Genomic DNA, 57,671 nt, shown 5'->3' on the forward strand with positions numbered 1-57,671 from the left:
CACAAAGGCACATACGGCACGCTTGCCATTATCGGCGGCGCAACGGGAATGAGCGGCGCAGTGGTTTTGGCAACCACAGCCGCCATGTATCAAGGATGCGGCAAGGTTTGGGCAGGCTTCAACCAAACCACACTGCCTTTTGCCATCATTCCCGAACGCCCTGAAATTATGCTCGCCACTGCGGCCCAACTGATGAAGCGCAACGATATCAGCGCTCGCGTAATCGGCTGCGGCTTTGGTTTGGACGGATTATCAGAGCAGCTGCTGCCACAAATCCTGTCTACACACCATGACCAGCCTTTATTGCTCGATGCAGATGCCTTAACACTGCTTGCCCGTTCTTCCGAATTGGCCGAACGCCTCAAATCGTACAAACATATCGTCCTGACACCTCATCCGGCAGAAGCTGCACGCCTGCTCGGTACCGATACCCAATCAGTTCAAGCAGACAGACAAAAAGCCGTAACAGAAATCAGCCAAAAATATGGAGCGACTGTCGTATTGAAAGGCCATCATACATTAGTTGCCGCAACTGACGGCATGACCTATACCAACACCAGCGGCAATGCCGGTTTGGCCACCGCCGGCAGCGGCGATGTCTTGAGCGGCATTATCGGCAGCCTGCTGGCACAAGGCATTCCGACATTCCAAGCCGCCTGCGCCGGCGTATGGCTGCATGGTGCGGCGGCCGATGTCATCAAACACAGCAGCCAAATCGAAACCGGCATGCTCGCCGGAGAAATCGCACCTGCCGCCCGATGGCTGCGCAATATTTTATCAAAAGAATAATGCCGTCTATATCATAAATACAAATTGCAGGCCGTCTGAAAATCAATCTCTATTTTCAGACGGCCTGGTTTATTTTTAAGTCATTTTGCAAATTAAGGTTAAGGCGTGTATCCTTGGTTTCCCTTAAAAACAACTTCACAACATATTATCATGAGTATCCTCAATAAAATTAGCAACTTTATTGGAAAAACATTTTCCCTTTGGGCGGCGCTCTTTGCCGGCATCGCTTTTTTCGCACCCGATACCTTCAAATGGGTCGGTCCTTACATTCCTTGGCTTCTGGGCATTATCATGTTCGGCATGGGCTTGACCCTTAAACCTTCCGACTTCGATATTTTGTTTAAACGCCCCAAAGCCGTCATCATCGGCGTGATTGCACAATTCGCCATCATGCCGGCAACCGCCTATCTGCTGGCCAAGCTGTTGAACCTGCCTGCCGAAATCGCAGTCGGTGTGATTTTGGTCGGCTGCTGCCCGGGCGGTACGGCTTCCAATGTAATGACTTATCTGGCGCGCGGCAATGTGGCTTTGTCGGTTGCCGTTACATCGGTTTCTACTCTGATTTCCCCATTGCTGACCCCCGCCATCTTCCTGATGCTTGCCGGTGAAATGCTGGAAATCCAAGCGGGCAGTATGTTGATGTCCATCGTCAAAATGGTTTTGTTCCCCATCGTTTTGGGCTTGATTGTCCATAAAGTCTTGGGCAACAAAACTGAAAAATTGACCGACGCGCTGCCGCTGGTTTCCGTTGCTGCCATCGTGCTGATTATCGGCGCGGTTGTCGGTGCCAGCAAAGGCAAGATTATTGAAAGCGGCCTGCTGATTTTCGCGGTTGTCGTACTCCACAACGGTATCGGCTATCTGCTCGGCTTCTTTGCCGCCAAATGGACCGGCCTGCCTTATGATGCACAAAAAACGCTGGCCATCGAAGTCGGTATGCAAAACTCAGGCTTAGGCGCCGCGCTTGCCGCCGCACACTTTGCCGCCGCGCCGGTCGTTGCCGTTCCCAGCGCATTGTTCAGCGTGTGGCACAATATCTCCGGCTCGCTTCTGGCAACTTATTGGGCAGCCAAAGCCGATAAAAATAACGAATCCTAAACGTCTTTAATCATCAGGCCGTCTGAACAGGGATAAACGAAATCAACGATTTCTGCCTTACCTGTTTAGACGGCCTTTATTTTGAAATCAAGCAGGATTATTGTTTGGCTGCTTCGATTTGGATATTGATGTTTACTTTTTTGCTCATACCGGCACTCACTAAATAATCCAAGCCCCATTTGGTACGGTCGATGGTGGTGCTGAAGTCGCCGCCGCATACTTCTGCTTTTAACATCGGGCTTTGGTAGCAGTTGAATTTGTCGGCTTTGAGTTTTACCGGCGCAGTTTTGCCGTTCATGGTCAGGTTGCCGTCAACAGACAGCAATTTTTTGCCGTTGAAATTGAATTTGGTGGATACAAAACGGATTTCAGGGTATTTGTCTGCATTGAAAATATCGGCAGATTTCAAATGTTGAGTAAAGCGATCTGAACCGGTTTGCAGTTTGGACAAAGGCAATACGATATCGATTGAGCCTTGGCGTTTGGCACGATCAAATTCCAAATTGCCGGTCAAACCATAAATACCGCCGACGTTGGTGCTGGTGTTGAAATGGTCGATGGCAAAGCGGGCATTGGCATGAAATTCGTCCACTTTATAAACAGCGGCAGACGCAGCAGAAGCCAACATGGCCGAACACAATGCAAACATGATTTTTTTCATCGTCTTATCCTTAGAAATGTGAGAAGTTCCCTATCATATCACTTTTTAATGTCAACATCTTTTGCAAACTGAGAAAGACAACGTTTCATCTTAAGAAAACTTCAGGCCGTCTGAAAGAATGAGCAGCAAATTCAGGTGAAGCAAATACAGTTTAGTTTTATTACAAAATAGCGTGCTTCATCGCTCGTAATTGGTATAAAATACCGAGTTATTTCTACAACGGGCCGCCAATTAACCAGCCTATTTCAGACGGCCTCAGCATAAAATAAAGGAACAAAAATGCCTGAATACCGCTCCAAAACCTCTACCCACGGCCGCAATATGGCAGGCGCGCGCGCATTGTGGCGTGCGACCGGCGTCATGGAAACCGACTTCGGCAAACCGATTATCGCCATTGCCAACTCCTTCACCCAATTCGTCCCAGGCCATGTGCACCTGCACAATATGGGCCAACTGGTTGCCCGTGAAATCGAAAAAGCCGGCGGCATTGCCAAAGAATTCAACACCATCGCCATTGACGACGGTATCGCCATGGGCCACAGCGGTATGCTCTACTCCCTGCCCAGCCGCGACCTGATTGCCGACTCCATCGAATACATGGTCAATGCCCACTGCGCCGACGCGCTGGTGTGCATTTCCAACTGTGACAAAATCACCCCGGGCATGCTGATTGCCGCCATGCGCCTGAACATTCCGACCATCTTCGTTTCCGGCGGCCCGATGGAAGCCGGTAAAGTTATCGGTGTGGCCAATATTCAACCCGAACGCCGTTTGGATTTAATTGACGCCATGATCGAATCGGCAGACGACAATATCAGCGACAAACAAGTCGAAGAAGTCGAGCAAAACGCCTGCCCGACTTGCGGCTCTTGCTCCGGCATGTTTACCGCCAACTCCATGAACTGCCTGACCGAAGCACTCGGCCTTTCCCTGCCGGGTAACGGTTCATACTTGGCGACCCACGCAGGCCGTAAAGAATTGTTCCTCGAAGCCGGCCGCATGATTGTCGAAATCACCAAACGCTACTACGAGCAAGACGACGAAACCGTTTTGCCACGAAACATTGCCACCAAAAAAGCATTTGAAAACGCCATGACCATGGACATCGCCATGGGCGGCTCTACCAATACCATTTTGCACCTATTGGCCGTTGCCAACGAAGCCGGTGTCGATTTCAAAATGGCAGACATCGACCGCCTGAGCCGCGTTGTGCCTTGCATCTGCAAAACCGCGCCAAACAACCACGACTACTACATGGAAGACGTGCATCGCGCAGGCGGCATCTTCGCCATCCTGAAAGAATTGGACAAAGCCGGCAAACTGCACACCGACGTGTACACCATCCACGCGCCGACACTGAAAGACGCGATTGAAAAATGGGACGTGACCAACCCTGAAAACACCCATGCTATCGAGCGTTTCAAAGCGGCTCCCGGCGGCGTGCGCACTACTCAGGCGTTCTCGCAAAACCGTATGTGGAAAACCCTCGACCTCGACCGCGAAAAAGGCTGTATCCGCGATGTTGAGCATGCCTACTCGCAAGACGGCGGCTTGGCAGTATTGTTCGGCAATATCGCCGAGCGCGGTTGCGTAGTGAAAACCGCAGGCGTGGACGAGAGCATCCTCAAATTTACCGGCCGCGCCCGCGTATTTGAAAGCCAAGAAGACGCAGTCGAAGGTATTTTGGGCAACCAAATCGTAGCTGGCGACATCGTCATCATCCGCTACGAAGGCCCTAAAGGCGGCCCGGGCATGCAAGAAATGCTATACCCGACTTCCTACCTGAAATCCAAAGGTTTGGGCAAAGCCTGTGCCCTCCTGACCGACGGCCGCTTCTCCGGCGGTACTTCCGGCCTGTCCATCGGCCACGCTTCGCCTGAAGCGGCAGAAGGCGGTGCCATCGGTTTGGTACACGAAGGCGACACCATCGAAATCGATATTCCAAACCGCAGCATCCACCTTGTCATTTCCGATGAAGAGCTTGCCGCACGCCGTGCCGAAATGGAAGCGCGCGGCAGCAAAGCGTGGAAACCGGAAAACCGCGACCGCTACGTCTCCGCAGCCCTGCGTGCCTACGGCGCGATGGCGACTTCCGCCGACAAAGGCGCAGTACGCGACGTATCGCAAATCGAACGTTAATTAACCTGACTTTAAGGCCGTCTGAACGCTTTCAAGTGTTTCAGACGGCCTTCATTCAAACGGACACATATGGACAAATTCATTTTAGCGATGATCGGCATGGCTATTGCCCTGCTGATTATTATTGGCGGCGGATTTATCGCTGTCGAATATTTCAAATCCCATCCTGAAGCATTTCAAGTCAAGCCGCTATCAAAATAATCATTTAACGGCATGAGTTTCAAGGGGAAAGAGCCGTAGCTCAAGGCCGTCTGAACGCAGTACATATAATGAAACACTTTCTTTACTGGTTGGGTGGCTTTGCTGTCGCCCTCGGCATATTCCAATACTACGAAACCCATCGCTATTCCGAAGACCAGCTCATCTACGCCCAACCGCCGCAAAATCGTACTGCCGTTGCCGATTTTGATGCCTTGGCGTATTTAAACTTCCTCCGCGACTCAGCCAATCTGCCCGCACTGGCGCACTCAGACACACTCGAACGCGCCGCGCGCAATCATGCCCGCTATCTGCTGCAAAACCCTGACGACGGACATGACGAACACAATACGCGCAATCTCTTTTATACAGGCCCACGCCCATCAGACCGCACACGCAAAGCCGGTTATGCCTATAAAGGCGTGCATGAAAACGTCAGTACCGGCCAGCATCCGCCAAACGAAAAAATCAACGACCATCTGCCTGCCCAACATCAGCTGGACAACCTGATGACGGCGATTTACCACCGCCTCTCCTTACTCGATCAAAATATCGACGAGGCCGGTGCGGCGTTTGAATCACAAGGCAAACAAATCGCGTTGAGCATCAATCAAGGCGACAGCAGATTCAACAGCCTCTGCCAAAAAAACCGCCCCCTATCCGACCTCAGCCGCTCGTTTTATCAAGATGCCTGTCATGGTCATGCCATTGTTTATGCGGATGAAATCTCCAACCGCAAAACCCGACCTTACATCACCTATCCGCAAGGCAACTTCGCTTCGCCGGTTTTCCATGGCGAACGTCCCGACCCTATGCCGCATTATGAAATGACCGGCAATCCGGTCAGCATCGCGTTCTCCGAACAATCGCCCCCGGTCAAAATGCGTTCGTTCAAACTGTATCAGGACACAAAAGAAATCAGAGACGTCAAAATCTTAGATAAAGATAATGACCCAAACCGCCTCCTGACCGAACGCCAATTTGCGCTGTTTCCTTTACAGCCATTGGAATACGACACCGACTACCATGCCGTGTTCGAATACCGTCAAAACGGAAAAGACCGAACGGTCGAATGGACATTCAGCACGCAAAAACCCGATTATCCTTACTTCATTGTCAAAGGCGGCGAAACGCTGGCCGTCGAATCCGGACAAAAATATTTTATCCATTGGCAGGATTTTTGGTGCTTGAAGCAATGCGAACGCTACCACTACCGCATGAACCGCGACACCCAACTCGACATTATCGAGCGGCAGGCCGGCGGCATCATTATCCGTGTTAATGGAAGCAAAGGCAGCAGCATCCGCTTAATGCCCGAAGGCGAAGACAGGCGCGCCATTACACTTTATTTATGGAAATAAAGCCGTTTTCAGACGGCATGAAGCACCAAAAAGCTGATAAAATACCGCCTCACCACCCTACGGCAAGCTATCCAATATGACCAAACATCCGCAAACAGCAGCCAATACCCGCTATGCCTTTGCCAGCATTGCTGCCATGTTGGCCGCATTTTTACTGTTCGTTGCCGTAATGTTGCTGCCTTTGGGGTTGACGGCGGGCACGCAAGTAAGCCTGATACGGCTTTCACTCTACACAATCGTGCTGTTTGCCGTACTTGGCGGTATTTTTTCTGTACGCGTTGCCTATTTGCGTAAAAAGAACGGAGCATGACATGACCCAAGCCGATAAAATCCCACAAGAAATCCGCCTCCAGCAAGAGCGGCGCGTACTGACTTTGGTCTATGTTGACGGTGCCAAGAGCCTTCCTGCCGAATACCTGCGCGTGTACTCGCCCAGCGCGGAAGTGCGCGGACACGGTGCCGGTCAAGATGTATTGCAAACAGGCAAAGCCGAAGTCAGCATTACCGATTTAGACCCCGTCGGCCAATACGCATTGAAAATTACTTTTTCAGACGGCCACGACAGCGGCCTTTACGATTGGGACTATCTCTACCGACTAGCTCACAATCAAGACGCGCTTTGGCAAGACTATCTCGACCGCCTCGAAAAAGCCGGCGCGTCCAGAACGCCAAGTGCAGAAGATTTAAAACCCAAACGCACACATTCCTGCGGTAGCGGAGGTTGCGGCGGAAAGGCCGTCTGAAAAAAGGCGAAGCCGACATTGGACGATGGCAGGATCATTGACAGCAAAGCATTCCTCTCCCCGCCCAAAAAAGGACGGGTAGTAGCCATCTTCGGCGATAGCAAAGCCTGTCCTCAGGCAGTGCGCGCCGCACAAAACGCAGACGTTTTGGCGCATGAAGCAACCTTTACGGTAGGCGATGAAGAGACAGCGGAACGAGTATTCCATTCGACCGTATCCGATGCCGCCAAGCTGGCTTTGCAAGCCAATGTGAAACAACTTTACCTAACCCACATCAGCGCACGTTATACCGAAGAAAAAACAACGCCTGATGCTGGAGCGGCAAGCACAAACTATATTTCCCGCGTCGAAAGTGGTTGGCGATTTCGACGTATTCGATATCTGAATCCGTATTATTTTAAGAAGGCAGACACTATGAGCGACCACAAAACCCATTTCGGCTTCTCTACCGTTGACGAAGACGAAAAAGCAGGCAAAGTTGCCGAAGTCTTCCACTCCGTGGCAAAAAACTACGACATTATGAATGACGTAATGTCCGGCGGTCTGCACCGTGTTTGGAAACATTTCACCATCAATACCGCCCGCCTGAAAAAAGGCGACAAAGTATTGGATATCGCCGGCGGTACAGGCGATTTATCCCGAGGCTGGGCGAAACGTGTGGGTAAAGAAGGCGAAGTTTGGCTGACAGACATCAACTCCTCCATGCTGACGGTCGGCCGTGACCGCTTGCTCAATGAAGGCATGATTCTGCCTGTATCGTTGGCAGACGCTGAAAAATTGCCATTCCCCGACAACTATTTCAATCTGGTTTCCGTCGCATTCGGCCTGCGCAACATGACGCACAAAGATGCCGCGCTGAAAGAAATGTACCGCGTATTGAAACCGGGCGGTACTCTGCTGGTGTTGGAATTCTCCAAAGTGTACAAACCTTTGGAAGGCGTGTACGACCTCTACTCTTTCAAACTGTTGCCGATTATGGGCAAACTGATTGCCAAAGATGCCGACAGCTACCAATACCTCGCCGAGTCCATCCGTATGCACCCCGACCAAGAAACCTTGAAGCAAATGATGCTGGATGCAGGCTTCGACAGCGTGGATTACCACAACATGAGCGCAGGCATCGTTGCCCTGCATAAAGGCGTGAAATTCTAAGGCCGTCTGAAGCAAACACAAAGGACGTGATTGATAGACACGCCCTTTGTTTTTAAACCTTACCCAAGCCAATCTGACACAAACCAAAGGCCGTCTGAACAGCCGTAAAACGAAATCAAGGATTTCGGTTACACTATTCAGACGGCCTTAATACGTTTAAATCAGCTTATGTCCCTGCTTTCACGCTTTGCCATTGACGGACCATAAATTTCAACGCCGCCGGCTGGATAGGCACCATGATAAAGCTGTTTTTCAAATCCTCGTCAGTCGGGAAAATAGTATTGTCGTTTCTAAACTCTTCATCCATCAGCTCTTGAGCCGGTTTGCTGGACGGCGCATAAGTAACAAAATTGCCGTTTTTAGCCGCAACTTCAGGATCTAAGAAATCATTGATATACGCATGGGCATTGGCCACATGTTTGGCATCTTTCGGAATCACAAACGAATCCACCCAAATCCCCACGCCTTCTTTCGGCATCATTACACGGATTTTTTCCTTGCCGCCTGCTTCTTCGGCACGACGTTTGGCAATGTTCAAATCGCCGCCAAAACCAATCGTTACGCAAGTATCGCCGCGCGCCAAATCATCGATAAAACCGGACGAAGTAAAACGCTTGATATATGGACGGTTTTTCTTCAAGACTTCCGTAGCCGCCTTAATATCCGCCGTTTCACTGCTGTTTGGATTTTTACCCATATAGTTCAATACCATAGGATAAATTTCCGCCGCGCTATCCAAATAGCTGATGCCGCATTGCTTGAGTTTGGACGTGTATTCAGGGTTAAACACCAAATCCCATTGATTGTCCGGCAGCTGATCCGTGCCCAAAGCCTTTTTCACACGCTCGGTGTTGATAGCGAAAGTATTGGTACCCCAATAAAACGGAACGGCATATTCATGCCCTGGATCGACACCTTCCATCAGTTTCATCAACTGAGGATTCAAATTTTTATAGTTGGGAATCAATGATTTGTCGATTTTCTGATACGCACCTGCCTTAATCTGCCTACCGACAAACGCATTGGAAGGACCTACGATGTCGTAACCCGACTTGCCGGTCAATACCTTGCTCTCCAGCGTTTCATCGCTGTCATATACATCGTAAGTTACTGCGATACCGTGTTTTTTCTCAAACGCGGCAACCGTCTCGGGATCGACATATTCCGACCAGTTGTAAATGCTCAATACCTTTTGATTATCGGTTTGAGCCGCCTTGTCGGCAGAAGTTTTGTCCGAGCCGCCGCAGCCGGCCAGTGCCAGCGCAGTCAGTACGATGAGGGGCAGATGTTTGGTCATTATCATTCCTTGCGTATCCGGTTGAAAATAGAGAGGCATTATAAAGCAGGCAAGCCCGAGCGGATAGGCTTCATTGTTAAAAGATATCGCCCCGCTTGAGGCCGTCTGAAAGACGGATTGCAGCCAACTTAAAACCTTTCTGCCGATAGCTTGAAATATGGTTTTGCGGTAAGATAACGCCCATTCGTTTTTAATCGCAACGCGCCGTCCGGGCCGTCTGAAATCCTTGTAAAAAATTTATCGAGACATTATGAAAACCACCGAACTACGCCAAAAATTCCTGAAATTTTTCGAATCTAAAGGCCACACCATCGTCCGCTCCTCCTCGCTCGTGCCACACGACGACCCGACCCTGCTGTTTACCAACGCAGGCATGAACCAATTTAAAGACGTATTCCTCGGCTTTGACAAACGCCCATACAACCGCGCCACTACCGCGCAAAAATGCGTACGCGCAGGCGGCAAACACAACGACTTGGAAAACGTCGGCTATACTGCCCGCCACCATACCTTCTTCGAAATGATGGGCAACTTTTCCTTCGGCGACTACTTCAAGCGCGATGCGATCCACTTCGCTTGGGAATTCCTGACTTCCCCTGAATGGTTGAACATCCCTAAAGACAAACTCTTGGCGACCGTTTACGCAGAAGACGACGAAGCCTACAACATCTGGTTGAACGAAATCGGCATGCCTGCCGAGCGTATCGTCCGCATCGGCGACAACAAAGGCGCAAAATATGCATCCGATAATTTCTGGCAAATGGGCGACACCGGCCCTTGCGGCCCTTGCTCCGAAATTTTCTACGACCACGGCGAAGAAATCTGGGGCGGCATTCCCGGCAGCCCTGAAGAAGACGGCGACCGCTGGATCGAAATTTGGAACTGCGTATTCATGCAGTTCAACCGCGACGAACAAGGCAATATGAATCCGCTGCCTAAGCCTTCCGTCGATACCGGCATGGGCTTGGAGCGCATGGCCGCCGTCATGCAGCATGTTCACAGCAACTACGAAATCGACTTGTTCCAAGACCTGCTCAAAGCCGTTGCCCGCGAAACCGGCTCAGCTTTCAGCATGGAAGAACCAAGCCTGAAAGTCATCGCCGACCACATCCGCTCCTGCTCATTCCTGATCTCAGACGGCGTATTGCCTTCCAACGAAGGCCGCGGCTACGTATTGCGCCGCATTATCCGCCGCGCCGTACGCCACGGTTACAAACTGGGTCAAAGCAAACCATTCTTCCACAAACTGGTGGCCGATTTGGTCAAAGAGATGGGCGATGCCTACCCTGAATTGAAAGAAAAACAAGTTCAAATCGAAGAAGCATTGAAAAACGAAGAAAGCCGTTTTGCCCAAACTCTGGAAACCGGTATGGCTTTGTTGGAAAACGCGTTGGCTAAAGGCAGCAAAAAACTCGACGGCGAAATCATCTTCAAACTCTACGATACTTACGGCTTCCCATACGACTTGACTGCCGACATCTGCCGCGAGCGCAATATCGAACTGGACGAAGAAGGCTTCGAGCGCGAAATGGAAGCCCAACGCGCACGCGCACGCGCCGCACAAAGCTTCAAAGCCAACGCCCAACTGCCTTACGAAGGTCAGGACACCGAGTTTAAAGGTTATAGCGAACGCCAAACCGAATCTAAAGTTCTCGCCCTCTACAAAGACGGCGAGCAAGTCAACGAATTGAACGAAGGCGACGAGGGTGCCATCGTAATCGACTTTACCCCGTTCTACGCAGAATCCGGCGGTCAAGTCGGCGACGTCGGCTATATCTTCGCAGGCGAAAACCGCTTTGAAGTACACGATACCCAAAAAATCAAAGCGGCCGTATTCGGTCAATTCGGCGTACAAACTTCAGGCCGTCTGAAAGTCGGCGACAGCGTTACCGCCAAAGTGGATGACGAAATCCGCAATGCCAATATGCGCAACCACAGCGCAACCCACTTGATGCACAAAGCCCTGCGCGATGTATTGGGCGAACACGTTGAACAAAAAGGCTCTTTGGTTACCGCCGAATCCACCCGTTTCGACATTTCCCATCCTCAAGCGGTAACTGCCGAAGAAATCGCCGAAGTAGAACGCCGAGTCAACGAAGCCATCTTGGCCAACGTTGCCGTCAACGCAGCCATTATGAGCATGGAAGATGCCCAAAAAACCGGCGCCATGATGCTCTTCGGCGAAAAATACGGCGACGAAGTACGCGTACTGCAAATGGGCGGTTTCTCTACCGAATTGTGCGGCGGCACACACGTTTCACGCACCGGCGACATCGGCCTCTTCAAAATCATCAGCGAAGGCGGTATTGCCGCAGGCGTACGCCGGATTGAAGCCATCACCGGCCTGAACGCACTCAAATGGGCGCAAGAGCAAGAACGCTTGGTTAAAGACATTATTGCCGAAACCAAAGCCCAAACCGAAAAAGACGTACTAGCGAAAATCCAAGCAGGCGCAGTACACGCCAAAGCATTGGAAAAAGAATTGGCACGCGCCAAAGCCGAACTCGCCGTCCACGCAGGCGCCAAACTCTTGGACGATGCAAAAGACTTGGGTTCAGCCAAACTCGTTGCCGCACAAATTGAAGCCGATGCCGCAGCCCTACGCGAAATCGTAACCGACTTGACCGGCAAATCAGAACAAGCCATCGTATTACTTGCCGCTGTCAACGAAGGCAAAGTCTCCCTGTGCGCCGGCGTATCCAAACCGTTGACTGGCAAAGTCAAAGCAGGCGATCTGGTTAAATTTGCAGCCGAACAAGTCGGCGGCAAAGGCGGCGGCCGTCCTGACTTGGCACAAGCCGGCGGTACAGATGCCGACAAATTGCCTGAAATGCTGGTAAGCGTGGAAGGCTGGGTTAAAGAGAAGCTGTAATGTAGGAAAGTTCAGGCTGCCTGAAAGTGGGTTTTCAGGCAGCCTAAATTGTGTATAAAGGATAAATCTGATGAAATTAAAAGAAATGCGTCTGAAGAACTTCCGTTGCTATGAAGATTTAACTGTTCCTCTACACGAACAGCTAACAGTGTTAGTGGCACCAAATGGACAAGGTAAGACAAGTATTCTCCACGCAATAATTATGCTGCTTAATCCTTATATAGAGGCATTACGATCTCAGAGACCACGATTACAAATTGATGAAAGCGATATTCGCTTAATTCCTGATACTCGACAAAAAACAACATCATTCGTTCCAATGACTCAACAGCTTCCTTGCTGTATTTATGCTAAAAATATGCAAGATACAATATGGCATTTAACATTAGAACATAACCAAAAAAATAATAAAATTTTCGATAATATATACAATGGAAATATCGAAATGAATGATGAAATAGAAAATCTTCTTAATTTAGCAAGACAGATTGCTGATAATGATAAAAAAATTACTACGACCATTCAAAAATTACCTTTATTTGCATTTTATGGAGTAAATCGTGGATTGGGTGTTAATGAACATAGTGGTCCAGTCAAACAGAAACAATATTTAGAAGATACTCGCTACTTTGCATACCATCATTGCTTTGATAATTTTTCCAATTATGATAATGCCTTTAATTGGTTCGTTAGTCTTTATGACAAACTAAAAGCAGAGGCTTTTGAACGCTTAGAGCTAGGAGAAACTATTAGTTTAGATAATCTTAATTCTGAATTTACTCTAGTTATTCAAGATGTGGTTAATACTATGCTTGCTAACGTTGGTTGGGGAAATATCAGAACGCAAACACAAACATATTCAAGATATAGTCAAGTAGTATTAACTCATAAAGATATTGGTAGTTTGGAAGAATGGAGATTAAGTGAAGGTATCCGTAGCGTTTTGGGCATGGTAATGGATATTGCCTATCGATGTTGCATTCTCAATTCTCATCTAGGAGAAAATGCAGTAAAAGAAACCGAAGGTATTGTTCTGATTGACGAAGTAGATATGCACTTACACCCAGCATGGCAGCAGGCCATTCTACAGGATTTACAAACAGCCTTCCCAAAATTGCAATTTATAGTTACCACGCACAGTCCACAGGTATTGAGCACAATCAAGAAAGAGCATATTCGTATTTTGAAAGATGGTGAGTTGGTGGAGTTGAATGACGCTATACAAACTTATGGTGAATTAAGCAGTGATGTTTTGTATACCGTAATGGAGGTAAATCCGCGGCCGCCAATTCCTGAACGTCAAGATTTGGACGAACTAACACGGCTGGTGGACAGCGGTTTGTATAACGATCCAAAGGTACGGGAAGGATTGGACAAAGTAACCATAGAACTTGGCGAAAATGCAGAGGCAGTAAAGCGAATAAAGCGTAGCATCCAACGGCAGCAACGGTTCGCAGAATTAAAAGGACAGGAAAAATAATGCGGCATATTAATAAAATCAATATGGGTGGAACAGATAGGCTTCATAATCAACATCACAATCCACCCGACACTCCGCAAGAAGCAACTATCCGATGGCAAAATTTTAATGACAAATTAAAAAATTTAGAACTTTTGTTATATGAGCAATACTATCTTTGCTGTTATAGTGAACTTCGTGCAGATGAAGAGGGTATTGGCTACCATATTGAACATATTGAAAATAAAAGCCAAAATCCTGCTAGAACTTTCGATTATACCAATTTAGCAGCCAGTGCATTTCATTCCGATAATTTAAAGAAACTTCCAAATAATGTTTTTGGTGGACATGCAGTTGGTAAACGAGGTAAAAATGGTACAGTAGATATGAATCAGTTTATTTCTCCGTTTCAAGCAAATTGCGCTGATTATTTTATCTATTTATCTGATGGCAGTATTAAACCAAATGCAAGATTATCACAAACAGAACAAAATAAAGCTATATACACCATAAATATATTGAATTTGAACTGTCCGTTTTTAATAACCAAAAGGGAAGAAATTTATAGAGAACTAGATGCTTTACTAGATGAACATACGAATGATGAGATGGTATATTGGGCTGAAATCGAACTCTTGCCGATAAGGCACAAACTAAGTAGCTTCTTTACGCTTAAACGTCAATTTTTCAAAGAATTAGCAGAGCAGATTTTAATAGATTATAAAAACGGGACATTATTGTAATTTCTCAATGAATAAATCTTAGCAAGTCGTAGCCCGCACCCCTACCACTGCGGGCGACGCAAACCTTAAGATTGAGGTGTAGGGTGTGTGCGGTACGCCCGCACGCGGTTTTTGTTGCTACCGAATGATTCCAAACCATGCCGTAATCCAGTCAGAAGCAAACGCAGCTTGGGTCATGTACCAACAAAACTCAATATCAAAGGCCGTCTGAATTTCAGACGACCTTTCTGTTTTCATTTCAAGCTGATATTTAAGCTTTTTATTCAATCATCTAACAATCAATCTTTCTCAACCGTAAAAAACAGTTCTTCCTGTTTCAAAGCATTGCCGTCTGCATCGGTTAATGCTGCTTCTGCTGCGGAAAACTTGATAACGGCGAGGCTAAGGCTGCCTTGTTCAGTCAGTGCCGTGTTAAGGATGACGCCTGCTTCTTCCTCGCCGACTTTGACGGCAATACCGGCAGCTTCTAAAGAATCGCCGCTTAATACGGCCAGACCGCGTTTGACTTGGCCTCGGTATTGGGCGCGGGCGATGATTTCTTGGCCGGGGTAGCAGCCTTTACGGAAATGGACTGCGCCGATGATGTGTTGGTTGAGCATTTGGGCAACAGCCGCTTCTTTGGTTGCGGCGCAAATCCACGGATAGCCGCTACGGATTTCGTGCAGGTTCCACGCGTTTTCGGCTCCTGCTTGATATTCGACTGCGTTTTCGGCTGCTGAAATTTTCAGACGGCCTGTGTGCGGCAAGGCAATTTCTACGGTGTTTTCTTGAATTTGGGTTGGGAAAGACAGTTGCGGTTCGGCAGCAGGATGAGGCTCTGCATTTTCTGCCAACTCGCCGCTGACTGCTAAATCGGGCATAAGTTCGAAGACGACTTTTGCACGCAAGACAAACATTCTCAGGCGTTTGACGATGGCTTCGGTCAAATCTTGCGCCATGACCAACAGTAAATCTTCTCCGCGATTGACGACCAGCATATTCGCCAACACACGGCCTTTAGGCGTATTGTATGTGGCGTAACATGCCTGATCGATAGCTAAATTATTAATATCGTTGGATAATTGGCCATGAAGAAATGAAGCTCTGTCTTCACCGCTGACACGGACAACGCCGAAAAAAGGCAGGCGGGTTTGCATAATCGACTCCTTAAATTGTGGATGCTGAATTATCGCCCAAATTGCCGCTTATTATCAAATAAATAAATTCAGGCCGTCTGAATGTTTCAGACGGCCTGTTGTTTGGATTCAAACAATCAAAATTATTTGATGCTGACTTTGCGGATAATCACGGCTTCGGTTGGAACGTCTTGATGATAGCCGCGTGTCGCTGTTTTCACTTTGCTGATTTTACGAACGACGTCCATACCGGAAGTAACTTTACCGAAAACGGCATAGCCGTAGCCTTGAGGGGTTTTGCTTTTGAAATTCAAAAAGTCATTGTCGGCTGTATTGATAAAGAACTGGCTGGTTGCGGAATTTGGATCGCCGGTGCGAGCCATAGCGATGGTGCCGACGTTATTTTTCAAGCCGTTGTCTGCTTCGTTGTTGATGGCTTTATCGGTAGATTTTTGAACCATTTTCTCGGTAAATCCGCCGCCTTGAATCATAAAATTGTCGATAACGCGGTGGAAAATCGTGTTGTCGTAAAAACCTTTTTTGGCGTAATTGACAAAGTTTGCCACGGTTTTCGGCGCTTTGACTTCATCCAGCTCCAGTTGGATGTTGCCCATATTGGTTTCAATCACTGCATGGGTAACCGCTTGCGCTTGCACGGAAAGTGAGAGTGCGAGGGCGCACAGGGTCAGTTTGATGGATTTTTTCATATGTCTTCTCGAATGATGTATTGTGAAAATGGAATATTAACCTTGTTTCGCGTGAAATCCATAAAAAACATGTAAGATTTTTCAAGCAAAAAACATAAGGCAATCAAATCAGGCCGTCTGAAAAGGGATAAAAAACAAATTTTTGCTTTTTATCATTCCCTTTCAGACGGCCTGCTATTACGGTCAAACCGAAATCAGATTAGAAATCCAATTCCGCTTTCAGCCAGTAAGTACGCGGCATGCCGACGACGGCGAAGCTGCGGTCGTATTGGCCGCGCTGAACCTGCCAATAGTTTTTGTTGAACAGGTTTTCTACCGAGCTGCTTACGGTCAGAGTGTTTTTGCCAAGCTTGGTTTTGTAGCGCGCGCCTACGTCAACCAAAGTGTAGGATGGGAAGGCGTATTGTTTTTGCGTATCTTGGTAAGACTTGCCAAAATACGAAACATTGCCGTTCAAGGTCAAGCCTTTGGCAAACGGAGTGTCCCATTCAACGCCTGCTTTGGCAATCACGCGCGGATTAGCGACTTGTACGCCGTTAACAAGATTGTCGGCGAAATTCGGATAATCTTTTACGGTTGATTGCAGATACATCAAACCAAAGCTTGGACGCAGGGTTTTATCCAACAAGTTGGCATAGGTATTGAACTCGATACCACGACTGCGTTCCATGCCTTGCTCGGAACCGCTATAAGCTAAGCCTGCATTTTTGCGCATTGCGAAGTCAGTACCTGAAGTCGTGTTTCCGCGCCAGTAACCCGGACGTTTGATTTGGAATGCGTTCAGCGTCGTTACGAAATCGCCCCAGTTTTTGCGTACGCCGACTTCAAATTGGCGGCTAACGCGCGGATCTGCCATCGTTACATGACCGTCATCATCGGTACGGATGTCGGACGGCTCCAAATCTTCCATATAGTTTCCGTAAACCACCAAGTCAGGCTGCGGAACCCATGCCGCCATCAACATCGGGCTGAAACGGCTCGCATCCGCTTTGCGGCCGTTTAATTTGTTTTTCTGCTCGACGGCTTGGAAACGTCCGCCCAAAGTTAGGCGGTATTTATTGTCGGCAAAACCAAGCGTGTCAGATACCGCCAAACTGTTTACTTTGATTACAGTATCCAATGAAGGTGTTGCACTCCATGCGCTGCCTAAGTTGGAATCCAATTTTGCCAATTGAGTAGGAATATCAAGGCTTGGATCGATAACGCTGCTTCTTGTTTGACGTGCGCCTTGATAAGTAGTGCGTTTGCGGTCGATTCGGTCAAATGCGGTACTCCAGTTGTGGCTTACCGGACCGGTTTCAAATTCGCCGCGTGCAGTCAGATTCATACTGAGCGTTTTAAAACGCTGGTCGGTCAAACGCGCGCGACCCGAATTGTAGGTCAAACCGGTGCTCGTAACGGTAGGAGAGGCGAAATTACCGTAATAGCGCGCATTGTTGTAGCCGATACCGCCTGTAATTTGGGCATTTTCAAACGCATCCCATTCAAAAGTCAGCATATTGGTCTGACCGCGCGTGTTTTGAGCCTGCCAGCTCGGAGCGAGATTCACTTTGCCTTCAGGCGCATCAAACAAGCGGCCGTTGGCGTTTTGAATGTCCTGCATACGCGCGCGACCGCCGTTGGTTTTACGTTTGGCGTAGATAGAGTCGAGCGCTACGCGCACTTTTTCGCCGCGATAATCAGCATTCAATGCAAATTCTTTGTTGTCTTCGCTGTAACCGTGGCGCGGAGTATCACCGTGGCGCAGTTTGCCGTTGGCGCGCACACCGAATTCTTTGTTTTCGCCGAAGCGTTGGCCTAAATCGAACGTACCTTGGGCGCGGTTGTTGCTGAACCAGCCCAAACCGATTTTGCGGTTGCCTTCATCGGCGGCTTTTTTGGTTTCGATATTGACGGAACCGGATACCGCGCCTTCAGGGTCCATACCGTTTACGGCAGTGGACGCGCCTTTAATCAGTTGCGCAGAACCGACTTGCACGCTGGCCGTGCCTTGCGTGCCGTACATACCTGCCAAACCGTTGACGCTGAATTGGCGCGCATCAAGCTGATAACCGCGGAAATACAGGCCGGTCAATGTGTTGCTTTCGCCGCCGAACTGCCAAACGGAAGCGTCTTTTTTCGCTACGGCATCCACCAAAGTACGCGCTTCGGTGTTGTTGAGGGCTTGTTCGTCGTAGTTGACGACGGTAATCGGCGCGGTAAAGGCGTTGGCTTTGCCCAATACGCCCAAGTTCACGCGGTCGCGTAAGTCGCCGTCGCTGGCGATGGAGTAAGAACGGGCGGCTTTGACGCGTTTGGCGTCGGCGCGGACATTGACTTCCTGCAACTGCTGTTGCACAGGGGTTTCGGGTGTCGCTTCATCGGCGGCATAAGAAAATGCGCTCATAATCAAAAGCGGCATCAGGGCTAATTTGCTGTTCATAAAATACCTTCTGGTTTGAAATATTAATAATTCTTATATCGAGTAAAAAATTACAAAGTAATTTGGTTTTGCGATTATATTTGATAAGATTTCCGCTTTCCACAAAAACAAATAAGAACCGTTTGTAAACACAAAAAATACAACAGTTCAGAAAACTATTATTACAGTTACCATAGTCAAATAAATTTGCCGTCCTTTCAGACGGCCTTTACTTCCTTTCAGAGAACACCCCATGCAAAAATGGCAAATCGAGCTTTATTCCACGCCGTCTTGGCTGTTGCAGACCTTATTGATGGTCGCTGCAGCCTCGGTGGTCATTCTGTTTTTTGCACGCAATACACGCTTCGGGCGCGAGTTTAGCTATATCCTGCGCCTGTGTCTGACGCCGAAAAGTGCAGTTAAAGTATTGCTGCTGATTACGGCGATGATTACGCTGCTGTTAACCGAAGTACGGCTGAATGTGTTGAGTACCTTTATGTCCAAAGGGCTTTACGACTCGATGCAGGATTTGAATGCCTCCGCGTTTTGGATGTTTGCAGCGATGAATGCAGGCGTGGTGTTGATACGGGCGTTTAACAATGTCATCAACGACTTTCTCGATCAAGGCTTGGCGATTAAATGGTCGGAGCGGCTCAATGAAGTTTTGACTTCACGCTGGCTTGCCGACAAAAACTACTACCGCCTGCAAATACGCCGCCATGCGCCGGACAACATCGACCAGCGTATCCAACAGGACGCGCAGGATTTCATCGCCTCGACCATAGAATTTGTGCGCGGCATGGTCAATTCGGTCGTTACCTCGCTGGAATTTGCCGTGGTTTTATGGGGCTTGGCAGGCATTCTGACCGTGTTCGGCTTTGATATTCCGCGCGGCATTGTTTGGTTCGTCTTTATCTTTGTGATTTTGGCGACCTTTATCGCCATGTGGATAGGTAACCCGTTGATTCGTTACAACTATGAAAACGAAAAGCTCAACGGCGACTACCGTTACTCCCTCATCCGCGTGCGCGACCACGCCGAAAGCGTGGCGTTTTACAGCGGCGAAAAACACGAACACGACCAGCTTTCCGACCGCTTTAAAGCCATTATCCGCAACCGTTGGCGCATTGCGCGACAAAGCGTTTGCCTGAGCGGCTTCAACGATATGTTCACTAACGGCATCAAACTCTTCCCGATTATTTTGCAAGCTCCGCGCCTGTTTGCCGGACAAATCAAAATCGGCGACATCCAGCAGACCGTCCAAGCCTTCGCACGACTGCAAAACGCACTGTCTTTCTTCCGGATGTTCTACAACAAATTCACCGCATACCGCGCCCGACTAGAGCGTCTGTACGGCTTTTTGCTGAGTACGGAAGAAAAACACACCGCACGACAACCCGACCTTACCGAAGTTTCAGACGGCCTAATCTTAGAAAACGTTGCCCTATACCGTCACAACGGCGAAGTTTTATTAGACGGCATCAACATCAACCTCAAAAACGGCAATTCCCTGCTGATACGCGGCCCGAGCGGTTGCGGCAAAACTTCGTTGCTGCGCGCGCTGGCAGGGCTTTGGCCTTTCGGCAGCAGCGGTAAAGTCAGCCATCCGCCGCTTCAAGACATCCTATTTCTGCCGCAACGCCCGTACACAGCGCAAGGCAGCCTGCGCGATGCGATTTGTTACCCCGACATCGACAAACAGCATCCCGAGTTAGCCGAAGCCATGAATACTTGTCGATTAGGTTATCTGGTCGATAAATTAGATAAAACCGACGACTGGCAACACAAACTCTCCCCAGGCGAACTGCAACGCGTCGCCTTCGTCCGCGCCCTGCTCTCGCAGCCCAAAGTCATCCTGCTCGACGAAGCCACCGCCGCCTTGGACGAACCGACCGAAGCCATGCTCTACCGTGCCTTAAAGCAAAAACTACCCGACAGCATCATCATCAGTATCGGCCACCGCAGCACGCTCAACGAATTCCATGATTTATGCCTCGATATCGGTCATGTACAATGCTGAATTAATGGCATACCAAAGGCCGTCTGAAACAGTGAGAAACGAAATCAAACGATTTTGTCATCGCCGTTTCAGACGGCCTTTATCAATAACTTATAAATATATTATATTACAAAGAGTTATGTTATTTATAAATTAATAACCATGATAAAACTGAAAATAACTATTCTACTGACAAATAATAGTTTTCCTACTTATCAGCATTACCCTTTATAATTTTAAGTTTCCGTTTCAGACGGCCTTTATCCTCAATCCACACACACTTATGCTACTGAACCTCAACCGCTTTGCCTTTCCTGTTTTCTTAAAAGAAACCCGCCTGCTTACTGCTCTCGCCTTGCCTATGCTGTTGGCGCAAGTGGCGCAAGTGGGCATTGGTTTTGTCGATACGGTGATGGCTGGTGGCGCAGGTAAGGAAGATTTGGCTGCGGTGGCGCTGGGCAGCAGCGCGTTTTCTACGATTTACATTACTTTTATGGGCGTAATGGCGGCGTTAAACCCGATGATTGCCCAGCTGTACGGTGCAGGTAAAACCGAAGAAGTCGGCAAAACAGGAATGCAGGGCATTGGGTTTGGCTTGTGTTTGGGCGTATTCGGTATGCTGTTGATGTGGGCAGCGATGACACCTTTCCGTCATTGGCTGACATTAAACGATTATGTCGAAGACACGATGGCGCAATATATGTTCTTTACCAGCTTGGCAATGCCGGCCGCCATGATACACCGCGCCCTGCACGCTTATGCCTCCAGTTTGAACCGTCCGCGCGTGATTATGTTGGTCAGCTTCGCGGCATTTGTGTTGAATGTACCGCTGAACTATGTGTTCGTTTACGGCAAATTCGGTATGCCTGCTTTGGGCGGCGCAGGTTGCGGCGTGGCAACGGCGGCGGTATTTTGGTTCAGCGCATTGGCTTTGTGGCTTTATATCGCCAAAGAAAAATTCTTCCGTCCGTTTGGCTTGACGGCAAAAATCGGCAAACCCGATTTGGCGGCTTTCAAACAGATTTGGAAAATCGGCGCACCTATCGGCTTGTCTTATTTTCTAGAAGCCAGCGCGTTTTCGTTTATCGTCTTTTTGGTGGCGCCATTCGGTGAGGATTATGTTGCCGCGCAACAAGTCGTCATCAGCCTGTCGGGCATTTTGTATATGGTTCCGCAAAGCGTCGGCTCGGCAAGCACGGTACGCGTTGGCTTTTCGCTCGGGCGGCGCGATTTTTTGCGGGCGCGTTATATTTCAGGCGTTTCATTGGTGTTGGGCTGGATGCTTGCCGCCTGCACCGCGCTGCTCTTGGTCATCTTTCGCTTTCAGTTGGCCGGTATGTATACCAACGATGCGGCAGTATTAGGCATTGCCGCGACCGTTTTATTTTTCGCCTCCCTATTCCAACTGGCAGACGCTACCCAATGTATCGCTTCATATGCGCTGCGCGGCTATAAAGTGACCAAAATGCCGATGTTCATCCATGCCGTGGCTTTTTGGGGTTGCGGCCTGTTGCCCGGCTACCTGCTCGCCTATCATGTTGATATGGGTATTTACGGCTTCTGGACCGCGCTGACCGTTTCACTGACGATTGCCGCCATCGCATTGGTATGGTGCCTGGAGCTTTGCAGTAAAGAGATGGTCAAATCACATAAGGCCGTCTGAAAAATATAAGTAGCCTTTCTCCAATGATTACGCTATTTAATCAACGAATTCCTCTTTTAAAGTTAAACCCATGCAACCCATCCAATACCAAACCGACCTCATCCCTTACAACACTTTCGGCCTGAAAGCCCAAGCCCAAGCATTTGTTGCACTCAAACATGCCGACGAGTTGCGCGACATCGTCCGGCTACCCGAGTTCAACCGAGATACTGTTTTATGGCTCGGCGGCGGCAGCAATATCCTTTTGATGGAGGACTATGCCGGTCTGGTTGTGCATATGGAAAACAAGGGAATACGCGAAATTGAGCGTTCAGACGGCCTGGTTTATATCGAAGCTCAAGCCGGGGAAATTTGGCATGATTTTGTTTTGCATACGGTTGGACTGGGTTTAAGCGGGTTGGAAAACCTCAGCCTGATTCCGGGCACGGTCGGCGCGTCTCCGGTACAAAACATCGGTGCATATGGTGTTGAAGCGAAAGATGTTATCCATAGCGTACGCTGCTTTGATTTGGATACGGACACCTTTGTCGAGCTTTCCAATGCCGACTGTGACTTTGCCTATCGTGAAAGCCTATTCAAACAGGAAGGCAAAGGCCGTTATGTGATTGTTTCGGTTGTATTTGCGTTAAAAGAGCATTTTGTGCCGAACTTGGGCTATGGCGATTTGGCGGCAGCGGTTGCCGAACTAAGCCAAGACCGCGAGGCAACGGCTAAAGATGTTTCCGATGCAGTGTGTGCAATCCGCAACAGTAAACTGCCTAATCCTAACGTGCTTGGTAATGTCGGAAGTTTCTTTAAAAACCCTGTTGTCAGCGCTGAAAAAGCTGCCGATTTGTTGCAGCAATACCCCAATATGCCACGCTATCCGCAGCCTGACGGTTCGGTCAAACTCGCGGCCGGCTGGCTGATTGACCAATGCCGTCTGAAAGGCCATCAGATCGGCGGTGCGGCAGTGCATGACAGACAGGCTTTGGTTTTGGTGAATAAAAACAATGCATCCGCGCAAGATGTCCACCAGCTGGCACAATATGTTTGTAATACAGTATTTACTCAATTTCAGGTAGAATTACACGCAGAACCCAACTGGCTGCCTACTTCATACAGCCTATAAAATAAAGGAGTGTATCCCATGCCGCGCATTGCTAAAGTCAACACTTACACACGAATCATCAATGCCAGCCTCGCCTTGTTCAACGAAGAAGGCGAGCGCAATATCAGCACCAACCACATTGCCGCCCACTTGGGCATCAGCCCGGGCAACCTCTACTACCATTTCCGCAACAAAGACGAAATCATCGTCCAATTGTTCAAACGTTACAGCGAAGCCCTGCTTGTCTACCTTAACGAGGCCGTGTTGCCGTCTAATGTGGAAGACTCTATCAACTACATGGCCGGTATTTATGATGTGATGTGGGAATACCGTTTCCTTTTCAGCGATGTGAATACCCTGCTTGCCCGCAGTGCCGAATTATTGGGCGAACACAATACCTTTACCCAAGCCAAAGTGTCCCCGCTGTTGGTCAACCTGCTGACCCAACTTAACGGCCTGAACATCATCAGCGCAGACCAAACCGCCATGAACGACCTTGCCGTCAATATGTGGATGGTGACGAAATACTGGTTCGACTTTGACAGCTCCCTGCGCGGCCGCGCCAAGTTGACCGAAGATTCAAAAGTACGGGGCATCAGCCGCACACTCAGCCTGTTGCGCCCTTACCTCCTGCCGGAACACCGTGCCGAATTCGACCAAAAAATCGGCAGCAACCATTAATTTTTCCATACAAAGGCCGTCTGAAAACGTGGCTTTAACCAAGTTAAAGCTATTTTCAGGCGGCCTGTTAATTTTCGGATGCTTTATTTATGCACCTTCCCGATATTTCCATTCTCGGCTTAGGTTATCTCGGCCTGCCGCTGGCGCAAAAATGTTATGAACAAGGCAGTCAGGTAGCCGCCGTCAAACGCAATCTGACTTCCGATGATATCAATCTGCCGATTGAACTCGACATTATCGATTTGAATCAAGACGATATTTTTCACAATTCGACATTGTGGCAAAACCATATCAACAAGCCGACATGGTTTTGCTTGCTTCCGCCTTCGTCATTAAACCATTACGCCGATACGCTGAAAAAATGGATTCAACTTGCCGAGCAGTCTAAGGTAAAACACATCATCTTTACCAGCAGCACCAGCGTGTATGGCAACCAAGCACGCATATGCGATGAAACCACGCCGCCCGATCCGCAAACCGAATCCGCCCGTCAAATCCTCACGGTTGAACAAGCATTGTTTGAAAGCGCCGTCCCCCATATCGACATACTGCGACTGGGCGGACTTTATTCTGCCGATCGTCATCCCATTACCAAGCTGGTTCAAAAAACACGCATTCAAGGCAGCAATCAACCCGTCAATATTCTTCATAAAGACTTGGCCGTCCAAGTCCTTTTTCAGACGGCCGGCCAAGCTGACGGCAAGCGTATCCGCAATATTGTCGAACCCCGCCACCCAAGCCGGGCTGAATTTTATACTGCCGAAGCAGCCAAACTCGGCCTACCGGCTCCTGATTTCATCGTTGATGACAAAAGCAACGGCAAAATTGTAAATACCGTTTGCGCAGACGGGCTAAGCCTGTAAAATTGCGACTCAACCCATTAATCCGTTTCAGACGGCATTTAGAGTAAACCATGTCCGCCCTTTTTCCCCTTATCAACCACCTGATACAGCAAAATCCAGAGCAACAGCGCGAGCTGTCTGAATTTGCAGGCAGCATCATCTGCATCAGCCTAACCGGTTTCAGACTGACCGGACGCATCAGCGAACAAGGTTTTCTTGAAACCGCACACGAAACCGCCGACACCAACATCACATTCCACAACAGCGCCATCCAAAAAATCCTCCAAGGAGGTCAGCCTGGCGTGGGCGACATCAGCCTCGAAGGCGACTTAGTATTGGGCATGTCCGTCCTTCCTATTTTGGGTGGACTGCGCTATTATCCGAGCGAAGATTTGGCGCGTGTATTCGGTCATGTGGCCGCAGAAAGCATCAGCTCGCGCGCCGGCGACATCGGCCGCACCATGAAAAAAATCGGCAAAAGCATTGCCGAGCAAATCAGCGACTTTTCACGCGAACCCGAATCCCCTGTTATCGACCAAGCCACGCTTGCCGCATGGTTGGAAGAAGTGGACAAACTGCGTGACGATGTTGCCCGCCTAAACGAACGCCTCGACCGGCTCGAGCGCGATATCTGGATAGATTAGACACTTAATTTCAGACGGCCTACTACCATGAAAAGCCCATTTAAAAACATCGGTATCGTTACGCGTCCCAATACGCCCGAAATTCAAGATACCGTCCACACATTGGTTTCTTTTCTGCGTGAAAACGGCTTCACCATCTATCTGGATGAATTGAGCGTAGAAGAACACTGCGTCTATATTCAAGACTCCGCCTACTGCGAAACCGTAAACAAAGCCCAGCTGGGCAAATATTGCGACCTCGTCGTTGTACTCGGTGGCGACGGTACCTTCCTCTCCGCTGCCCGCGAAGTCGCCCCGCGCGCCGTCCCCATCATCGGCATCAATCAAGGCCACTTGGGCTTTCTTACCCAAATCTCACGCGACACCATGGTTGAAGGCATCCGCCCCGTACTGGAAGGCAAATATCTGCCCGAAGAACGCATCCTCATCGAAGCCAGCATCATTCGTGACGGCGAAACCATCGAACGCGCCCTCGCCCTCAACGATACCGTACTGTCTCGTGGCGGCGCAGGCCAAATGATTGAATTTGAAGTATTTATCAATCAAGAATTTGTCTATACCCAACGTTCGGACGGCCTGATTATTTCCACGCCGACAGGTTCGACCGCTTATGCACTTGCCGCCGGCGGCCCCATCATGCAAGCCGGTCTGCACGCCTTCACGCTTGTGCCTATCTGTCCGCAATCCATGACCAACCGCCCGATTGCCATCTCCGACACCAGCGTAATCGAAATCCTCATTACCAAAAGCGGCGACGCACGCGCACATTTTGACGGACAATCCCATATCGACGTGCAAAACTTCGACCGCATCATCATTCGCCGCTATCACAATCCCTTGCGCGTCCTCCATCCCACCGATTACCAATACTTCAAAACCCTGCGCCAAAAGCTGCATTGGGGCGAACAATTGATTTAAACACCACTTCAATAAATAGGCTTACCATGAAAACCATTTCAAAAACCTTAATCATTACACTGTGTACTCTTTCCTCCCTATCCGTCTCCGCGCACGGCATGCACAAAAGCAAACCTTTATCCTTTGAAGAGTTGCCGAAAATCTGCCAGCAATATTTTACCCGCGCAGATGCGTGTTACCAAAAAGCAGGAGATAAAGCATCGTTCCAACGCGACAACACAAAATACCTGCGCCAAATCCTGCCCGCCGCCGACGTAGGCCAACGTGAACGCATGTGCCAAATTGCCATGGATACATTCGCTGAAAAAACAAAAGGCTTAAATTGCGAATAAAGACCTCTGTCTTAGCTCCAGCAATTTTTGATTTCATAAAAAGGCCGTCTGAAACATTGGATTGTTTCAGACGGCCTAATTACAAGGTTCTTATCTTTTTAAGAAGAGACCACAAAATCCACTGTATGCGCTTCACTGTAATCAGGGATTTCCAGCTTTTCTATCATGCGGTGCAACACATCATTCGGCACGGAATGTTCGCGGTTACGGTTTTGCGATAGCAATCGTGTATAAGGCACTTCCAAATAAATGAGATGCACGCGTGCGCCGTAATCGGCAAACATCGGCAGCCATTTACTGCGCAAGTCGCGGTTGAGATTGGTCGCATTGAAGACAAATGACGTACGGGCTCGCAGGTATTCTTTTGCCTGCTCTTTACCCAAACGCACTGCTTCGGCGGTATGTTTGGAGTCCGCGGGATTGAGTTTACGCTCACGGCGAATCTCATCCAGCGACAGCATGGGCAGATGGGCAAGATGTTGCCTGATGTAACTGTCTTTGCCGCTACCTGCTATGGCGCACATGGCGTACACATCAAAGGTTCGATCATCAAATGGCTGATAATCCGGCATTTCACTACGGCCGTTAAGATAGAGATAGCGTCCGTAGTCGCTGGCAAAAGTACGAGCCTTACCCCAACAAACATTTTCTTCACAGAGTTCACGAAACAAATCAATGCGCAGCAAAATATCCTGTTGGTCGCAACATACACGACCCAGCACATCAGCTTTAGCAAGCATGGCAAGATGCGCAGTGTTGACCTGCAAACTGGCAGCTATGACGGCTCGCTCAGGATTAGGCTTGTTAATCGCCCATAAGGGCAATCCGTGCAAGCGCACGAGTTTGGCGATTGCTTCCCTTATAGCAAACGGAGCGGCAAGTTCGGTATACAGTAAAGTACGGGCGGTATGCTCGCCTTTTTTTGCATGATGCGGCGAAACGATACACTCTTTGCCGTTTTCTATTTCACGCTTGGTCGTACTGCGTTTTTCCACATCATGCAGCATGGCGGCAGCAAACAGAATATGCTGTTCCTGTTCATCAAGCGCTTGAAACTCGGGCAGTTTTAAAAGGGCTTCGCACACCATTTTGGTATGCGTAAATACATCGCCTTCGGCATGCCACTCAGGGTCTTGCGGAACGTCCTTCATATCGGCAAACCAGCTGAAACGACGTTCTAAGGCTTGCCAATCAGGAAGCTGACCGGGTATGTAATATGGGAATGTCCACATAATTGTCTTTCTTATTATTGGATCATTGAACTTCAGGCCGTCTGAAACTGCCAGCTTTGCCAATGATATTTGTCGTAATCGATAAGATGGGCAGGCTTCCAAGTTTTCGTCCAATGAACGTCGGTTTTAACGTGTTTGGCTCGCACCAATTTGAAAAGATTGTCAAATTCATTGGATTGAACAGGCAGGTTGCCGTTGTTGGTGGCAAAATCAGCGGCGTTCCGGATAACGAAACCTTCACTGCATGCCGCTCCTGTTTTCGGATCGTAGCCGCCAAGCTTACCGGCAGTTTGTACGCTGTCCGTCCACGGCTCTCCCAAATTAGCGGCAAGCCATTGCGCTAAAGCAATATCTTCATTGGCGTATTTTTGAGTGAAATCTGCAAGCGGCTGGACAATGGGTATTTCTGGCACAGTCGGAAAATCAAACAGCTGCGCATAAAATTTAACCTCTTCCCATGAAAGCCAATGTCCACTACGGCGGACTGCAAACAGGTAAAAATAGCTTTCCAGTTGAGAATAGGCAATCGAATGAATGCCATACATATTCTCGCCAAAAAGTTCGAGATCGCCTAAATCATCTTTAATTTGCTGCCATCGTTGCAGCAAAGGTTTATCCCAAGGATGCTGAGTAGGTGCAGCATGACTACGGGCATAGAGGCCGTGCGCGGCAAAGCAGTTGTTTTGCCCATCTAATTTTTCGGTTAAAACCAATTTTGGCAATGAGGCAAAATATGAAAGAAAGCCGCGCGGCATAAAGCGGTCGTCTGAAGTTGTGCCGAGGCTGATGGGCGCGTGCAGGCTGCGGGCGTATTTTTGAGGTTCGGTTGTCGTCATAATATTTTTTCCTTTTTATTCATTTTTTAATTTTCTTTTCAAGTATTCCCAGCGACTTGTTATATTTTCCCCGCCATATTTCCTTGTTTAGAAACCAAAAGTTGGTCTATTTTCAAATTTTCGGTATCGATGATTTCAAACTTATAACCGGCATAAACCAGAAAATCCGTACGCTTCGGGATTTTGCGCAGTGAATACATCATAAAGCCGGCGATGGTTTCGTAATTTTCCGAATTGGGAAACTCTTCGATATCCAGCGCACGCATGACATCGGTAAGCGGCGTGGCACCGTCCACCAACCATGTGTCTTCTGTACGGCGGATAATTTGCGGCTCTTCTTCAGTATTGACCAGCTCGCCCATTACAATGCTCATCACATCTTTCAGCGTTACCACGCCAACCACCAGCGCGTATTCGTTCACCACTACGGCGAAGTCTTCGCCGGAAGTTTTGAAGGTCTCCAATACATCATAAAGCGACAACGTGTCGGGGATAAACAAGGCTTTACGCAACACGCGCTTGTCGGTCAGGCGGACGTCTTTTTCTTTTAAAAACAAGGTCAGCAGCGTATGCGATTCGATATAGCCGATGACGCGTTCTAAATCGCCGTCACATACAAGGAATTTATTGTGCGGTTTGTCCGACATTATTTCCAACACGGTATCACTGTCATCATGTTTATCAAAATAGGCGATGTATTCACGCGTGCTCATGGTGGAAGTGACCGTACGCTCCTGCATATCGAAAATGTTTTCAATCAGATAGTGCTCTTGTTCTTTCAATACACCAGCCTGTGCACCAGCATCAACAACGGCATAAATATCTTCCGAGGTCAGCTGCTCCTGACGGACGGTTGAGATTTTGAAGAGTTTGAATATTGCGTTTGCCAACCCGTCAAAAACCCAGACAAGGGGTTTTAAGATAAAAATCAGAAACATCATCGGACGGACAATGCGTACCGCCACCGCTTCAGGATGGGTCATTGCCATACGCTTGGGCATCAGGTCGGCAATTAAAATAAAGCTGCCTGTAACCAGCGAGAAAGTCAGCAAAGAGGCAACTGTGCTGCCCCAACTGCCTGCGTTCTCCAAAAGTTTGCCAAAATACGGACGTATTGCTGCCTCGCCGACAATACCGGCAAGAATGGCGACGGCGTTCAAACCGATTTGGACAACGGTAATAAAACTGCCCGGCTGCTGCTGCATATTGATGACGTCAAGCGCACGCGTATCGCCGCCGTCTTTCGCCATAACCTGCAATTTGATTTTGCGTGCCGAAGCAAGCGCAAGTTCGGAACAGGACACAAACGCGCTAATGACAATCAGCAGGCACAATAATAGTAAGGCTTCAAAAATATTCATGAAAATGTATGCGTATGGTATAGGTTAAAAATATTCAAACAGCAAAGGCCGTCTGAAAAATTCAATTTGATCTTAGATTTGTATTATGTACATTTATTGTTTTAATCATCCAGCGCATCTTTATCCAAGGATTTCAACCATTTCAGCTTTTCGCCGATTTTGATTTCCAATCCGCGTGGAACGGGTTGGTAGAAGTCCGGTTCGTCCAAGCCGTCGGGCATATAGCTTTCGCCGGCGGCGTAGGCGTTCGGTTCATCGTGGGCGTAGCGGTATTCACGTCCGTAACCCAATTCCTTCATCAACTTGGTCGGGGCATTGCGCAGGTGGACGGGTACTTCGTCGCTGGCGTTTTCTTTGACGAAGCGGCGCATTTGGTTGTATGCCTTGTAACCTGCATTGGATTTGGCGGCTGCGGCAAGATACAACACGGCTTGAGCCAAAGCGAGTTCACCCTCTGGAGAACCCAATCGCTCATAAGTAGCGGCGGCATCATTGGCAATCGTTAAAGCTCGCGGATCAGCCAAGCCGATGTCTTCCCATGCCATGCGGACAATGCGGCGGGCGAGATAGCGCGGGTCGGTGCCACCATCGAGCATACGGCAGAACCAATACAATGCCGCGTTAGGATGCGAACCGCGCACGGATTTGTGCAGCGCGGAAATCTGATTGTAGAAACTCTCGCCACCCTTATCAAAACGACGGATTTGCGCACCCAAACTATCGGCAAGAAATTCGGCGGTCAGGGTTTTCAGACGGCGTGTATTAGCAGCGCGTAAAAGCTGCTCGATCAAGTTCAACAATCTGCGTGCATCGCCATCGGCGGTATTCACGAACAATTCTTGCGCATCCGCTTCAATCGTGAAATCTTGGTATTCGGGCAAAGCCAATACTTTGGCAATCAGCTTCTTCAGGTCGTCTGAAGACAAGGATTGCAAGACATACACCTGCGCCCTACTGAGCAAGGCCGGATTGACTTCAAATGACGGATTCTCCGTGGTAGCACCGATAAAGGTTAATAAACCGCTTTCGACATAAGGCAAAAATGCGTCCTGCTGCGCTTTGTTGAAGCGGTGTACCTCGTCAACAAACAAAATCGTCGCGTGCCCTTGCTGCAAGGCAATTTCAGCTTTCTCGATTGCCTCGCGTATGTCTTTTACGCCGGAAAATACGGCGGAAACCGGCAGAAACTGGGCGTTGAAACTCCGCGCCAAAATCCGTGCCAACGTCGTTTTGCCCACGCCCGGCGGCCCCCACAGCAACATAGAATGCGGCTTTCCACCCTCAACTGCCACGCGCAGCGGCTTGCCTTCGCCGATTAAATGCTGTTGCCCGATGACATCATCTAAAGAATGCGGACGCAGGCGTTCGGCTAAAGGGGCTTCGGGTTGGCGGGCGAAAAGGTCGGACATAGAGGCTTTCGTGCTGGCTGATTGAAAAGAAAACTCGCTAACATTATACGGCAGTTTCGCAAACACACATATCGGGCCGCATTACGGTATAATACATGCTATTTTGAGAACTTTTCGGGCGTTTCAGACGGCCTTGCTTACAGGAAACATCATGACTTCAAAAACTATTTTGGCTGCTGTTACATCAGTTTTCTTATTGGGTGCATGCGCCACCGGCGGCGACTCTTTTAGTGGTTTGGGTAGTGGCACGGGGATTGGCAGCAGCGTAGTAAAAATGGCAATAGACAATCAATGCCGCACCGAATTGAACAAACGTAACGAATGGCGTGTCATTGCTTTGACCATGAGCGCGGAAAAACAAGCCGAATGGGAAAATAAAATCTGCGGCTGTGCCAGCGAAGAAGCGCCAAACCAATTGACTGCAAATGAAATGATGCAGGTATTAAGCCCATCTACCCGCACTCAAGCTCTTACTTCTGTCGCAGCTAAAACCGTTACTGCCTGTTTCAAACGTATGTACAGATAACTCTTCAGACGGCCTTTTTTAATATCGAGGCCGTCTGAATTCGTTTTGACTTTCTATTTGAATTTTAAATATATAGAGAAGAAACCATGAAATACATCAGCACCCGCGGTGCAACCGCACGCAAGCAATTCAGCGAAGTTTTATTGATGGGCTTGGCTCCTGACGGCGGTTTGATGCTGCCTGAGCAATACCCTCAAATCAACCGTGCTACCTTAGACCAATGGCGCACACTCAGCTATCCTGAGCTGGCGTTTGAAGTCATGAGCCTGTTTGCCACCGACATCCCTGCTGATGATTTACGCGATATCATCAACCGCACCTACACCGAAGAAGTATTCGGCACCAAAGCCATTACTCCGGTACGCACACTTTCAGACGGCATCAAAATTCAAGCCCTGTCCAACGGCCCGACTTTGGCATTCAAAGATATGGCCATGCAATTCTTGGGCAATGCGTTTGAATATGTATTGAACAAAGAAGGCAAAGAACTCAATATCTTGGGCGCCACCAGCGGCGATACCGGCTCTGCCGCCGAATACGCCCTGCGCGGTAAAAAAGGCGTCAATGTCTTCATGCTCTCGCCGGAAGGCAAAATGAGTGCATTCCAACGCGCGCAAATGTTCAGTCTGCAAGATGCCAACATCCACAACATCGCTGTTGAAGGCATGTTTGACGACTGCCAAGACATCGTCAAAGCCGTACAAAACGATGCTGAATTCAAAGCCAAATACCACATCGGTACAGTCAACTCCATCAATTGGGGACGCATCGTCGCCCAAGTCGTGTACTACTTTGCCGGTTATTTCAACGCCACGTCAAGCAATGACGAAAAAGTCAGCTTCTGCGTGCCAAGCGGCAACTTCGGCAATGTCTGCGCCGGCCATATCGCCCGCCAAATGGGCCTGCCTATCCACCGCTTGATTGTCGCCACCAATGAAAACGACGTATTGGACGAATTTTTCAAAACCGGCGCATACCGCCCGCGCAACAGCGAACACACCCATGTTACTTCCAGCCCGTCTATGGATATTTCCAAAGCCTCCAACTTTGAGCGTTTTGTGTTTGACCTGATGGATCGCGATGCAGACGAAATCAAAACATTATGGGCTGAAGTAGGCTCCGGCAAAGGTTTCAATTTGGAATTTGTCTTAAACAAAGTACATCAACAATATGGCTTTGTTTCCGGTAAATCGACCCATGCCAACCGCCTTGCCACCATCAAACAGGTTTACGAACAAGACCGTGAATTGATTGATCCGCATACAGCCGATGGCATCAAAGTAGCGCGTGAAGTACGCGAAGCCGGCGAAACCATCGTCTGCCTCGAAACTGCATTAGCTGCTAAATTTGAAGCCACCATCCATGAAGCTGTCGGCGAAGTTTCCATCCCCCGCCCGGCCGCATTGGAAGGCTTGGAAAACCTGCCGCAACGTGTCCGTGTTGTCCCTAATAACGCAACAACAGTAAAAGACATCATTAAGGAAGCTTTGGCTTAACCTGCTGTCTTTGACGACTGAAGAGGCCGTCTGAAACTTTTTCAGACGGTCGCAACTGGTGTTTGAGAAGTGGGCACATTATTGCCAATCCCACCGCATTACAGTCGTTATCATATAAAATCAAGGCGTTAAAACAATACCAACTCCTTTTGACTTTCAATTGCAAACATTGTAATGACAGATATTTTCGTTTAGAATTGCATGTTTGCTCTAAATCTGGATTGATATGAAATTTGGATTGATATACAGACAACACAAGCGATATCGAATTTTGCGATGTTGTACACCGTTATCCCGAAGCCGAACGCAACAGCTTGAACCACATCAACCTGCTTGTCCCGCAAGGCAAAGTGACTGCCTTGGTCGGCGCATCGGGTTGCGGCAAAACCACCTTGGCCAATATGTTGCCGCGCTTCCTTAATCCCAATGAAGGCGAAGTTTTGATCGGCGGCATCAACGTCAATGAATATACGCTCGAAAGCTTGCGCAGCCGCATGGCATTCGTCGGCCAAAACGTTGTCCTGTTTAATGGTACGATTGCTGAAAACATTGCCTATGCTCAAACTGACAAATTCAGTGAGGCAGAAATTATCAATGCTGCAAAAGCCGCGAATGCTTGGGAATTTATCCAAAAAATGCCGCAAGGCCTGCACACTGAAGTCGGCGAAAACGGTTTAAAACTGTCCGGCGGCCAACGTCAACGTCTCGCTATTGCGCGTGCGCTTTTGAAAAACGCGCCGATTTTAATTTTAGACGAAGCCACCAGTGCATTGGATAATGAATCCGAACGTTTGGTACAAACCGCATTGGAAAACCTGATGCAAAACCGTACCACTTTGGTGATTGCCCACCGACTTTCTACCATCGAAAAAGCCGACAATATCGTTGTGATGCACGAAGGCAATGTAGTCGAACAAGGCACACACCAAGAATTAATCAGCGCAGGCGGACGCTATGCCGACCTGCACAGCCTCAGCGAAAAATCAGCCAAACGGGCAAGCAAGTAGCTGAACACCATATTCCATTCTTTTTATTAACCTTGGCCGCCCCGACCTATCCTTTTCAGACGGCCTTATCCGACAGGAAATATCAATGGCAGCATTCAACACCCAGAAAGTCTTGTCCGTACACCACTGGACCGACGCTTACTTCACTTTCACCTGTACCCGTGACGAGTCTTTGCGCTTTGAAAACGGCCAATTCGTCATGGTCGGCCTGATGGTTGACGGCAAACCGCTGATGCGCGCATACAGCGTGGCTTCTGCCAACTGGGAAGAGCATCTGGAATTTTTTAGCATTAAAGTACAAGACGGTCCATTGACCAGCCGCCTGCAACACCTTAAAGTCGGTGATGATGTCCTCATCAGTAAAAAACCGACCGGCACATTGGTTGCCGGCGACCTGAATCCGGGCAAACACCTCTACCTCTTGAGCACCGGTACCGGCATCGCCCCTTTCTTGAGCATTACCAAAGACCCTGAAATTTACGAGCAATTCGAAAAAATCATCTTGGTTCACGGCGTACGCTACAAAAAAGACTTGGCATACTACGACCGCTTTACCAAAGAATTGCCCGAACACGAATACCTGGGCGACTTGGTTAAAGAAAAATTGATTTACTATCCGATTGTTTCACGCGAAGACTATGTACACCATGGCCGTCTGACCGATTTAATGCGCAGCGGCAAACTCTTCGAAGACATCGGCCTGCCTAAAATCAATCCGCAAGACGACCGCGCCATGTTGTGCGGCAGCCCTGCCATGTTGAAAGACACCTGCAACGTCTTGGACGAATTCGGCCTGACCGTTTCTCCGAAAACCGGTGTCCGCGGCGACTACCTGATTGAGCGCGCATTCGTCGATCAATAACGTATTCCCGGCAGCAGGCCGTCTGAAACCCTTCTTTCAGACGGCCTAAACCTTAATAATTTATCCCACATTATGCCTACTCTACTCATCATTCGTCCGTCTAACCGTCCACAGCAAGATATCCAAACCTGCCATGCCGCCGGTTGGCAGGCTCAGGTATTGAGTCCGATTGAAATAGAGGCGGATCGTTCGGCGCTAAAAAAACTCCCCGAACAATTCAAGCAAGCCGATGTCGTGTTTTGGGTCAGCCCTACCGCTATTGAAACCGCAGCGCCACACTTGAACTTTTCAGACGGCCCCAGAGCACACATTACCGTCGGCCAAACTAGCCAACATACTTTGGCACAATTCTCCCCCTATCCCGTATTCTCTCCCGAAGATGGCAACGACAGCGAAGCCGTCTTGAGAATGCCTATTTGGAAAAACCTGCCGCCCAATGCCCGAGTTTTAATCATTCGAGGTCATGGCGGCCGTGATTTTCTAGCAGACAAACTGACCGAACTGGGTTTCCAAATCGACATCGCCGAAATCTATTTCAGACGGCCACACGCCATCGATTGGCAGCACTTTAAAACCGAAGACATCGCCGCCGCCTACATTACATCCGGCGAGATCGCGCGCGAATTTTTCCATCAGATTCCGCCGCAATTTTCCCGATTCTTCGAATCCTTGCTATACTTTACCCACCATCCACGCATTGCCGATGCGCTTCGCATCGTCGGTGCCAAACATGTTAAAACCGTCACTTCTTTATCCGCTGCACTTTCATCCATACCACAAAGGAGCCAAGCAGTGAACCCAGTCGAAGACAATAAAGATACCCAACAAGTTGCCAATACAGCAGCTCCGGCGCCTGAACGTTCTGAAAACACCAGGCCGTCTGAACAAATCAAACCTACCCAACCTCAGCGAGTGGAGGCGAGCATGCCCGAGTCCAACAATCTCCCACAAAACAACGCCCCTGTCATCATCAAACAATCTGGCGGCAAAGCCTTGGCCGCAGGTGCAACCGTCTTGGCACTGCTAGGCCTAGGCGCGAGCGGATTCCTGTTTGTACAGGGTCAAAATGTTTTAAAAAACCAAGAGCTCGAATTCAACCAAAAAATCGACAAAGCCGCGTTAGGTGAATCTGAAAACGCCAGCCTTTTAAAAGACAACCTCAACCGCCAAACCGCTATTCAGGCCGAGTTAGACCGCCTGAACAACGGTCAAAAAAACAATAGCGATCAAATCCTGCAAACGCAGAAAGCTTATCAAGAGTTACTCAAAGGCCGTATCAACTGGCTGGTCGATGAAGCCGAATCCATGTTGAACACTGCTTCGCAACAATTGATGCTGTCAGGCAACCTCCAAGGCGCGGTCAGCGTATTGGAACACATTGACAGCCGCTTAAGCCGTTTTGAACAACCTGAACTTATCCCCGTCAAACAAGCCATCAGCAATGATTTGGCTGCACTGAAAAACCGTCCTTATGTCGATATTTCCGCTACTGCCTTGCGTATCGACCGTTTGGAAACAGGTATTTCCGGCCTGCCTTTAGTCTTGGACGGCGTATTGAAACCAGGTGCCGCGCCTGTCGAAGCCACTAATTCAGGAACTTGGTGGGAAAACACATGGGAGAAATCCCTCAATGCCCTCAAAGGCTTGGTTGAAGTCCGTCATCTGGACAGCAACGACGCCATGTTGATTTCGCCCGAACAAACCTACTTCATCCGTGAAAACCTGCGCCTGCGCCTTTTGGATGCGCGCATTGCCCTGTTGCAACACAATGGCGAAGTGTACCAAAGCGATTTGAACAACGTTGAAGCAACCGTGAAGCAATACTTCGACAGCAAATCCCCTGCTACCCAGTCATGGTTGAAAGAGTTGGCCGAACTCAAAGCCCTTGATGTCCGCATGATTTCGGACGACAGCCTGAAAGCCAGCTTGAGCGCCGTTCGCGCTTATCAAGAAGGTTCACGTACACAAATGACGACCGAAGAAACTGTACAAACCCAAGCTGCCGAGAAAACCGCTTCTGCTCCGGCTGCAACTACCGAGCAAGCCACCACTGCCGCATCGGCTGCCGCTTCCGCCCCTCAATCTTTGGAAGCACCTGCATTGCCGTCTGAAAACAAAAAAGAACCGGCCGCCGAAGCTGCCAAACCACAAAACCAAACCAAGCCTGCTGCCAAAATTAAAGGAGAGCAAGCATGAAAACCATCGTTTGGATTGTCATTCTGTTTGCCGCCGCCGTCGGTTTAGCGTTGGCTTCCGGCATTTATACCGGCAACGTGTATGTCGTGGTTGAGCAAACCATGCTGCGTATCAATCTGCATGCCTTTGTTTTAGGCCTGCTGTTGAGCGTATTCGTCTTGTATTTCCTGATTAAATTCGTGTTCGGCCTCTTAAATATTCCAGCGCGTATGCAACGCTTCGGCATTGCCCGCAAAGGCCGTCAGGCTTCCGCCTCTTTGAACAGCGCAGGTTTGGCATATTTTGAAGGCCGTTTTGAAAAAGCCGAACAAGAAGCCGCCAAAGTCTTGCAAAACAAAGAAGCAGGCGACAACCGTACCCTAGCTTTGATGTTGGGTGCGCACGCGGCCGACCAAATGGAAAACTTTGAATTACGCGACCGCTATCTGCACGAAATCGAACAGCTGCCACAAAAACAGCAGCTTTCCCGCCATCTTTTGCTGGCCGAATCTGCACTGAGCCGCCGTGATTATCCGACTGCCGCACAAAACCTTGAAGCCGCAGCCAAAATCAACGGCAACTTGAGCCGCTTGGTGCGTCTGCAATTACGTTATGCCTTTGATCATGGCGATGCTTCAGATGTCTTGGCAAAAGCGGAAAAACTGGTCAAAGCCGGCGCCATCAACGATTACGAAGCCGAACAGTATCAAAACTGGGCATATCGCCGCCTCTTGAGCGAAGTAACCGATGCGGGCCGTCTGAAAGCCTGTTTGAAACAGATTCCCGAAAGCGTGAAGTCTGGCGAATTGTGTGTCGCGATTGCCGAAAAATACGAGCGTTTGGGTTTGTATGCCGATGCAGTCAAATGGGTCAAAACCCATTATCCGCAAACCCGCCAGCCCGAGCTTTTGGAAGCATTTGTCGAATCCGTACGTTTCCTAAGCGAGCGCGAGCAACAAAAAGCCATCGACTTGGCAGATTCTTGGCTGCAGGAACAACCCGACAATGCACCACTGTTGATGTATCTTGGCCAACTGGCTTACGGCCGCAAACTCTGGGGCAAAGCCCAAGGCTACCTCGAAGCCAGCATCGCCTTGCAACCCAGCGTATCCGCACATTTGGTCCTGGCGCGTGTGTTTGATGAAACTGACCAGCCACAAAAAGCGCAAGAACAACGCAATCTGGTTTTGGAAAGCGTGGCTGAAGAAGAACATCCGGCAGCACTCCCTCAACCAAATTGATGTGCTGATTTCGCATTAAGCGATAATATGAAATCCACAATAAAACCAACCATTTAATCATTTCAGACGGCCTCATACATATCTAAGGCCGTCTGAACTTTGTCCAACACACCAAATCAGAAAGCCTATTTATCATGACTGCTCTGAAAAACGACACTTTCCTCCGCGCCCTGCTTAAACAGCCTGTCGAATACACGCCCATCTGGATGATGCGCCAAGCCGGACGCTATCTGCCTGAATACAAAGCCACGCGCGCGCGCGCAGGCAGCTTTCTCGATTTGTGCAAAAACACCGAGCTGGCAACCGAAGTTACCATCCAGCCTTTAGAACGTTTTGATCTGGACGCGGCAATCCTGTTTTCCGATATTCTGACCGTTCCCGATGCCATGGGTTTGGGCCTGTATTTTGCCGAAGGTGAAGGCCCGAAATTTGAACGCGCCTTACAACACGAAGCCGACATTGCCAAATTGCAAGTGCCCGACATGGAAAAACTGCAATACGTCTTTGATGCCGTAACTTCCATCCGTAAAGCACTGGACGGCCGAGTTCCGCTCATCGGCTTCTCAGGCAGCCCGTTCACACTCGCCTGCTACATGGTTGAAGGCGGCAGCAGCAAAGAATTCCGCACCATCAAAACCATGATGTATTCGCGCCCTGATTTGCTGCATAAAATCCTCGACACCAATGCTCAAGCCGTTACTGCTTATCTCAATACCCAAATCGATGCCGGCGCACAAGCCGTACAAATTTTCGACACTTGGGGCGGCGTGTTGAGCGATGCCGCATTTAAAGAATTCAGCCTGAAGTACATCCGACAAATTGTTGCCGGACTCAAACGCGAAAGCGAAGACCGCCGCGTGCCTGTTATCGTATTTGCCAAAGGCGGCGGCTTATGGCTGGAAAGCATGGCAGAAATCGGCGCAGATGCATTAGGCTTGGACTGGACGTGCAACATCGGCGAAGCCCGCCGTCGCGTTGGTGAACAAGTTGCCCTGCAAGGCAATTTCGACCCGTTTGCCCTCTTCGGCACACCGGAATCTATCCGCACCGAAGTCGCACGCATCCTTGCCGACTACGGCAACGGCAGCGGCCATGTATTCAACCTCGGCCACGGCATCAACCAACACGCTGATCCGGAACACGCTAAAATTTTGGTCGATACCGTACACGAACTGTCCCGTCAGTATCACCGTTAATGGAAACAACGCAAAGGCCGTCTGAAAACAAAAACACAATTATCGTGTAAATCACAATTATCGTGTAAATTTGTTTTCAGACGGTTTTTCTATATACTTAATATTTGAAGCTTGTCGGCCCCAACCTTCAATTTAAAAACTCAACCAATCCCTACCGAATATGAATTTCTTAAAAGACATCACTTGGACCGAGATTTTTATCTTCGCCCACACCTGCGCCGCACTCGCCTGCATGCTGCGCGTGTTGTATAAACAAAAAAACATCGGATCAACTTTCGCCTGGCTGATTATCCTCTTCCTTTTCCCCGTATTCGGAACCATCGCCTACATCCTTGTCGGCGAGCCTCGTCTCGGCACAGCCCGTGCCAAACGTACCGGCGAAATGAACCGCTTCTACCGCAACTTTGCCGCTACCCATCTTGCCGATATCTATCTCGACATTGCCGACCAAGTCAAATCACGTTACCACGGCATCAGTAAAGTTGCTGAAAAAGGAACGGGGCTGGGTGCCACCAAAGGCAACGCCATGAGCCTGCTCTCAACCACCGATACCATCATCGACAGCATGCTCGCAGACATACGCGCCGCAACCCATTCCTGCCTGTTGGCCTTTTACATTATCGAACCCAAAGGCCGCATTGAAGAAATTCTAAATGAAATTCTTGCCGCCAAAGCCAGAGGCGTAGACTGCTCCATACTGGCCGATGCCGTCGGCAGCAGGAGCTTTCTTGAAAGCGATTGGGTAGAGAAACTGCGCCAAGCAGGCGTTGAAGTACATACCTCCTTACCTGTCGGCATCTGGCGTACATTATTCACACGCACCGACCTGCGCAACCACCGTAAAATCCTCGTTATCGACAGCAAAATCGGTTACACTGGCAGCTTCAACCTCGTCGATCCGCGCTACTTCAAACAAAATTCAGGCGTTGGCGAATGGATAGATGCCATGATGCGTTGCACAGGGCCTATGGTACTGGAACTGTCAGCCGTCTTCTTCGCCGACCTTGCCGTCGAAACCGATAAAAACCTTCAAAACGTACAAACATACCTCAACCAAGCAAAAAACCTGCTGCCCCAAATCCTTCCCGAAAAAATGCAGCAAGGCAATATTGTTGCCCAAATCATTCCCTCCGCCCCCGAGCAAAGCAGCTTCGTCATCTACGAAACCATCATCAGCGCCATCTATGCCGCTACCAAACAAATCATAATTACCACCCCCTACTTCGTCCCCGACGAGCCGCTTCTCATGGCATTAACCGTCGCCGCCAAACGCGGCGTCAAAGTAACCCTGATACTGCCCGCCAAAGTCGATTCACTGATGGTACGTTACGCCTCACGCGCCTACTACCCTATGCTGCTGGAAGCCGGCGTCAAAATCGCCATGTTTGAAGGTGGGCTTTTACATGCCAAAACCTTGACCATAGACGAAGACTACTCCCTCTTCGGCACGGTCAATATGGACATGCGCAGCTTCTTCCTCAACCTCGAAATCAGCCTCGCCATCTACGATCGCGATACCACCAAACAAATCTGCAACCTCCAACGTGACTACCTCAAAAACAGCAGCTACATTGCCATCAAATCATGGCAACAACGCTCCAAACTCCGCGGCCTCGTAGAAAATGCCGTCCGCCTGATGAGCCCTTTGCTGTAAAAAAGTAGTGAGGCCGTCTGAAAAACACTGTTCAGACGGCCTTTTTATACAGAAACAGATTAACCAACGATACCAACTCACAAAATCAAAGTCAGGTTTGTTTTCAAATCTATTTTAATTACTATAAATAATTTATCTTGTTTTTACAGCTCTGCTTTCTACCCAATTAGATTAATAGTATAGAATACGGATAATTTTTCATAATATTTAATATATTCAGATTGTTAACCTATTAAATTATCTCAGGAGCAATTATGTTCAAAATAAAATTCAAATTGTGGCTGCCAATGCTGTTGGCTGCAATTTTAGCTGCTTGTTCCCAGCAATCTCCTTCATCTGAAGCTCCTGCACCAGCAGATTCAGAAATAGCCAATCAAAGCGTAGAAACATCAGAAAAACTAGGAACCAGCTGGGGAGATGAAGTACAGTCTTCCGTTCATTCCGTAGATTTGCGCCGTGTCACGAAAAACCCTTTGGCAGAAGGCGTATTGAACTACTCTGCTAAAGATTATCGGGGTAAAAAAATCAACTCGATTTCTTTAGCAGCAGGCAAAGTGGAATTATCCGTGCAATCTGACAATGGCGACCTATTTCCAATATTCCGCGACGGTAGCAACTACTTTTTGCAAGGTAAAGACGGTCAGTCATACCGTTTGGTTTATAAGAACAATAGCAATAAAACTTTGGAAATTATAGCCAGCGTAGATGGTTTGGATGTCATCTCAGGCCAGGCTGCCAGCAGATACTCAGATGGCTATGTTCTGTACCCACATGATTCACTGGTAATCGAAGGTTTCCGTAAAAGTGATGATGCTGTAGCATCTTTTGTATTCAGCAACCCAGAAGACTCTTACGCTGCAAACTCGGATAAAGGCTCCATCACAAATACAGGTGTAATTGGTACGGCTATTTTTGAACTATACGACCCGACGCAAAAAAATAGCGAACCTGACGCATTCCCAGCCGATAACGGATATGCCCAACCACCTTCCAAATAAACAAGCCTCACAAACTGCATAGTTAAGCTTGTTAAACTTAAAGGCCGTCTGAAAAACACTTTTCAGACGGCCTTTTAAAACACTTATACACAATATTTATCATCGATAAATATTCAACTCATCCCTTTTCTTCAGTTTCAAAAAAGTAAGCCTCAACATATTTTCTCTCAAAATAGTTTTACAAAATTTAACCATAAATAAACCAATTGATATTTATAAAAATATCCAAACTACAAATCAAAATGAGACTAATATGTTCTTTTACATTTATTTGTAGCTTGATAATCATTATTAAAATAATTAGAATAAGCGGTCAATTTTTTATTCCTTAGGAAAAATCATGAATAAGGTCTCCTCTCCTGTATTCCGCCTTAGTATCATTACACTCGCATTATCAACAAGCTTCGCTCATGCCGAAAATTTGCAACCCGCAGAAACTGCCGAGCTGAATGAAATTAAGGTCACCGGTACTGCCGTACCGACTCGTGTAACCCGCAACCAGCTCGACCGTGAAATTTCGACCGATTTAAAACAAGTCATGAAAGACCAAATCGGTATGGATGTCGGTGGCGGCAACGGCGTAGCACAGTTTTACAGCATCCGCGGCGTTGGTGAAGACAAAATTAACCTAGAAGTCGACAACACCAGCCAATCCACAAAAATCTTCCACCACCAAAGCCGCTTCCAGCTTGACCCCGCTTTGGTAAAAAGCATCAACGTAGAAAAAGGCACAGGCGCGGCGAGCACGGGTTTGGGTGCGGTCGGCGGTACCATCCGCGTAACGACGGTTGACGCAAAAGACCTGCTAACCGACGGCAAACCTTTCGGTTTCAAACTCGGCGCAGGCTTGAGCAGCAATAAAGGCTCAACCGGCAGCGCAGCGGTTTACGGCTATCAAAACGGCTTCGATGCCCTGTTTGCAGGCAACTTCCTCAACAACCGCGACTACAAAGACGGTAACGGCAATGTCAACCTCGGCAGTCGTCTGAAACAGCACAGCTACCTCGCCAAACTCGGCTACGATTTCAACGACGACCACGGCATCCGCCTGACCTACCGTCAGGAATACCAAAAAGGCAACCGCACCGACAAAGCCGAGTTCCAAAACGTTGACAGCTACATCGGCGTGGACGGCACTTATCAAAAAGAACAAACCTACAATCTGGAATACCGCGGCCGCAACGTCGGCTTCATCGACAAAATCGATGCCAACGTCTTCCAAATCAATACCGACGACACCAAACCGCCCAAAGGCGCCCCTTCTCCAAAAGCCCAAGCTTCCGGCACTGCGCAAGGCGGCGTTCCTATCGGCAAACTTGAGTTAAGCAAAATCAAAGCGACCGGCGCGAATCTGAACCTCGCCAGCTCTTTCGGCGACGGACACATGGTGAAATACGGCGTCAACTACCGCCACGAAACCTCAGAGCCTTCCGACAAAGGCGCGTGGCTGAAGATTCTCGGCCTGTATGACCGCGACAAAGAGAAAAAAGCCGAATACGGCGTGTACGCGGAAGGCATTTGGAACCTACACCCCGTTACCCTGACCACCGGCCTGCGTTACGACCATTTCAAATACAACGCCGCCAGCAAACAAAGCGCGTCGCACGGTCAGCTCAACCCCAGCATCAGCGCGATTTGGGACATCAACGACAACTTCTCCCTCTTGGCAAACCTCAATCAGGCAAGCCGTGCGCCCCGCCTGAACGAAGCCCTGTTGGCTAACGAACGCGCAGGCGCCGCCGCCGATTTGGACAGCAACCTCAAAGCCGAAACCGCCCGCCGTGCTGAAATTGGCTTCAAATGGCGCAACGACAACTTCAACGTCAGCGGCAGCGTGTTCCACCAACGCATCAAAGACCTCATCGTCTATCGTTGGGCAAAAATCAACAACAACACCGCCTCCATCACCGAACGCGGCAAGATTTACAACGGCGGCACGCTCAAAACCTACGGCTACGAACTTGACGCATCCTACCGCTGGGGCGGCCTGACCGCGCGCGCCGGCGTATCCTACGTCAAACCCCGTCTGAACGGCGACATGTACTATGGCGAAAGCCCGATTCAAGCGGAAGACCACGAAAGCTCGTTCACCTTCTGGAACACCGGCCGCCAATGGCTGACCGGTCTGTCTTACCAGTTTGAAAACCCCAAACTCGAAATCGGCTGGCGCGGCCGCTACGCCCAAAGCGTGAAATACACCGACGTTGCCCGAGGACAAGGCACGATACACGGCAAGAAAGCCGGTTACGGCGTACACGACATCTACGCCAACTGGCAGCCGCTGAAAAAAGACAACCTGAACGTCAACTTCGCCGTCAACAACATCGGCAACAAGCAATACCGTTCGCACAGCCAACGCTTCCCAGACGGCAACGGACGCGTGCCCTTCTACGAGCGCGGCCGCGAGTTCGCCTTGGGCGTGAACTATCGTTTCTGATGATACGAACATTATGACGTTATAAGGAAATAAAAGGCCGTCTGAAATTCAGTTTTCAGATGGCCTTTTCATTGTATTTCAATCTTGCCATATAACTTTGCGTTCAGAACCATATGTAATCTTTTTAATACTGCTTTCGAGAGGAATTTCTTTATCTAATGCTCCTGAGTATTCCGAACCTGCTAATTTTTGAAATAAAACAATATTCAGCTCATCGTTGCGGGTAGTTATTTTGATATCCGAAATGCCCATTGCGCTATTGCCTAATAAACCTGTCAAATGAACCTGTCTATTATCCTTAACTTCATTGACAGTAATTTTAAAATTCCGAATATCATTCAACTTAATTTCATCATTAGAGAAAAAGCAACCGGATAATATCAAACCTGTAATACCCAATATCATTGCCCTCATTTTCATAATAATTCCCTGATCGATTTAGTAACCTTAGGCTCGATTTTCAAAAATGACAGTTTTAGTATTTTCAGACGGCCTTTATTTTATACGGCTTTTGTATCTGTACTTAAAGCCCGCGTGCGTGCGTACCGCACACACACTACCTAAAGGTTTTATGCGGACTATATTTTGTTAAGGAATTAACCTAATTCCGGCGGCTTCCTATCTAATTTCAGGCCTTCCTGTCATGAAATCCCAATCTTTTGGCATGTAAATTTGTAATATATTTAACCAACAATAAACATATTTGAAAAATCAACTCATTTTTCTTCATTTTGCATTCTATTATCTCAGAATATTTATTTTTTAAATAGAATAAGATAGGCATTGGATTTTCAAATCCGACATTTCCGGAATTTTGCAAAGGTCTCAGGCATTCTGAATTCTTTTCAGACGGCCTTTTTCCTTCTTCCTTATTTAACCATCACCCTTTCTTTCAAAGTCTTCAATACGTTCTTCACTGTATTAATCCGCACTTCGATATTTTCCATCTCTGCGGTAAATCGCAGCTTATCCGCGCCGGCAAGGCGGTATTTTTTGTCGTTTTGAATCAGCAGGATGATTTCGGTTGGATCGACATTGTTGTTTTTGCCAAAAGTTACCGTTACCGCTTCGCTGGTCGCGTCAATGGCATCTATGCCTAACTCTTTTGCCGCAAGCCGTAGGTAGTGACTTTCGATGAGGGTTTTGACGGGTTGTTCGGGCAGGCCGAAGCGGTCGACGAGTTCTTCGTGTATGGCGTTGATTTGCTGCACGGTTTCGCAGACGGCGAGGCGTTTATAGAGAACAAGGCGCTCGTGGATGTCGGGGCAGTAGTCTTCAGGCAATAATGCCGGGCTGTGCAGTTTGATTTCTGTGGTAATGCCCAATGGCGCGTCGAGATCGGGCTGGCGGCCTTTTTTAAGGTCGCGCACGGCTTGTTTGAGCATTTCGGTGTAGAGCGTGAAGCCGACCTGTATCATTTCGCCGGATTGACCTTCGCCGAGGATTTCGCCTGCGCCGCGGATTTCCAAATCCTGCATGGCGAGGGTGAAACCTGCGCCGAGTTCGTCTGCCGCCGCAATGGCGTCGAGGCGTTTTTCTGCGTCTTTAGTGATGTATTCGGGCGTGAGCAGGTAGGCGTAGGCTTGGTGGTGGCTGCGGCCGACGCGCCCGCGAAGCTGGTGCAGTTGCGCCAGTCCGAATTTGTCGGCGCGGTTGATGATGATGGTGTTGGCGTTGGGGATGTCGATGCCGGTTTCGATGATGGTGGAGCAGAGCAACACGTTGAATCTTTGCTGCAAAAAGTCGCGCATGACTTGTTCCAGTTCGCGCTCGCGCAGTTGTCCGTGCGCCACGCCGATGCGGGCTTCGGGCAGCAGGGTTTCCAACCGCTCGCGCATATTTTCAATCGTATCCACTTCATTGTGCAGGAAAAATACCTGCCCGCCGCGTTTGAGTTCGCGCAACACAGCTTCGCGCACGCTGCCTTCGCTGAACGGTTTGACAAACGTTTTGACGGCGAGGCGGCGGCTGGGCGCAGTGGTAATCAGCGAGAAGTCGCGCAGGCCTTCAAGCGCCATGCTGAGGGTGCGCGGAATCGGCGTGGCGGTCATGGTGAGGATATCGACATTGGCGCGCAGGCGTTTGAGCTGCTCTTTCTGGCGCACGCCGAAGCGGTGTTCTTCATCGATAATCACTAAACCTAAGTTTTTGAATTTGATGTCGTCCTGCACCAATTTGTGCGTGCCGATAACGATATCGACCGTGCCGTCCGCCATGCCTTTCAGCGCGGCTTTGGTGGCTTTGCTGTTGTTGAAACGCGAAAGGCTGGCGACTTTCACGGGGAAATCGGCGAAGCGGTCGGCGAAGTTTTGCGCGTGCTGCTCGACCAGAAGCGTGGTCGGGGCGAGTACGGCAACTTGTTTGCCACCCATCACCGCCACAAACGCGGCGCGCAGAGCGACTTCGGTTTTGCCGAAACCGACATCGCCGCACACAAGGCGGTCCATCGGCTTCGCCTGCGTCAAATCTTTAATCACGGCGGCGATGGCGGCGGCCTGGTCTTCGGTTTCTTCGTAGCCGAAGCCGTCGGCAAACGCCTGATAGTCCATCTCGTTGATTTCAAACTTGTGTCCCGATTGGGCGGCGCGTTGGGCGTAGAGGTTGAGCAACTCGGCGGCGGTGTCGCGCGCTTTTTCGGCGGCCTTGCGCTTCGCCTTGTTCCATGCGCCGCTGCCGAGCTTGTGCAAGGTAACGTTTTCATGCGCCTGGCCGGAGTAGCGGCTGATTAAATGCAGTTGCGAAACAGGCACATAAAGCTGCGCTTCGCCCGCGTATTCGAGCAACATCATTTCGTTGGTTTCGCCGCCCAAATCCATCGTTACCAAGCCCATATACCGGCCGATGCCATGTTCTTCGTGAACGACGGGATCACCGATATTGATTTCGGCAAGGTCGCGCAACAGGCCGTCTGAAACGGCGGCATGTTTCTTGCGATGATGTTTGCGCGAGCGGGCAACGTATTGATAAAGATCGGATTCGGTAATAACCGCGATGTTTTGATCTTCTAATTTAAACCCGTATGCCAACGGCGCCACTGTAATCATCAGCGACTCATGCGCCGACAAAAAGCCCTGCCAGTCAGATACAGGTTTGGCTTTCAAACCGTTTTGCTGCAAGAAACCGAGCATGGTTTCGCGCCGTCCCAAACTTTCGGCACACAGCAAAATCCGTCCTTCAAAGGCCGTCTGAAAATCCTTCAATGCCTGCAACGGCTCGTCGGATTGGCGGTTCACGGCAAGATCGGGCAAGGTGTGTTCTTTGCCGGAAACATCGGGCAGCACTTGTCCGTAGTTTTTCAGACGGCCTGCGAATACATCGGCAGAGAGATACAAATGCTGTGGAAGCAAAGGCGGATAGGTTTCGTCGCCCTGCGCCATGGCGTAACGCGATTTGACGTCGCTCCAAAAACGGTTTGCCTCGGCGTGAACGTCGCCCAAAGAGACAAACAGCGCATCTTCTCCGATATAGTCAAACAGCGTTTCCAGCTCGTTTTCAAAAAACAGCGGCAGGTAATATTCCACGCCTGCACCAAAATGGCCGTTGCTGACGGCTTTGTACACAGCAGCATCGTTCGGATTGCCATCGACTTCTTCGCGGAAGCGGCTGCGGAAAATCTTTTGCGCCTCGCTGTCGGTGGGGAACTCGTGTGCAGGCAGCAGACGGATTTCGGAAACCGGGGAAATGGTGCGTTGCGTTTCGGTATCGAAGGTTTTGATGCTGTCGATTTCATCGTCGAACAAATCGATGCGGTACGGCATTTCGCTGCCCATCGGGAACAAATCGACAATACCGCCGCGCACGGCAAACTCGCCCGCCGCAACAACATGGGACACATGGTTATAACCTGCATCTACCAAATCACTTTTCAGACGGCCTATATCCAAAGTCTGCCCTGTTTTCAGCCAAAACGTGCGCCCTGCCAGAAACGGCACAGGCGGCAGCTTCTGCATTGCCGTGGCGACCGGCACAAACAACACGTCCGCCGCGCCGCTCTTAATCTGCCATAAAGCCGAGAGCCGCTCCGATACCAAATCCTGATGCGGTGAAAAACGCTCGTAAGGCAGCGTTTCCCAGTCCGGCAGGAACACCGCCGTATCGTGCGGACGGAAAAACAGCCAGGCCGTCTGAAGGCGTAGCGCCTGTTCCGCATCTTGGGTCAAGACAACCTTGAGCTGCTTATGCGGCAGATAACGCGCCAAAGCCAAGGGCAGCGAGCCTTGCGAAAGATTGAGCCAACGGGATTTTTCACGGGGTTTGGGAATCGGATAGGTCATGACAAAACAGTTTGTAATAAGTAAATACAAGCACCATAGGCCGTCTGAAAAATTTTCAGACGGCCTTTAGCGATCAAATCAATTTTCAATTTTACTGGATACAGGTTTAAAAGAATATAAGGCCTTACAATCAGACGGTCACACCTGCCAGTTTTCCAATAAATCCGGTTATCACCAATGCTGCAACGCCCCATATGCACACGCGCAAAACAGCAGGAACGACAGGTGCGCCGCCGAGTTTGGCAGAGACATAGCCCAGTCCTGCCAGTCCGCACAAAGTGGAAACTGCCAAGGTCGGAACAATGGCGGTAGAAGCTGTCAATGCGACCAGTAAAGGCAAAATCGCTCCGGCACAAAATGAAGCAGCAGAAGCCAGCGCGGCCTGCATGGGTTGGGCGGCAGAGGTTTCGGTAATGCCGATTTCGTCACGTGCATGAGCGGCGAGTGCATCGTGTTCCATCAAGGCTTTGGCCACCTCTGTGGCGAGCGGGTCGGACAAACCGCGGCGGCGGTAAATTTCCGTCAGCTCTTCCAACTCCGCATCAGGATTATTTGCCAATTCGTAGCATTCTTTGTGCAAATCGGCTTTTTCCGTATCCGATTGGCTGGACACGGAAACGTACTCCCCCGCCGCCATTGATACCGCGCCCCCGATAAGCGCCGAAACGCCCGTCAACAGCAGGGTTTGGAAATCAGGCGCGGCTGCGGCTACGCCCGTCAACAGCGAGGCAGTAGAAATCAAGCCGTCATTGGCACCCAATACGCTTGCCCGAAGCCAGTTATTGCGGTCGCTGAAATGGCGTTCGCTGTGGTGTGAATACATATATGCTCCGATAAATTGGCGGTTTCCAGATGATAACATTGTATTGTTTTTTGAAATCCATGTCAGTTTATCCCTTCAGATCAAGCATTCTTAAATCTTTCTGCTGCCATTCAAACCATAAAAACCAACACTCTTCTTTGGATTTTTTTCAGACGGCCTGAACGCTTTTACAAGCAAATTTATTGTTCCAAGTCATGGCATTATCACAAGGCAGTTTTGTGCTGCTTGGTTTATCCGCTTAAAGATGCTATCTTTATGAATCTTTCCACTCCTCAATCCATTGAAAGGATGTATCATGGCCGAAGAAAACAAAATCAAAGTAAACGATTTGCCTGAAGATAAAAAAGAGCAAACTGAAGAAACCGAACTGCCCGTTATCAACAACGAAGAAAAACGCGGCGGTCATGGCGAAGGTGGTTGCTGCGGCGCATGCGGCGGCTAAATCTTCCCGACAAAGCCTCCGAGGCCGTCTGAAAAGTCTTACTTTTCAGACGGCCTTTTCCTTTCTAAACAATTACAGGTAAATCAATGAAAGGATGCGGGAGAAGAATTTAAACCCAACCGCGTTTGTGCTACATTCACATCTTTACAAACCACAACAATCTGCACCCGCAGACACACAAGGAAGAAAAAAATGTTTTGGTATATCGTCAGCTTTTTCGCCATTATCGTTTCCCTGCTCGCCCTCTGGGTCAACGCCAGCGCGTTCGGTATGCAGGATGACGGCACGCCGCAATCCGAATACGAAAAAATGTTGGGCCTGGGCGCAAAACTGAAAGATAAAGATACGGTTGCCAAGGAACGCGAAGCAGCACGCTTTCATCCTGACGATTAAGCCTTATAGACTGGACAATCGTGCCGAACTGGGCTAATGTTCCAAACGCATAATGCACACCAACACAACTATACGAGAAGGTAAGAGAAATGACTGTACGAATCGAACACGATTTACTGGGCGACCGCGAGATCCCTGCTGAAGTATATTGGGGCATCCATACTTTGCGCGCCATTGAAAACTTTAAAATTTCCACACAAAAAATTTCCGACGTACCGCAATTTGTCCGCAGCATGGTCATGGTTAAAAAAGCCACTGCGCAAGCCAACGGCGCATTGGGTGCCATCAAGCCGGAAATCGCGGCCGCCATCGAAAAAGCCTGCGATGAAGTATTGGTCAAAGGCCGCTGCCTCGACCAATTCCCATCAGACGTTTATCAAGGCGGCGCCGGTACTTCGGTCAACATGAACACCAACGAAGTCATTGCCAACCTCGCATTGGAAGTCTTGGGACACGAAAAAGGCCACTACGACATCGTCAATCCGATGGACCATGTCAACGCCAGCCAATCCACCAACGACGCCTACCCTACCGGCTTCCGCCTTGCCGTGTATTACAGCATCGGCGAATTGCTCGACAAACTGGCCATCTTGAAAAACTCTTTTGCCGCAAAAGCCGAAGAGTTTAAAGATGTTTTGAAAATGGGCCGCACCCAGCTTCAAGATGCCGTGCCGATGACTGCCGGTCAAGAATTCCAGTCTTTCCAAGTGTTGTTGGAAGAAGAAATCCTCAACCTCGACCGTACCCGCTCCCTGCTGCTTGAAGTCAATCTCGGCGCCACCGCCATCGGTACCGGCGTGAATACGCCTAAAGGCTATGCGGCTTTGGTCGTTGAGAAACTCTCCGAAGTCAGCGGCCTGCCTTGCAAACTGACTGAAAACCTGATCGAAGCGACCTCAGACTGCGGCGCATATGTGATGGTACACGGCGCATTGAAACGCACAGCCGTCAAACTGTCTAAAATCTGTAACGACTTGCGCCTGCTCTCTTCCGGTCCGCGCGCTGGTTTGAAAGAAATCAACCTGCCTGAATTGCAGGCCGGTTCTTCCATCATGCCTGCCAAAGTCAATCCCGTGATTCCCGAAGTCGTCAACCAAGTCTGCTTCAAAGTCATCGGCAACGACACCACCATCACTTTCGCAGCCGAAGCAGGTCAGTTGCAGCTGAACGTTATGGAGCCAGTAATCGCCCAATGTATGTTTGAAACCATTTCCCTCTTGGGCAACGCCGCGGTCAACCTGGCCGACAAATGCGTCAAAGGCATTACGGTCAACCGCGAAATCTGCGAACACTACGTCTTCAACTCCATCGGTTTGGTCACTTATCTGAACCCATACATCGGCCACCGCAATGGCGACTTGGTCGGCAAAATCTGCGCCCAAACCGGCAAAGGCGTGCGCGAAGTCGTATTGGAGCGCGGTTTGTTGAGCGAAGAAGAGCTCAACCGCATCCTCTCTCCAGAAAACCTGATTAATCCTCATCTGTAATTAAGATTTGAAATCAAAGGCCGTCTGAAACTTTAAACGTTTAAAGTTTCAGACGGCCTTTTCGTATTTATATTGATTTTTATCGAATTTTTTTGCGAAATTCAGAATTAAAAGATAGCCTAGCCGTTAGGTTTGATTTAACATGGTGTTGCCCCAGCCTGTTTCTTCCTTAAGGTTATGTCGGTAATGATGCCTCAAAAGAAACCGGATATTGGAATAACATCTTCATTTATTAGGAAAACCAGATGAATCAAATTACACGCGAACAAATGCTGCAAGTATTCGAAAATCGCCGCTCTACCCGTTATTACGATCCCAACAAAAAAATCAGCCAAGAAGATTTTGCAGCGATTTTAGAATTTGCCCGCCTCTCCCCAAGCTCTGTCGGCTCCGAGCCATGGAAATTCTTGGTGATTCAAAACAAAGCCCTGCGTGAGAAAATCAAGCCTTTCAGCTGGGGGATGCAATTCCAACTGGACGACTGCAGCCATCTGGTGATTATCCTTGCCAAGAAAAATGCCCGTTACGATACTCCGTTCTTCCGCGGTGTTGCCGAACGCATGGGCCTGCAAGGAGAGCAGCTGGAAAAAGCGTTGGCAAAATACAAAAGCTTCCAAGAAACCGACATTAAAATTGCCGACGACCAACGCGCACTCTTCGACTGGAGCGGCAAACAGACTTATATCGCTTTGGCCAATATGCTCACAGGCGCAGCGGCCATCGGCATCGATTCCTGTCCAATCGAAGGCTTCAACTACGACAAAATGAACGAAGTATTGGCGGCAGAAGGCCTGTTTGATGCCAACGAATGGGGCGTATCCGTAGCGGCAACATTCGGCTATCGCGCCAAAGAAATCACCAAAAAATCACGCAAACCGATTGAAGAAATGGTGACTTGGGTCGAATAAGCAGTTTGTATTCTCAGGGCGGCAAATACCGCCCTTTTACTTTTCTAAAAAGAAAAGCAAATTCCGTAACAACAAATACTTCTAAATTTAAAATCAGAAGGCCGTCTGAAACCATGTGTCAGAAATCCTAGATTTCATTTCACACCGTTTCAGACGGCCTGATTTAATATGCTTCTACTTAAAACGATACTTTCAAACTGCCGTAGAAGGCACGGCCATGCTCGTTGTAAGTTTGTGCGCCAGCAGTTGTGCGGTACAGTTTTTTGTCAAACAGATTGCTGATACCGCCACGGACGGCCACACGTTTGTTCCAGTTGTAGCCTGCATTGATGCCCCAAATGCCGTAAGAGCCGACTTGGGTTTGGTTATGTGCGGAAGTTAAAGGTGTAATCCTTGCACCTGGATTACCGTTTTGCTCCAGTCTATTGATCGCTACGCCACGCGGTTTAGTGCGGCCGTAGTGAGTAAAGGTCAGGTTAGCATCGAAGCGTTCGTTCGGCGTCCAAGACAGTGTGCTGTTAATGGTGTGTTTCGGCACCAAAGACAATGGATTGCCTTGATAATCTTCAGATTTGTGCATATAAGTGAAATTGTTGCTCCACTTGAGTGTGTCATGCAACGGAATCACCAAGTTGCCTTCGATACCCGAAATAGTCGCTTTCGGCGTATTTTCCCATTGCAGGAGCCAGTTGCCGATATTGCTGGTGGCAATGAGCTGGTCGCCGATCACGATTTTATTGCGGTACGCATTGTGGAAATAAGTCGCCGAAGCTTGCCAGCCGTTTTTGTTGAACTCAAGGCCAATCTCTTTATTGATACTGGTTTCAGGTTTCAAATTGCTGTTGCCCATGTAGAAACAGCTGACACTACCCGGCGCATTGAGCGGACAGCCCTGACCGCGTGTGTACAGGATAAAGTCAGAACTAGCTTGATACAGATTTGGCGCTTTATACGCACGGGCAACACCGCCTTTGACCAACCAGTTTTCGCCGATTTGATGCGAGAAGTTCAAAGCCGGACTCCAGTTGCTGCCACTGGCACTGTTATGGTCGAAGCGGATGGCTGGAATCAGATGGGTTTTGTCGGTCAACGAAATATTGTCTTCAACGTAGGCTGCCCAATTGCGTTGGGAAGTTTTACCGCCACGATGTTCCGATACGCCGGAGAAGGTGTTGACAATTACACGTGGCGGTTGACCAGAACGACCTGGAATAATATCTGTCAGACTTTGCGAGTTAGATGTAGGATCATCCAACTTACTGTCAGTAAATTCTGCACCGACCGTCAATACATTATCGACTCTAAGTTTAAACGGAATATTCGCTTCGCTGCTGAAGCGCAAGTTTTTCAGACGGCTTTGAACAAAATCCAAGCCTGTGTAGCTGCCTTCCGGACCACCGGCCAAACCTTCAGGCAAGTGGCTGTTGACTGTGCGCTCATAACTGATCACGTTTTTGGTATCGCCCCATTCCCATGCGCCGTCATGCGTTAAAGAATAAGCGGAACGGTATAAGCGGGCAGTTTCGGCTTTGCTGTCGGCCAAAGAATTAACCAAAGCGGAACGCGGATTGCTGTTTTGCGTATCGCCGTTATAGATATTACCCTGACGGCTGTAACTGCTGTCTAAAATCAGCGTTTGCGCTGGGCTGATTTTCCATTGTAGACGGCCTGCGATGTCTTTATTGCGTACGCCTTCGACACCGGCCGCGCTGTCATTACCGTGTCCGGCATTAATATCAGCAGCATCTGCATCCGTTTTATTCAAATTGCCGTAAATGCGGAAGCCCAAAGTATCTTGGATAATCGGGCCGCTCAAATTGAAGCCGATACGGCGGGTTGCGCCCTCTTTGCTGTTTTGCGGCTGATTGGCGTAAAGATTGACTTGGCCTTTAAATTCTTTAGATACTTTTTTGGTGACGATATTGACCACGCCGCCCATCGCGCCGGAGCCGTAACGGGTCGCCGCCGGACCGCGCAAAACGGTAATGGATTCGATTTCTTCAACCGGCACCCAGTTACTGTCGCCACGCGTATTGCGTTCACCGCGCATACTGATACGCTCGGACTGGCGCGAATTAACCGGCTTGCCGTCAATCAAAATCAAAGTGTTTTCAGGACCCATACCGCGCAAGTCGATTTGGCGTTTGTTGCCACGCTGACCTGTTGCCGTATTGCCGGTCAGATTGACACCGGGCATGGTGCGGACAAATTCGGAAATATCATTGGCTGCAGGGCGTTTGTCGATGTCGTCTTTAGAAATACGCGATACGCCGAGCGACTGTTGCAACTGCTTCTCGGCAGTAACGTAAACGGTATCGACTTCAGCCTGCTCAACTGCTTTCTCTTCAGCTGCGTGTGAGAATGCACTAATTAACGCCAAAGGCAAAATGGCGAGTGTGAATGTTTTCATTGCATCGTTTCTCTTTAACTTTGTTTGTTAAAAATCAAAATAAAAATTATTCGAGATTTTAAATAAACTTAACAGAGTTTTCAATGCAATTAAGAGTGATTTACAATTAAAAGTTAAATTACGCTAATAAAAATAACAAATACCAAACAACTAAAAAGGCCGTCTGAACCAGCATGAAACGAAATCCGAGATTCCTATCATACCGTTCAGACGGCCTTATTCAATTTTTAATTATTTGCCTGCTGCTTTTTGCAAAAGGGCATACAATTCGTCTTTGAGTTTGAGTTTGGCTTTTTTCAGCTCCTCGATTTCTTCGGCACCGCTGGTTACCACGTTATTCACCAAACCGGTAATTTTATCGTCCAGCTCGTTGTGCTCCTCAAACAAACGGGCAAAGTGTGCATCCTCTTGTTTCAGTTTAGAAATCAGATCGCGATATTCTGGAAACATTTTGTTTTCCTCTCTTGTTAATTAAATAAAAAAGTACTGCTGCCAAAAACTAGGACGAATTAATCTTTAGCTTCATTATAACAAACACGGGCGTTTTATCCAGTCTTTTTTAAGCCGAAACTGTTTTATGTCAAAATTAATAATATCACCATTAGCCATCGTCCCAATGGAAAGAAACAGGTTTCTAGACGGTTTGCCGACTTGGGCATACAATCGGGCTTATGCGTTTACACAATGGCCGAACCACCCTATTCCGTCATATCAACGGTATGGACGGACAATTTATCCTGCTTGAAAACCATCCTTCATGGATGCCGGTCAATGATGCCGATTTCAACCATGCTGCCCCCTTGCCCGACGGTTTGGCCGTGCACGAAGAATCATTTTATCCATTTGAAAAAATAGATACCGCCGAATCGGCAGACAATATCAAAATCTTCAGCGAAGAAGCCCTACGGCTGGAGAAAGAACGATTAAATGCGGTAGCCTTGGTAGAACTGGCAAAAAATCTTAAAGCCGCCCAAGCCGAAGCCGACTTAGCCGCGCTTCTGGAAAAAATGGATTTTCATTTAAAACAAGATGATATTTTCAAATAAACCCTTCAATCTCAGGCCGTCTGAAACCAAACACCCGACACAATTGTTGACAATGCAAGAAAAATAGTTCATCTTGAACCAATTCGCAGCACTCCATCCTATATTTTCAGCCCATCACAAAGGAATCGAGAACATGTTTTCAAAAAGCGTTACCCTCGCACAATATGACCCTGATTTGGCAGCAGCCATCGCCCAAGAAGACAAGCGCCAGCAAGACCACGTCGAGCTGATCGCCTCTGAAAACTACGTCAGCTGTGCCGTTATGGAAGCCCAAGGTTCGCAATTGACCAACAAATATGCTGAAGGCTATCCTGGCAAACGCTACTACGGTGGCTGCGAATACGTTGATATTGTCGAACAATTGGCGATTGATCGCGCTAAAGAGTTGTTTGGCGCAGAATATGTCAATGTCCAACCGCACTCCGGCTCGCAAGCCAACCAAGCTGTGTACGCTTCTGTTTTGAAACCGGGCGACACCATTTTGGGCATGTCTCTGGCACACGGCGGCCACTTGACCCACGGCGCAAGCGTTAACATCTCCGGCAAACTCTACA

At 49.0% G+C, this 57,671-nt stretch carries 48 protein-coding genes and 2 pseudogenes (1 of these 50 running past the window's edge); 36 read left to right on the top strand and 14 right to left on the bottom strand.

Annotated elements, in window-relative coordinates; all coding sequences use genetic code 11:
• Nucleotides 1-789 (top strand): NAD(P)H-hydrate dehydratase (locus O3661_RS08745; RefSeq protein ID WP_371493097.1); only part of this gene is annotated, 789 nt, incomplete at its 5' end.
• A 150-nt stretch (nt 790-939) separates the two neighbouring features.
• The gene (locus O3661_RS08750; protein ID WP_371493098.1) at nt 940-1,887 is read left to right on the top strand and encodes a bile acid:sodium symporter family protein; all 948 of its coding nucleotides are present in this window, start codon (nt 940-942) and stop codon (nt 1,885-1,887) included.
• A 97-nt stretch (nt 1,888-1,984) separates the two neighbouring features.
• On the opposite strand, the gene O3661_RS08755 is transcribed toward O3661_RS08750, so the two are convergent.
• Nucleotides 1,985-2,548, bottom strand: coding sequence for a YceI family protein (locus O3661_RS08755; RefSeq protein ID WP_049332526.1), 564 nt, complete (start codon nt 2,546-2,548; stop codon nt 1,985-1,987).
• 279 nt (nt 2,549-2,827) lie between these two features.
• Between O3661_RS08755 and ilvD the strand changes: the two genes are divergently transcribed.
• From ilvD to ubiE, 6 genes are all read left to right on the top strand, one after another.
• On the top strand, nt 2,828-4,687 hold the full coding sequence (gene ilvD / locus O3661_RS08760) for a dihydroxy-acid dehydratase (RefSeq protein ID WP_371493100.1): 1,860 nt from the start codon (nt 2,828-2,830) through the stop codon (nt 4,685-4,687).
• A 69-nt stretch (nt 4,688-4,756) separates the two neighbouring features.
• On the top strand, nt 4,757-4,888 hold the full coding sequence (locus O3661_RS08765) for a hypothetical protein (protein ID WP_256388404.1): 132 nt from the start codon (nt 4,757-4,759) through the stop codon (nt 4,886-4,888).
• A 68-nt stretch (nt 4,889-4,956) separates the two neighbouring features.
• Nucleotides 4,957-6,246 carry a CAP domain-containing protein gene (locus tag O3661_RS08770; RefSeq protein WP_371493101.1) on the top strand — a complete coding sequence of 430 codons (1,290 nt, stop codon included), beginning with the start codon at nt 4,957-4,959 and terminating at the stop codon, nt 6,244-6,246.
• 76 nt (nt 6,247-6,322) lie between these two features.
• The gene (locus O3661_RS08775) at nt 6,323-6,556 is read left to right on the top strand and encodes a cytochrome b6 (protein WP_371493102.1); all 234 of its coding nucleotides are present in this window, start codon (nt 6,323-6,325) and stop codon (nt 6,554-6,556) included.
• A gap of 1 nt (nt 6,557) precedes the next feature.
• Nucleotides 6,558-6,989, top strand: a complete 432-nt coding sequence (locus O3661_RS08780; RefSeq protein ID WP_049344227.1) for a gamma-butyrobetaine hydroxylase-like domain-containing protein — start codon at nt 6,558-6,560, stop codon at nt 6,987-6,989.
• 414 nt (nt 6,990-7,403) lie between these two features.
• A complete protein-coding gene (gene ubiE, locus O3661_RS08785; RefSeq protein WP_004519946.1) occupies nt 7,404-8,141 on the top strand; it encodes a bifunctional demethylmenaquinone methyltransferase/2-methoxy-6-polyprenyl-1,4-benzoquinol methylase UbiE in 738 nt (245 codons plus the stop codon).
• A gap of 166 nt (nt 8,142-8,307) precedes the next feature.
• On the opposite strand, the gene O3661_RS08790 is transcribed toward ubiE, so the two are convergent.
• A complete protein-coding gene (locus O3661_RS08790) occupies nt 8,308-9,438 on the bottom strand; it encodes a polyamine ABC transporter substrate-binding protein (protein ID WP_003685623.1) in 1,131 nt (376 codons plus the stop codon).
• Between the two features lie 250 nt (nt 9,439-9,688).
• On the opposite strand from O3661_RS08790, the gene alaS reads away from it, so the two are divergent.
• The 3 genes from alaS (at nt 9,689) to O3661_RS08805 (ending at nt 14,512) form a co-directional block, all read left to right on the top strand.
• A complete protein-coding gene (gene alaS, locus O3661_RS08795) occupies nt 9,689-12,310 on the top strand; it encodes an alanine--tRNA ligase (RefSeq protein WP_371493103.1) in 2,622 nt (873 codons plus the stop codon).
• Nucleotides 12,311-12,380: 70 nt separating this feature from the next.
• Nucleotides 12,381-13,790, top strand: a complete 1,410-nt coding sequence (locus tag O3661_RS08800) for an AAA family ATPase (protein WP_371493104.1) — start codon at nt 12,381-12,383, stop codon at nt 13,788-13,790.
• Complete coding sequence (locus O3661_RS08805) at nt 13,790-14,512, top strand: retron system putative HNH endonuclease (RefSeq protein WP_371493105.1); 723 nt, start codon at nt 13,790-13,792, stop codon at nt 14,510-14,512. Before O3661_RS08800 ends, O3661_RS08805 begins: the two co-directional genes overlap by 1 nt.
• Nucleotides 14,513-14,790: 278 nt before the next feature.
• Here O3661_RS08805 and O3661_RS08810 read toward each other — a convergent pair whose 3' ends face one another.
• The 3 genes from O3661_RS08810 to O3661_RS08820 all read right to left on the bottom strand — a co-directional run bounded on the left by O3661_RS08810 (nt 14,791) and on the right by O3661_RS08820 (nt 18,756).
• The gene (locus O3661_RS08810; RefSeq protein ID WP_371493106.1) at nt 14,791-15,648 is read right to left on the bottom strand and encodes a folate-binding protein YgfZ; all 858 of its coding nucleotides are present in this window, start codon (nt 15,646-15,648) and stop codon (nt 14,791-14,793) included.
• A 122-nt stretch (nt 15,649-15,770) separates the two neighbouring features.
• Nucleotides 15,771-16,334 (bottom strand): peptidylprolyl isomerase, encoded by a 564-nt coding sequence (locus O3661_RS08815; protein ID WP_070629721.1) that lies wholly within the window; start codon nt 16,332-16,334, stop codon nt 15,771-15,773.
• A 199-nt stretch (nt 16,335-16,533) separates the two neighbouring features.
• Nucleotides 16,534-18,756, bottom strand: a complete 2,223-nt coding sequence (locus tag O3661_RS08820; protein WP_371493108.1) for a TonB-dependent receptor — start codon at nt 18,754-18,756, stop codon at nt 16,534-16,536.
• A 232-nt stretch (nt 18,757-18,988) separates the two neighbouring features.
• Here O3661_RS08820 and O3661_RS08825 point away from each other — a divergent pair, with 232 nt between their 5' ends.
• The 8 genes from O3661_RS08825 (at nt 18,989) to O3661_RS08860 (ending at nt 26,904) form a co-directional block, all read left to right on the top strand.
• The gene (locus O3661_RS08825; protein ID WP_371493109.1) at nt 18,989-20,755 is read left to right on the top strand and encodes an ABC transporter ATP-binding protein/permease; all 1,767 of its coding nucleotides are present in this window, start codon (nt 18,989-18,991) and stop codon (nt 20,753-20,755) included.
• 262 nt (nt 20,756-21,017) lie between these two features.
• The gene (locus tag O3661_RS08830; RefSeq protein ID WP_371493111.1) at nt 21,018-22,397 is read left to right on the top strand and encodes an MATE family efflux transporter; all 1,380 of its coding nucleotides are present in this window, start codon (nt 21,018-21,020) and stop codon (nt 22,395-22,397) included.
• Between the two features lie 70 nt (nt 22,398-22,467).
• The gene (murB, locus tag O3661_RS08835; protein ID WP_371459266.1) at nt 22,468-23,508 is read left to right on the top strand and encodes a UDP-N-acetylmuramate dehydrogenase; all 1,041 of its coding nucleotides are present in this window, start codon (nt 22,468-22,470) and stop codon (nt 23,506-23,508) included.
• 18 nt (nt 23,509-23,526) lie between these two features.
• Complete coding sequence (locus O3661_RS08840) at nt 23,527-24,168, top strand: TetR/AcrR family transcriptional regulator (protein WP_004519965.1); 642 nt, start codon at nt 23,527-23,529, stop codon at nt 24,166-24,168.
• A gap of 89 nt (nt 24,169-24,257) precedes the next feature.
• The gene (locus tag O3661_RS08845; RefSeq protein ID WP_371493112.1) at nt 24,258-25,031 is read left to right on the top strand and encodes an SDR family NAD(P)-dependent oxidoreductase; all 774 of its coding nucleotides are present in this window, start codon (nt 24,258-24,260) and stop codon (nt 25,029-25,031) included.
• A 50-nt stretch (nt 25,032-25,081) separates the two neighbouring features.
• Nucleotides 25,082-25,654 (top strand): SCP2 domain-containing protein, encoded by a 573-nt coding sequence (locus tag O3661_RS08850; protein ID WP_101755172.1) that lies wholly within the window; start codon nt 25,082-25,084, stop codon nt 25,652-25,654.
• 27 nt (nt 25,655-25,681) lie between these two features.
• Nucleotides 25,682-26,572, top strand: coding sequence for an NAD(+) kinase (locus tag O3661_RS08855; RefSeq protein WP_039863638.1), 891 nt, complete (start codon nt 25,682-25,684; stop codon nt 26,570-26,572).
• 26 nt (nt 26,573-26,598) lie between these two features.
• On the top strand, nt 26,599-26,904 hold the full coding sequence (locus O3661_RS08860; RefSeq protein WP_371493113.1) for a hypothetical protein: 306 nt from the start codon (nt 26,599-26,601) through the stop codon (nt 26,902-26,904).
• 98 nt (nt 26,905-27,002) lie between these two features.
• Here the strand turns inward: O3661_RS08860 and O3661_RS08865 are convergent, their stop codons facing one another.
• From O3661_RS08865 to O3661_RS08880, 4 genes are all read right to left on the bottom strand, one after another.
• The gene (locus tag O3661_RS08865; RefSeq protein ID WP_371493114.1) at nt 27,003-28,136 is read right to left on the bottom strand and encodes an AAA family ATPase; all 1,134 of its coding nucleotides are present in this window, start codon (nt 28,134-28,136) and stop codon (nt 27,003-27,005) included.
• Between the two features lie 32 nt (nt 28,137-28,168).
• Nucleotides 28,169-28,972 carry an RNA ligase family protein gene (locus O3661_RS08870; RefSeq protein WP_371493115.1) on the bottom strand — a complete coding sequence of 268 codons (804 nt, stop codon included), beginning with the start codon at nt 28,970-28,972 and terminating at the stop codon, nt 28,169-28,171.
• Between the two features lie 59 nt (nt 28,973-29,031).
• The gene (locus O3661_RS08875) at nt 29,032-30,333 is read right to left on the bottom strand and encodes a hemolysin family protein (protein ID WP_371493117.1); all 1,302 of its coding nucleotides are present in this window, start codon (nt 30,331-30,333) and stop codon (nt 29,032-29,034) included.
• A 101-nt stretch (nt 30,334-30,434) separates the two neighbouring features.
• Entirely contained in the window at nt 30,435-31,742 is a 1,308-nt protein-coding gene (locus O3661_RS08880; protein WP_371493119.1) for a replication-associated recombination protein A, read from the bottom strand.
• Nucleotides 31,743-31,893: 151 nt separating this feature from the next.
• Between O3661_RS08880 and O3661_RS08885 the strand changes: the two genes are divergently transcribed.
• From O3661_RS08885 to O3661_RS08935, 11 genes and pseudogenes are all read left to right on the top strand, one after another.
• Entirely contained in the window at nt 31,894-32,268 is a 375-nt protein-coding gene (locus O3661_RS08885) for a hypothetical protein (RefSeq protein ID WP_371493120.1), read from the top strand.
• A gap of 86 nt (nt 32,269-32,354) precedes the next feature.
• A complete protein-coding gene (gene thrC / locus O3661_RS08890; RefSeq protein WP_371493122.1) occupies nt 32,355-33,764 on the top strand; it encodes a threonine synthase in 1,410 nt (469 codons plus the stop codon).
• A gap of 251 nt (nt 33,765-34,015) precedes the next feature.
• Nucleotides 34,016-34,771, top strand: a pseudogene (locus O3661_RS08895) (ABC transporter ATP-binding protein); the annotation flags it as partial.
• Between the two features lie 85 nt (nt 34,772-34,856).
• Nucleotides 34,857-35,633, top strand: coding sequence for a ferredoxin--NADP reductase (locus O3661_RS08900; protein WP_003746329.1), 777 nt, complete (start codon nt 34,857-34,859; stop codon nt 35,631-35,633).
• A 72-nt stretch (nt 35,634-35,705) separates the two neighbouring features.
• Nucleotides 35,706-36,341: pseudogene (locus O3661_RS08905) on the top strand (uroporphyrinogen-III synthase); the annotation flags it as partial.
• A 216-nt stretch (nt 36,342-36,557) separates the two neighbouring features.
• Nucleotides 36,558-37,829 carry a uroporphyrinogen-III C-methyltransferase gene (locus tag O3661_RS08910; RefSeq protein ID WP_371493138.1) on the top strand — a complete coding sequence of 424 codons (1,272 nt, stop codon included), beginning with the start codon at nt 36,558-36,560 and terminating at the stop codon, nt 37,827-37,829.
• Nucleotides 37,826-39,049, top strand: coding sequence for a heme biosynthesis protein HemY (locus tag O3661_RS08915; RefSeq protein ID WP_371493123.1), 1,224 nt, complete (start codon nt 37,826-37,828; stop codon nt 39,047-39,049). Before O3661_RS08910 ends, O3661_RS08915 begins: the two co-directional genes overlap by 4 nt.
• Nucleotides 39,050-39,183: 134 nt before the next feature.
• Nucleotides 39,184-40,245 (top strand): uroporphyrinogen decarboxylase, encoded by a 1,062-nt coding sequence (hemE, locus tag O3661_RS08920; RefSeq protein ID WP_371493124.1) that lies wholly within the window; start codon nt 39,184-39,186, stop codon nt 40,243-40,245.
• 160 nt (nt 40,246-40,405) lie between these two features.
• Nucleotides 40,406-41,899 carry a cardiolipin synthase gene (gene cls, locus O3661_RS08925; RefSeq protein WP_371493125.1) on the top strand — a complete coding sequence of 498 codons (1,494 nt, stop codon included), beginning with the start codon at nt 40,406-40,408 and terminating at the stop codon, nt 41,897-41,899.
• A gap of 254 nt (nt 41,900-42,153) precedes the next feature.
• Nucleotides 42,154-42,897, top strand: a complete 744-nt coding sequence (locus O3661_RS08930) for a hypothetical protein (protein WP_371493127.1) — start codon at nt 42,154-42,156, stop codon at nt 42,895-42,897.
• Between the two features lie 340 nt (nt 42,898-43,237).
• Nucleotides 43,238-45,334: a TonB-dependent receptor plug domain-containing protein gene (locus O3661_RS08935; protein WP_371493129.1), complete on the top strand. Its 2,097-nt coding sequence runs from the start codon at nt 43,238-43,240 to the stop codon at nt 45,332-45,334.
• A gap of 78 nt (nt 45,335-45,412) precedes the next feature.
• Here the strand turns inward: O3661_RS08935 and O3661_RS08940 are convergent, their stop codons facing one another.
• The 3 genes from O3661_RS08940 to O3661_RS08950 form a co-directional block, all read right to left on the bottom strand.
• A complete protein-coding gene (locus tag O3661_RS08940) occupies nt 45,413-45,754 on the bottom strand; it encodes a hypothetical protein (RefSeq protein ID WP_371493130.1) in 342 nt (113 codons plus the stop codon).
• Nucleotides 45,755-46,203: 449 nt separating this feature from the next.
• Entirely contained in the window at nt 46,204-49,608 is a 3,405-nt protein-coding gene (mfd, locus tag O3661_RS08945; protein WP_371493132.1) for a transcription-repair coupling factor, read from the bottom strand.
• A 130-nt stretch (nt 49,609-49,738) separates the two neighbouring features.
• Nucleotides 49,739-50,431 (bottom strand): VIT family protein, encoded by a 693-nt coding sequence (locus O3661_RS08950; RefSeq protein WP_070625692.1) that lies wholly within the window; start codon nt 50,429-50,431, stop codon nt 49,739-49,741.
• A gap of 295 nt (nt 50,432-50,726) precedes the next feature.
• Between O3661_RS08950 and O3661_RS08955 the strand changes: the two genes are divergently transcribed.
• The 4 genes from O3661_RS08955 (at nt 50,727) to O3661_RS08970 (ending at nt 53,661) form a co-directional block, all read left to right on the top strand.
• A complete protein-coding gene (locus O3661_RS08955; protein WP_049336812.1) occupies nt 50,727-50,873 on the top strand; it encodes a hypothetical protein in 147 nt (48 codons plus the stop codon).
• Nucleotides 50,874-51,065: 192 nt separating this feature from the next.
• Entirely contained in the window at nt 51,066-51,266 is a 201-nt protein-coding gene (locus tag O3661_RS08960; protein ID WP_371493133.1) for a hypothetical protein, read from the top strand.
• An 89-nt stretch (nt 51,267-51,355) separates the two neighbouring features.
• Nucleotides 51,356-52,753: an aspartate ammonia-lyase gene (gene aspA, locus O3661_RS08965; RefSeq protein WP_293198046.1), complete on the top strand. Its 1,398-nt coding sequence runs from the start codon at nt 51,356-51,358 to the stop codon at nt 52,751-52,753.
• A gap of 245 nt (nt 52,754-52,998) precedes the next feature.
• Complete coding sequence (locus O3661_RS08970; RefSeq protein ID WP_371493134.1) at nt 52,999-53,661, top strand: NAD(P)H-dependent oxidoreductase; 663 nt, start codon at nt 52,999-53,001, stop codon at nt 53,659-53,661.
• A 178-nt stretch (nt 53,662-53,839) separates the two neighbouring features.
• Here the strand turns inward: O3661_RS08970 and O3661_RS08975 are convergent, their stop codons facing one another.
• Entirely contained in the window at nt 53,840-56,071 is a 2,232-nt protein-coding gene (locus tag O3661_RS08975; protein ID WP_371493135.1) for a FepA family TonB-dependent siderophore receptor, read from the bottom strand.
• Between the two features lie 231 nt (nt 56,072-56,302).
• Nucleotides 56,303-56,521, bottom strand: a complete 219-nt coding sequence (locus O3661_RS08980; protein WP_003746288.1) for a YdcH family protein — start codon at nt 56,519-56,521, stop codon at nt 56,303-56,305.
• A gap of 221 nt (nt 56,522-56,742) precedes the next feature.
• Between O3661_RS08980 and O3661_RS08985 the strand changes: the two genes are divergently transcribed.
• Together O3661_RS08985 and glyA are read left to right on the top strand one after the other, a co-directional pair.
• Entirely contained in the window at nt 56,743-57,117 is a 375-nt protein-coding gene (locus tag O3661_RS08985; protein WP_070585602.1) for a hypothetical protein, read from the top strand.
• 133 nt (nt 57,118-57,250) lie between these two features.
• Nucleotides 57,251-57,671, top strand: partial view of a serine hydroxymethyltransferase gene (glyA, locus tag O3661_RS08990; protein ID WP_107867220.1) — the start only. Its footprint extends 830 nt past the window's final position; 421 of the gene's 1,251 nt are visible here — the first part of the coding sequence; its start codon is at nt 57,251-57,253; the stop codon falls past the right edge of the window.

Source organism: Neisseria sp. 20925_1_37, from assembly GCF_041433255.1.
Taxonomy (GTDB): Bacteria; Pseudomonadota; Gammaproteobacteria; order Burkholderiales; family Neisseriaceae; genus Neisseria; species Neisseria flavescens_D.

What these genes read in the sequence shown, in the direction of transcription:
- O3661_RS08750 (WP_371493098.1), top strand. Translation starts at nt 940, where the DNA reads ATGAGTATCCTCAATAAAATTAGCAACTTTATTGGAAAAACATTTTCC.
- O3661_RS08755 (WP_049332526.1), bottom strand. Translation starts at nt 2,548, where the DNA reads ATGAAAAAAATCATGTTTGCATTGTGTTCGGCCATGTTGGCTTCTGCT.
- ilvD (WP_371493100.1), top strand. Translation starts at nt 2,828, where the DNA reads ATGCCTGAATACCGCTCCAAAACCTCTACCCACGGCCGCAATATGGCA.
- O3661_RS08765 (WP_256388404.1), top strand. Translation starts at nt 4,757, where the DNA reads ATGGACAAATTCATTTTAGCGATGATCGGCATGGCTATTGCCCTGCTG.
- O3661_RS08770 (WP_371493101.1), top strand. Translation starts at nt 4,957, where the DNA reads ATGAAACACTTTCTTTACTGGTTGGGTGGCTTTGCTGTCGCCCTCGGC.
- O3661_RS08775 (WP_371493102.1), top strand. Translation starts at nt 6,323, where the DNA reads ATGACCAAACATCCGCAAACAGCAGCCAATACCCGCTATGCCTTTGCC.
- O3661_RS08780 (WP_049344227.1), top strand. Translation starts at nt 6,558, where the DNA reads ATGACCCAAGCCGATAAAATCCCACAAGAAATCCGCCTCCAGCAAGAG.
- ubiE (WP_004519946.1), top strand. Translation starts at nt 7,404, where the DNA reads ATGAGCGACCACAAAACCCATTTCGGCTTCTCTACCGTTGACGAAGAC.
- O3661_RS08790 (WP_003685623.1), bottom strand. Translation starts at nt 9,438, where the DNA reads ATGACCAAACATCTGCCCCTCATCGTACTGACTGCGCTGGCACTGGCC.
- alaS (WP_371493103.1), top strand. Translation starts at nt 9,689, where the DNA reads ATGAAAACCACCGAACTACGCCAAAAATTCCTGAAATTTTTCGAATCT.
- O3661_RS08800 (WP_371493104.1), top strand. Translation starts at nt 12,381, where the DNA reads ATGAAATTAAAAGAAATGCGTCTGAAGAACTTCCGTTGCTATGAAGAT.
- O3661_RS08805 (WP_371493105.1), top strand. Translation starts at nt 13,790, where the DNA reads ATGCGGCATATTAATAAAATCAATATGGGTGGAACAGATAGGCTTCAT.
- O3661_RS08810 (WP_371493106.1), bottom strand. Translation starts at nt 15,648, where the DNA reads ATGCAAACCCGCCTGCCTTTTTTCGGCGTTGTCCGTGTCAGCGGTGAA.
- O3661_RS08815 (WP_070629721.1), bottom strand. Translation starts at nt 16,334, where the DNA reads ATGAAAAAATCCATCAAACTGACCCTGTGCGCCCTCGCACTCTCACTT.
- O3661_RS08820 (WP_371493108.1), bottom strand. Translation starts at nt 18,756, where the DNA reads ATGAACAGCAAATTAGCCCTGATGCCGCTTTTGATTATGAGCGCATTT.
- O3661_RS08825 (WP_371493109.1), top strand. Translation starts at nt 18,989, where the DNA reads ATGCAAAAATGGCAAATCGAGCTTTATTCCACGCCGTCTTGGCTGTTG.
- O3661_RS08830 (WP_371493111.1), top strand. Translation starts at nt 21,018, where the DNA reads ATGCTACTGAACCTCAACCGCTTTGCCTTTCCTGTTTTCTTAAAAGAA.
- murB (WP_371459266.1), top strand. Translation starts at nt 22,468, where the DNA reads ATGCAACCCATCCAATACCAAACCGACCTCATCCCTTACAACACTTTC.
- O3661_RS08840 (WP_004519965.1), top strand. Translation starts at nt 23,527, where the DNA reads ATGCCGCGCATTGCTAAAGTCAACACTTACACACGAATCATCAATGCC.
- O3661_RS08845 (WP_371493112.1), top strand. Translation starts at nt 24,258, where the DNA reads ATGCACCTTCCCGATATTTCCATTCTCGGCTTAGGTTATCTCGGCCTG.
- O3661_RS08850 (WP_101755172.1), top strand. Translation starts at nt 25,082, where the DNA reads ATGTCCGCCCTTTTTCCCCTTATCAACCACCTGATACAGCAAAATCCA.
- O3661_RS08855 (WP_039863638.1), top strand. Translation starts at nt 25,682, where the DNA reads ATGAAAAGCCCATTTAAAAACATCGGTATCGTTACGCGTCCCAATACG.
- O3661_RS08860 (WP_371493113.1), top strand. Translation starts at nt 26,599, where the DNA reads ATGAAAACCATTTCAAAAACCTTAATCATTACACTGTGTACTCTTTCC.
- O3661_RS08865 (WP_371493114.1), bottom strand. Translation starts at nt 28,136, where the DNA reads ATGTGGACATTCCCATATTACATACCCGGTCAGCTTCCTGATTGGCAA.
- O3661_RS08870 (WP_371493115.1), bottom strand. Translation starts at nt 28,972, where the DNA reads ATGACGACAACCGAACCTCAAAAATACGCCCGCAGCCTGCACGCGCCC.
- O3661_RS08875 (WP_371493117.1), bottom strand. Translation starts at nt 30,333, where the DNA reads ATGAATATTTTTGAAGCCTTACTATTATTGTGCCTGCTGATTGTCATT.
- O3661_RS08880 (WP_371493119.1), bottom strand. Translation starts at nt 31,742, where the DNA reads ATGTCCGACCTTTTCGCCCGCCAACCCGAAGCCCCTTTAGCCGAACGC.
- O3661_RS08885 (WP_371493120.1), top strand. Translation starts at nt 31,894, where the DNA reads ATGACTTCAAAAACTATTTTGGCTGCTGTTACATCAGTTTTCTTATTG.
- thrC (WP_371493122.1), top strand. Translation starts at nt 32,355, where the DNA reads ATGAAATACATCAGCACCCGCGGTGCAACCGCACGCAAGCAATTCAGC.
- O3661_RS08900 (WP_003746329.1), top strand. Translation starts at nt 34,857, where the DNA reads ATGGCAGCATTCAACACCCAGAAAGTCTTGTCCGTACACCACTGGACC.
- O3661_RS08910 (WP_371493138.1), top strand. Translation starts at nt 36,558, where the DNA reads ATGCCCGAGTCCAACAATCTCCCACAAAACAACGCCCCTGTCATCATC.
- O3661_RS08915 (WP_371493123.1), top strand. Translation starts at nt 37,826, where the DNA reads ATGAAAACCATCGTTTGGATTGTCATTCTGTTTGCCGCCGCCGTCGGT.
- hemE (WP_371493124.1), top strand. Translation starts at nt 39,184, where the DNA reads ATGACTGCTCTGAAAAACGACACTTTCCTCCGCGCCCTGCTTAAACAG.
- cls (WP_371493125.1), top strand. Translation starts at nt 40,406, where the DNA reads ATGAATTTCTTAAAAGACATCACTTGGACCGAGATTTTTATCTTCGCC.
- O3661_RS08930 (WP_371493127.1), top strand. Translation starts at nt 42,154, where the DNA reads ATGTTCAAAATAAAATTCAAATTGTGGCTGCCAATGCTGTTGGCTGCA.
- O3661_RS08935 (WP_371493129.1), top strand. Translation starts at nt 43,238, where the DNA reads ATGAATAAGGTCTCCTCTCCTGTATTCCGCCTTAGTATCATTACACTC.
- O3661_RS08940 (WP_371493130.1), bottom strand. Translation starts at nt 45,754, where the DNA reads ATGAAAATGAGGGCAATGATATTGGGTATTACAGGTTTGATATTATCC.
- mfd (WP_371493132.1), bottom strand. Translation starts at nt 49,608, where the DNA reads ATGACCTATCCGATTCCCAAACCCCGTGAAAAATCCCGTTGGCTCAAT.
- O3661_RS08950 (WP_070625692.1), bottom strand. Translation starts at nt 50,431, where the DNA reads ATGTATTCACACCACAGCGAACGCCATTTCAGCGACCGCAATAACTGG.
- O3661_RS08955 (WP_049336812.1), top strand. Translation starts at nt 50,727, where the DNA reads ATGGCCGAAGAAAACAAAATCAAAGTAAACGATTTGCCTGAAGATAAA.
- O3661_RS08960 (WP_371493133.1), top strand. Translation starts at nt 51,066, where the DNA reads ATGTTTTGGTATATCGTCAGCTTTTTCGCCATTATCGTTTCCCTGCTC.
- aspA (WP_293198046.1), top strand. Translation starts at nt 51,356, where the DNA reads ATGACTGTACGAATCGAACACGATTTACTGGGCGACCGCGAGATCCCT.
- O3661_RS08970 (WP_371493134.1), top strand. Translation starts at nt 52,999, where the DNA reads ATGAATCAAATTACACGCGAACAAATGCTGCAAGTATTCGAAAATCGC.
- O3661_RS08975 (WP_371493135.1), bottom strand. Translation starts at nt 56,071, where the DNA reads ATGAAAACATTCACACTCGCCATTTTGCCTTTGGCGTTAATTAGTGCA.
- O3661_RS08980 (WP_003746288.1), bottom strand. Translation starts at nt 56,521, where the DNA reads ATGTTTCCAGAATATCGCGATCTGATTTCTAAACTGAAACAAGAGGAT.
- O3661_RS08985 (WP_070585602.1), top strand. Translation starts at nt 56,743, where the DNA reads ATGCGTTTACACAATGGCCGAACCACCCTATTCCGTCATATCAACGGT.